The 57671-nt window shown below is 49.4% G+C and carries 48 protein-coding genes (2 of these 48 running past the window's edge); 40 read left to right on the forward strand and 8 right to left on the reverse strand.

Annotation, left to right across the window (positions count from 1 at the left end; all coding sequences use genetic code 11):
* From larB to DWZ44_RS05510, 5 genes are all read left to right on the forward strand, one after another.
* On the forward strand, window positions 1–641 hold the 3' portion of the coding sequence (larB, locus tag DWZ44_RS05490) for a nickel pincer cofactor biosynthesis protein LarB (protein WP_055219567.1). Its footprint begins 112 nt before the window's first position; only the last 641 of its 753 coding nucleotides appear in the window; the start codon falls outside the window, past its left edge; its stop codon occupies window positions 639–641.
* Window positions 634–1959: a nickel pincer cofactor biosynthesis protein LarC gene (gene larC / locus DWZ44_RS05495; protein WP_117509209.1), complete on the forward strand. Its 1326-nt coding sequence runs from the start codon at window positions 634–636 to the stop codon at window positions 1957–1959. Before larB ends, larC begins: the two co-directional genes overlap by 8 nt.
* Window positions 1956–3131, forward strand: coding sequence for a flagellin lysine-N-methylase (fliB, locus tag DWZ44_RS05500; protein ID WP_055265399.1), 1176 nt, complete (start codon window positions 1956–1958; stop codon window positions 3129–3131). Before larC ends, fliB begins: the two co-directional genes overlap by 4 nt.
* Before the next feature lie 85 nt (window positions 3132–3216).
* Window positions 3217–3864 carry a YczE/YyaS/YitT family protein gene (locus DWZ44_RS05505; RefSeq protein ID WP_117509208.1) on the forward strand — a complete coding sequence of 216 codons (648 nt, stop codon included), beginning with the start codon at window positions 3217–3219 and terminating at the stop codon, window positions 3862–3864.
* Between the two features lie 137 nt (window positions 3865–4001).
* A complete protein-coding gene (locus DWZ44_RS05510; protein WP_022461910.1) occupies window positions 4002–4487 on the forward strand; it encodes a cytidylate kinase-like family protein in 486 nt (161 codons plus the stop codon).
* A gap of 74 nt (window positions 4488–4561) precedes the next feature.
* Here DWZ44_RS05510 and DWZ44_RS05515 read toward each other — a convergent pair whose 3' ends face one another.
* A complete protein-coding gene (locus tag DWZ44_RS05515) occupies window positions 4562–5353 on the reverse strand; it encodes a DUF975 family protein (RefSeq protein ID WP_117509207.1) in 792 nt (263 codons plus the stop codon).
* A gap of 295 nt (window positions 5354–5648) precedes the next feature.
* Here DWZ44_RS05515 and DWZ44_RS05520 point away from each other — a divergent pair, with 295 nt between their 5' ends.
* The 4 genes from DWZ44_RS05520 (at window position 5649) to DWZ44_RS05535 (ending at window position 8998) form a co-directional block, all read left to right on the forward strand.
* Window positions 5649–6560 (forward strand): GTP pyrophosphokinase, encoded by a 912-nt coding sequence (locus tag DWZ44_RS05520; protein ID WP_226906353.1) that lies wholly within the window; start codon window positions 5649–5651, stop codon window positions 6558–6560.
* A 32-nt stretch (window positions 6561–6592) separates the two neighbouring features.
* Window positions 6593–6820, forward strand: coding sequence for a hypothetical protein (locus DWZ44_RS05525; protein ID WP_055227506.1), 228 nt, complete (start codon window positions 6593–6595; stop codon window positions 6818–6820).
* A complete protein-coding gene (locus tag DWZ44_RS05530; RefSeq protein WP_022461914.1) occupies window positions 6817–7371 on the forward strand; it encodes a hypothetical protein in 555 nt (184 codons plus the stop codon). Before DWZ44_RS05525 ends, DWZ44_RS05530 begins: the two co-directional genes overlap by 4 nt.
* 202 nt (window positions 7372–7573) lie before the next feature.
* A complete protein-coding gene (locus tag DWZ44_RS05535; RefSeq protein WP_158554960.1) occupies window positions 7574–8998 on the forward strand; it encodes an alanine/glycine:cation symporter family protein in 1425 nt (474 codons plus the stop codon).
* A gap of 19 nt (window positions 8999–9017) precedes the next feature.
* Here DWZ44_RS05535 and DWZ44_RS05540 read toward each other — a convergent pair whose 3' ends face one another.
* Window positions 9018–9911, reverse strand: a complete 894-nt coding sequence (locus DWZ44_RS05540) for a polysaccharide deacetylase family protein (protein ID WP_226906352.1) — start codon at window positions 9909–9911, stop codon at window positions 9018–9020.
* Window positions 9912–10047: 136 nt separating this feature from the next.
* Between DWZ44_RS05540 and recQ the strand changes: the two genes are divergently transcribed.
* From recQ to DWZ44_RS05555, 3 genes are all read left to right on the forward strand, one after another.
* Entirely contained in the window at window positions 10048–11883 is a 1836-nt protein-coding gene (gene recQ, locus DWZ44_RS05545; RefSeq protein WP_117509420.1) for a DNA helicase RecQ, read from the forward strand.
* Between the two features lie 52 nt (window positions 11884–11935).
* Entirely contained in the window at window positions 11936–12817 is an 882-nt protein-coding gene (locus DWZ44_RS05550; RefSeq protein ID WP_117509205.1) for a hypothetical protein, read from the forward strand.
* Window positions 12818–12954: 137 nt separating this feature from the next.
* Complete coding sequence (locus DWZ44_RS05555; protein ID WP_055227503.1) at window positions 12955–13293, forward strand: cyclic-di-AMP receptor; 339 nt, start codon at window positions 12955–12957, stop codon at window positions 13291–13293.
* Window positions 13294–13297: 4 nt separating this feature from the next.
* Here DWZ44_RS05555 and DWZ44_RS05560 read toward each other — a convergent pair whose 3' ends face one another.
* The 3 genes from DWZ44_RS05560 to DWZ44_RS05570 form a co-directional block, all read right to left on the reverse strand.
* Window positions 13298–14065: a TIGR03915 family putative DNA repair protein gene (locus DWZ44_RS05560; protein WP_117509204.1), complete on the reverse strand. Its 768-nt coding sequence runs from the start codon at window positions 14063–14065 to the stop codon at window positions 13298–13300.
* Window positions 14066–14163: 98 nt separating this feature from the next.
* Entirely contained in the window at window positions 14164–15603 is a 1440-nt protein-coding gene (locus tag DWZ44_RS05565) for a putative DNA modification/repair radical SAM protein (RefSeq protein WP_117509203.1), read from the reverse strand.
* 322 nt (window positions 15604–15925) lie between these two features.
* Window positions 15926–16405 carry a COG2426 family protein gene (locus DWZ44_RS05570; protein ID WP_117804390.1) on the reverse strand — a complete coding sequence of 160 codons (480 nt, stop codon included), beginning with the start codon at window positions 16403–16405 and terminating at the stop codon, window positions 15926–15928.
* 278 nt (window positions 16406–16683) lie between these two features.
* Between DWZ44_RS05570 and hisH the strand changes: the two genes are divergently transcribed.
* Genes hisH through DWZ44_RS05590 form a run of 4 tightly spaced genes read left to right on the forward strand, consistent with a single transcriptional unit; the run spans window position 16684 to window position 20398 of the window.
* The gene (gene hisH / locus DWZ44_RS05575; protein ID WP_117804391.1) at window positions 16684–17301 is read left to right on the forward strand and encodes an imidazole glycerol phosphate synthase subunit HisH; all 618 of its coding nucleotides are present in this window, start codon (window positions 16684–16686) and stop codon (window positions 17299–17301) included.
* Between the two features lie 3 nt (window positions 17302–17304).
* Entirely contained in the window at window positions 17305–18066 is a 762-nt protein-coding gene (gene hisF, locus DWZ44_RS05580; RefSeq protein ID WP_117804392.1) for an imidazole glycerol phosphate synthase subunit HisF, read from the forward strand.
* A gap of 18 nt (window positions 18067–18084) precedes the next feature.
* On the forward strand, window positions 18085–18780 hold the full coding sequence (locus DWZ44_RS05585) for a uracil-DNA glycosylase (protein WP_055219339.1): 696 nt from the start codon (window positions 18085–18087) through the stop codon (window positions 18778–18780).
* Window positions 18773–20398, forward strand: coding sequence for a putative polysaccharide biosynthesis protein (locus DWZ44_RS05590; protein WP_117804393.1), 1626 nt, complete (start codon window positions 18773–18775; stop codon window positions 20396–20398). Before DWZ44_RS05585 ends, DWZ44_RS05590 begins: the two co-directional genes overlap by 8 nt.
* Window positions 20399–20627: 229 nt before the next feature.
* On the opposite strand, the gene DWZ44_RS05595 is transcribed toward DWZ44_RS05590, so the two are convergent.
* Window positions 20628–24881 (reverse strand): 2-hydroxyacyl-CoA dehydratase, encoded by a 4254-nt coding sequence (locus DWZ44_RS05595; protein WP_117804394.1) that lies wholly within the window; start codon window positions 24879–24881, stop codon window positions 20628–20630.
* Between the two features lie 258 nt (window positions 24882–25139).
* Here DWZ44_RS05595 and tgt point away from each other — a divergent pair, with 258 nt between their 5' ends.
* The 7 genes from tgt (at window position 25140) to DWZ44_RS05635 (ending at window position 34018) form a co-directional block, all read left to right on the forward strand.
* Window positions 25140–26276: a tRNA guanosine(34) transglycosylase Tgt gene (gene tgt / locus DWZ44_RS05600; RefSeq protein ID WP_117804425.1), complete on the forward strand. Its 1137-nt coding sequence runs from the start codon at window positions 25140–25142 to the stop codon at window positions 26274–26276.
* A 123-nt stretch (window positions 26277–26399) separates the two neighbouring features.
* The gene (gene yajC / locus DWZ44_RS05605) at window positions 26400–26744 is read left to right on the forward strand and encodes a preprotein translocase subunit YajC (RefSeq protein ID WP_117509198.1); all 345 of its coding nucleotides are present in this window, start codon (window positions 26400–26402) and stop codon (window positions 26742–26744) included.
* Window positions 26745–27027: 283 nt separating this feature from the next.
* Window positions 27028–28113, forward strand: a complete 1086-nt coding sequence (gene leuB, locus DWZ44_RS05615) for a 3-isopropylmalate dehydrogenase (protein WP_117804396.1) — start codon at window positions 27028–27030, stop codon at window positions 28111–28113.
* Between the two features lie 30 nt (window positions 28114–28143).
* On the forward strand, window positions 28144–29805 hold the full coding sequence (ilvD, locus tag DWZ44_RS05620) for a dihydroxy-acid dehydratase (RefSeq protein ID WP_117801682.1): 1662 nt from the start codon (window positions 28144–28146) through the stop codon (window positions 29803–29805).
* Between the two features lie 95 nt (window positions 29806–29900).
* Entirely contained in the window at window positions 29901–31589 is a 1689-nt protein-coding gene (gene ilvB, locus DWZ44_RS05625; RefSeq protein ID WP_117804397.1) for a biosynthetic-type acetolactate synthase large subunit, read from the forward strand.
* Between the two features lie 183 nt (window positions 31590–31772).
* A complete protein-coding gene (serC, locus tag DWZ44_RS05630; protein ID WP_117804398.1) occupies window positions 31773–32855 on the forward strand; it encodes a 3-phosphoserine/phosphohydroxythreonine transaminase in 1083 nt (360 codons plus the stop codon).
* A complete protein-coding gene (locus DWZ44_RS05635; protein WP_117804399.1) occupies window positions 32855–34018 on the forward strand; it encodes a phosphoglycerate dehydrogenase in 1164 nt (387 codons plus the stop codon). Before serC ends, DWZ44_RS05635 begins: the two co-directional genes overlap by 1 nt.
* A 187-nt stretch (window positions 34019–34205) precedes the next feature.
* On the opposite strand, the gene cysS is transcribed toward DWZ44_RS05635, so the two are convergent.
* Window positions 34206–35654: a cysteine--tRNA ligase gene (gene cysS, locus DWZ44_RS05640; protein ID WP_117804400.1), complete on the reverse strand. Its 1449-nt coding sequence runs from the start codon at window positions 35652–35654 to the stop codon at window positions 34206–34208.
* 970 nt (window positions 35655–36624) lie between these two features.
* Here cysS and DWZ44_RS05645 point away from each other — a divergent pair.
* From DWZ44_RS05645 to DWZ44_RS05670, 6 genes are all read left to right on the forward strand, one after another.
* Window positions 36625–38838, forward strand: coding sequence for an ABC transporter substrate-binding protein (locus DWZ44_RS05645; RefSeq protein ID WP_117804401.1), 2214 nt, complete (start codon window positions 36625–36627; stop codon window positions 38836–38838).
* 119 nt (window positions 38839–38957) lie between these two features.
* A complete protein-coding gene (locus DWZ44_RS05650; RefSeq protein WP_117509190.1) occupies window positions 38958–40529 on the forward strand; it encodes an ABC transporter permease in 1572 nt (523 codons plus the stop codon).
* Between the two features lie 6 nt (window positions 40530–40535).
* The gene (locus DWZ44_RS05655; RefSeq protein ID WP_022461048.1) at window positions 40536–41504 is read left to right on the forward strand and encodes an ABC transporter permease; all 969 of its coding nucleotides are present in this window, start codon (window positions 40536–40538) and stop codon (window positions 41502–41504) included.
* 13 nt (window positions 41505–41517) lie between these two features.
* Complete coding sequence (gene oppD / locus DWZ44_RS05660) at window positions 41518–43266, forward strand: oligopeptide ABC transporter ATP-binding protein OppD (RefSeq protein ID WP_117509189.1); 1749 nt, start codon at window positions 41518–41520, stop codon at window positions 43264–43266.
* A 12-nt stretch (window positions 43267–43278) separates the two neighbouring features.
* Window positions 43279–44583 (forward strand): ATP-binding cassette domain-containing protein, encoded by a 1305-nt coding sequence (locus tag DWZ44_RS05665; RefSeq protein ID WP_270423095.1) that lies wholly within the window; start codon window positions 43279–43281, stop codon window positions 44581–44583.
* Window positions 44584–44902: 319 nt separating this feature from the next.
* Window positions 44903–46138, forward strand: coding sequence for a hypothetical protein (locus DWZ44_RS05670; RefSeq protein ID WP_117509188.1), 1236 nt, complete (start codon window positions 44903–44905; stop codon window positions 46136–46138).
* Here DWZ44_RS05670 and DWZ44_RS19475 read toward each other — a convergent pair.
* Complete coding sequence (locus tag DWZ44_RS19475; protein WP_416388104.1) at window positions 46063–46317, reverse strand: DUF6783 domain-containing protein; 255 nt, start codon at window positions 46315–46317, stop codon at window positions 46063–46065. The two genes, DWZ44_RS05670 and DWZ44_RS19475, sit on opposite strands and share 76 nt — an antisense overlap.
* Window positions 46318–46418: 101 nt before the next feature.
* Here DWZ44_RS19475 and glgB point away from each other — a divergent pair, with 101 nt between their 5' ends.
* The 11 genes from glgB to DWZ44_RS05725 form a co-directional block, all read left to right on the forward strand.
* Window positions 46419–49154 carry a 1,4-alpha-glucan branching protein GlgB gene (glgB, locus tag DWZ44_RS05675; RefSeq protein ID WP_117804426.1) on the forward strand — a complete coding sequence of 912 codons (2736 nt, stop codon included), beginning with the start codon at window positions 46419–46421 and terminating at the stop codon, window positions 49152–49154.
* 3 nt (window positions 49155–49157) lie between these two features.
* Window positions 49158–50030: a mechanosensitive ion channel family protein gene (locus tag DWZ44_RS05680; RefSeq protein WP_022462926.1), complete on the forward strand. Its 873-nt coding sequence runs from the start codon at window positions 49158–49160 to the stop codon at window positions 50028–50030.
* Window positions 50031–50197: 167 nt separating this feature from the next.
* Complete coding sequence (rimP, locus tag DWZ44_RS05685) at window positions 50198–50665, forward strand: ribosome maturation factor RimP (protein ID WP_022462927.1); 468 nt, start codon at window positions 50198–50200, stop codon at window positions 50663–50665.
* A gap of 31 nt (window positions 50666–50696) precedes the next feature.
* Window positions 50697–51881, forward strand: coding sequence for a transcription termination factor NusA (nusA, locus tag DWZ44_RS05690; protein ID WP_117804402.1), 1185 nt, complete (start codon window positions 50697–50699; stop codon window positions 51879–51881).
* Window positions 51882–51911: 30 nt separating this feature from the next.
* Entirely contained in the window at window positions 51912–52190 is a 279-nt protein-coding gene (rnpM, locus tag DWZ44_RS05695) for an RNase P modulator RnpM (RefSeq protein WP_117804403.1), read from the forward strand.
* Entirely contained in the window at window positions 52174–52485 is a 312-nt protein-coding gene (locus tag DWZ44_RS05700) for a L7Ae/L30e/S12e/Gadd45 family ribosomal protein (RefSeq protein WP_055221524.1), read from the forward strand. Before rnpM ends, DWZ44_RS05700 begins: the two co-directional genes overlap by 17 nt.
* 95 nt (window positions 52486–52580) lie before the next feature.
* Window positions 52581–55190 (forward strand): translation initiation factor IF-2, encoded by a 2610-nt coding sequence (gene infB / locus DWZ44_RS05705; RefSeq protein ID WP_334291847.1) that lies wholly within the window; start codon window positions 52581–52583, stop codon window positions 55188–55190.
* 15 nt (window positions 55191–55205) lie between these two features.
* The gene (gene rbfA / locus DWZ44_RS05710) at window positions 55206–55592 is read left to right on the forward strand and encodes a 30S ribosome-binding factor RbfA (protein WP_022462931.1); all 387 of its coding nucleotides are present in this window, start codon (window positions 55206–55208) and stop codon (window positions 55590–55592) included.
* Entirely contained in the window at window positions 55579–56562 is a 984-nt protein-coding gene (locus DWZ44_RS05715) for a DHH family phosphoesterase (RefSeq protein ID WP_117804404.1), read from the forward strand. The genes rbfA and DWZ44_RS05715 overlap by 14 nt, the downstream gene beginning before the upstream one ends.
* Before the next feature lie 72 nt (window positions 56563–56634).
* Window positions 56635–57561, forward strand: a complete 927-nt coding sequence (gene truB, locus DWZ44_RS05720) for a tRNA pseudouridine(55) synthase TruB (RefSeq protein WP_117804405.1) — start codon at window positions 56635–56637, stop codon at window positions 57559–57561.
* Window positions 57558–57671, forward strand: the start of a protein-coding gene (locus DWZ44_RS05725) for a bifunctional riboflavin kinase/FAD synthetase (RefSeq protein WP_117760893.1). It continues 822 nt past the right edge of the window; the window shows 114 of its 936 coding nt (coding positions 1–114); it begins with the start codon at window positions 57558–57560; its stop codon lies off the right edge, out of view. Before truB ends, DWZ44_RS05725 begins: the two co-directional genes overlap by 4 nt.

A 57671-nucleotide genomic window follows, 5' to 3' on the forward strand; every position in this document is an offset into this window, starting at 1 on the left:
ATACGCACCGTGAAATCCGGAGCGGATTTGCGGAGGTCATTTTCTGTGCGCGGAAGGCGGATGAACATCTGCTGAAGATTTTTACGCGTCTGTACGAGCAGGATGGGGAGGTCTTCGGAACGAGAGCCAGTGAGCATCAGTATGAGCTGATCCGCGAAAAGTTTCCGGAAGTGGTGTATGATCCGCTGTCGCATATTTTAAAAATAGAAAAGAAAGACAAGAAGCGGATCGGAAAAATTGCGGTCTGTACGGCTGGAACTGCGGATATTTCCGTTGCCGAGGAGGCGGCGCAGACCGCAGAATACTTCGGTGCAAACGTTGAGCGTATCTACGATGTCGGTGTGAGCGGTATCCACCGCCTGCTGTCGCGTCTCGATACGATTCAGAGCGCCAACTGCGTTGTAGCCGTTGCCGGAATGGAGGGGGCGCTGGCGAGCGTGCTCGGCGGCTTGGTGGACAAGCCGGTGATTGCTGTTCCGACATCCGTTGGCTACGGGGCCAGCATGAACGGTCTTTCGGCGCTGCTTACGATGATCAATTCCTGCGCGAACGGAATTGCCGTCGTGAATATCGACAACGGCTATGGAGCCGGATATATTGCAACACAGATTAACAGAATGGGAGTACATCAAGATGAGTAAAAGTTTATATCTGGAGTGCGGGAGCGGAATCAGCGGAGATATGACCGTTGCAGCGCTGCTCGACCTGGGAGCAGACCGGGAAGTACTGGAGAAATCACTGGAAAGCCTGAAACTGCCGGGATACGAAATTGCGATTACAAGAGTGAAAAAGTCGGGGCTGGATGCCTGCGATTTCAATGTGATTCTGGATGCAGAGCATGAGAACCATGATCACGATATGGCGTATCTGCACGGGGATGGGGCGGAAGTGCATGACCATCCACATGATCACGAGCATCATCATGACCACGAGCATGCGCACAGCCATGACCACGATCACACAGGGGAGCATCATCACCATCATGAGCACCGCGGGCTGCCGGAGATTCTTGCGATTATCCGCAGCGGCGGTCTGACACCGGGAGCAAGAGCGCTGGCGGAGCGGATTTTCCAGATTCTTGCCGAAGCGGAAGCAAAAGCCCATGGCGTTCCGCTTGATCAGGTGCATTTCCATGAGGTGGGAGCTGTCGATTCCATCGTTGATATTGTGGCTGCCGCTGTCTGCCTGGATAACCTGGCGCCGGATGAAGTCATCGTGACGGGTCTCAGCGAGGGAAGCGGCTTTGTCAGATGCCAGCACGGCATGATCCCGGTTCCGGTACCGGCTGTTTTAAATATCGTACAGGCACATGGCCTGACCCTCGTTCCGACCGGAATCCAGGGTGAACTGGTCACACCGACCGGAGCAGCCATTGTTGCGGCAATCCGTACCAAAGAGACACTGCCGGCATCCTTCAAATGTACCAGAACAGGTCTTGGCGCCGGAAAACGGACGTATGAGCGCCCGTCACTGCTGCGTGCAATGATGCTCGAAACAGAAGAAAACGACGAGAAAGATACGATCTGGAAGCTGGAGTGCAACATTGATGACTGCACCGGCGAGGCGCTCGGCTACTGCATGGGAAAACTGCTGCGATCAGGCGCAAGAGATGTCCATTACATCCCGGTCTATATGAAGAAAAACCGCCCGGCTTACCAGCTGGATGTAATCTGTGATGATAAAACGCGGGAGACGTTGGAAAATATCATATTCGCCGAGACCACCACAATCGGCATCCGCCGCTGCCGGATGGAGCGCACCGTGATGAAACGCGAGTTTGCGACAATCGCAACCGAGTACGGCCATGTGACAGTCAAGATCTGCCGCCACGGCGAGATCGAAAAAATTTACCCAGAGTACGAGAGTGCCGCAGTAATTGCAGAAAAAAGCGGCATGCCGGTCGGCGAGGCTGGTGCGTGGATCGTACAGAAATATAAAGAAGGAAACAAAAAAGCATGAGATATTTAAAACCACATTTTTACGACCAGTTTGTATGCACCGCCGGAGACTGCCCGGATACGTGCTGTGCCGGCTGGCAGATCGTGATCGACGAGGATTCCCTGGAGCGGTATGGAAATGAGAAGAGTGAGTTTGGAAAGCGCCTGCGCAATTCGATCGACTGGGAGGAAGAGTGTTTTTACCAGAACAACCGCCGCTGTGCCTTTCTGAATGATGAAAATCTCTGCGATCTTTACAAGGAACTGGGGCCGGATTCCTTATGTGACACCTGCCGCCTTTACCCGCGCCATACGGAGGAGTACGAGGGTCTGCGTGAATTATCCCTGTCCCTTTCCTGCCCGGAAGCTGCACGGATTATCCTGTCCTGCAAAGAGCCGGTGCGTTTTCTGGAGGAGGAGACCGACGAGGAGGATGATTTTGAAGAGTTTGACTTCATGATGTTCTCCCAGCTGGAAGACACGAGAGATGTTTTGTTCCGGATTCTGCAGAACCGCGAACTGCCGCTGCAGGAGCGCATGACGGCGGCAGAGCAGCTCGCAGAACAGTATCAGATCTGTATGGAGGAGCAGCGGGAGTATGATATCGATGACCTGCTTCGGAAGTATGAAAAGCATCTGGAAGAGGGAACCTTAAGCGAGTGCGTGGCGGAGAGCCTTGCGGAAAAAGGTGTGGATGCTGCATCCTTTCATGCATATGACCGCCAGGTGAAGGAACTTGCCGTTCTCCGCGGTCTCGAGCGTCTTCGTCCGGAATGGGATACTGTGCTTGACGGCACAGAAAAAGCGCTGTATCAGAACGGAGAAACCGCTTATCAGGCCATCTGTGAAGAATTCCATCGCACCTGGGGCGCTGCAGGTGAACGCCGTGCAGAGTGGGAAAACATCGGTGAGCAGCTTTTGATGTTTTTCGTCTACACCTATTTCTGCGGCGCCGTCTATGACGATATGGTCTGTTCCAAAATGGAACTCGCGCTGTTCTCTGTCCGTTGGATTCAGGAAATCCTGGTTGCACGGTGGCTGGAAAATGGAAAAACGCTTTCCATGCACGACATCGAGGAGCTTTCCTGGCGCTATGCGCGTGAGGTCGAGCATTCCGATGATAATCTGAATGCGCTTGAGGACTGGCTTTTTGAAACTTATGCACCAGAAGGCTGTGTGCTGGAGGAGGAGTAATCCTGCATCCGATAGACTTACTGCACATTTTCCCTGATGTGTGTTAAGATAGAAGCGTTGTTACAGAAAGAAAAGAGGGAAAATTATGCAGGAAAAACAAAAGAAATGGATTCTGCGCATTGCGCTTTATCTGATTGGAATTATGGTGCTGGCACTCGGTATCACACTGAATACGAAGACGAACCTCGGCGTATCGCCCATCATCTCCATGCCGTACGCCGTGGCACAGATCTTCGGCTATGAAACAGGAACCGCCGTCTTCGTGGCGTATTTGATCTTCATCGTATTACAGATCGTACTGCTGAAAGGAAAATTCCCGCCGTTCCAGCTTCTGCAGGTTGCCGCAAGTTACCTGACGAGCGCCTTTATCACCATCTTCGACCGGATTTTCCCGGCACCTGACCAGATGGGAATGCGGCTTCTCGTTCTTGTCCTTGCCATCATTCTTACGGGAATCGGCGCCGCTGTGACCGTAGACGTCAACATCGTCCCAAACCCGGCCGACGGCCTGGCAAGAGTTCTCGGCGAGCGCTGCGGAAAGAACATGGGTTTCGGAAAAAATCTTTTTGATTTCTCCGCCATCGTCATTTCCCTTGCGATCGGCCTCATCGATGCCGGCCGCCCGGTAGGAATCGGAATCGGCACTGTTATAGCCATGGTCTGCACAGGAAGAGTCATCGCGGCATTCAATCATTTCGCAAAAAAGAAAATAGAAGAAATCACCATCGCCTGAGTGATCCATGCCCCTGTCGAAAAACCTTGAGTTTTCGGTGGGGGTTTGTTATAATAAAAGACAGCGAAAGAAAAATTTTTTGATTTGTCATAAGGCGTTTGTTTGCGTTATGAGAAGTGCGAAGGAGGAAGTGGCAAATGAACTTAGTTATTACGATGAGCCGCCGGTTTGGTACTGGGGCGAGTATTATTGCGAAAGAACTTTCCGAGAGACTGCATATCCCGGTATATGATAAGGACGATGTAGAGCACGGCATGCGTGAAAATGCCTTTGAATCTGAGGCGGATGCGATCCGCGAGCTGGCGAAACAGCCGTGTATTATCATTGGACGGTGTGCTTCGGAGTTTCTGAAAGATAAAAGCAACGTCATCAATATTTATGTCTGCGCGGACAAAGAGGACCGGATCAAACGTATCATGAAGCTGTTTTCCCTGACAAGAGAGGCGGCTGAGGTGATGCTGGAAGAGACAGACAAGCAGCGTGCCGAGTATTATTATAAAAATACCGGAAAGACATGGGGCGATGTCAATAACTACCATATGATCCTGAATACCTCGGATCTTGGCATCGAGAACTGTGCCGATATTCTGATGCGGTATTTTGAAATGAAAGATTATATCTAAGAGATATTTAAAAAGAAATACATAAAAAATCAGGTGCTTCCCGAAAAAGAGAAGCACCTGATTTTTTGTGCGGTTTAGTAAGCCTGATACGTATTGCCATAACTCCGGCTGGAGAAGTAATTCTGTTTCAGAACCAGGAACAGTTCGGCATCGGTTGCATATTTGTACGGATACAGATAGAAAATACCGACAAGATTGCAGGTGATTCCGGAAAGAATATACCATCCGATAAAGGAGAGATCAAGAATAAATGTATTCATCTTTTCACCGTTCATCATTTCACGGCTGATGCGGAATGCTTCTTCGGTCGAAAGTTCCGGGTAGTCGGCGAGAAGATAAGGAACCATGCGGTATTCATAAGCTTTCACAATTCCAGGAATCAGAAGAAGCAGCGACCAGAGGAATATATAAAGATTTTTTAAAAACAGAGTCCACACAGTTTTTCCATAGTAGCCGTTCTGGAATCCGAACAGTATGTTGCCAAGTCCCGCTTTTTCCATCGAGTTTTCAATGAAAAACCTCGAGCCTCCTACCTCAAATGGTGCAAGAACAAAAATACGGATCAGAATAAAGGCAAGACCAATGACAAGAAGTACAATGCCGCTGAAGACAGTAAAAACAAATTTAACCGGTCCAAGCGGGGTGAATTTTTCTGCAAAGGATTCCACATTGAAGTTATCGGAAGAAATCGTAAATCCAGATATACCGACCGAGTTAGTCTGATTGCTGTCATTGTTGGAATTTCCAGAATTAGAAGTACCGCTTCCGACCAGCAGAGTCAGAATCAAGGCGGCTACCACACAGATCCAGTAATTGCGTAAAAATGCGGCTTTTCCGCGGGTTTTCAGTTCCTCTCGAGTCCACATAAAAAAGACCTCCCTCTTAATGTAAGTGTAAACAGCAGACAATTCTGCCAAGTCACGATTATCTTACCATGGGGCAGGTGAAACATCAAGACAGCTTAAGGAAAGTTTAAGAAATTGGCAGAAAGATTAAAGTAGAAATGTGCATTCTTAAATAAAGATTTTACTTGTGAAGCGGGGATGAATGTGCTATAATCTCTCCGGTGCGTCAGAACGCAGCGGGGCCGGGTTTCTCCGGGGTGCGTTCTGAAAAAAAGAAACCTGTACGTTGAATTGACAAAGAGAGCGAGGAATCTACGTGTATCTGACAAAGGACGAGTTTTTGCAGAAATTCGGAATTCTGCCGCAGGAATTTGAGGAAGCAGATATTTCCTGGGAAGAACTGCTGGAAATTGCGGATGATTATGAACGGCGCCGTCCGACGCTGGAAAAGATCCGAAAAGAATTTGTGGCAGAGTTTTTGCAGGACAAGGAAAAAGAGATCGGACTGCAGTCGTACCACAGCCGTCTGAAGGACACCGAACATCTGGTGGAAAAGCTGGTGCGCAAGCGCCTAGAAAATTATGCAAAGTACCGGAAAATGGATTCGACAAGCTATATGCGTTACGTGACAGATCTGATCGGAATCCGGGGACTTTTGCTGTATCGGGAGGACTGGGTAAACTTCCATAAATACATTACGCACTGGTTTAAAAATGATCCGGAGAAATACATCCGTGATTACGGCCGTGACTACGACCAGAACGCATCGGGCTATATGGCAGAGCCGCCGAAAGTCCATACAAGACTTGGCGATTACGCCGACATTTATGTGAACTGGATTCCGGAGGAGAACATTCTGGACCGGAAACATTACCGTGCGGTGCATTACATTGTCGTTTACCGCGGCGTCTACATTGAAATTCAGATTAAGACGCTGTTCGAGGAGGGCTGGGGAGAGATTGACCACAGCATTCTTTACCCGCGGCGCAAGGGAAACGCCATGCTGACAGAGTTTTCCGAGCTGCTGAACCGTCTGGCGGGCATGGGAGATGAGATGGGATCGTTCTACCGCCGTCTCCAGGTTGTGCCGGATGAGAAGTTCCAGAGCAAGGAAACGATCGTGCGCAAGCGTGAATTAAAACCGCAGGTCAAGGCAGCGGTGGAAAAACGCGATCTGAATGAAATTCATACGATGGATGATGCCGTCTGGAGCATACTGAAAGAATAAAACTGCTTTTCAGACATGGGAAAGGATAAAAAATGGATGGAAGAAACACGGGCCGCATGGGCTTCTCTCATGCAGCAGAGGACTCTGCGGAGAATATGATGGCGGCAGTCAAAGCCGGAAAAATCCGAAAACATCTGATGGGAAATACCTCGCCGATCCGCTACGGAACAATGGAAAAACGCGAGATGACCGAATATACCGACTTTGTCCGGACGAAACTCTGCTATGAAATCCTGAATCTGCCCGGGGAGGAAAAATGAATACAATAGAAAAAATATACACAAACTACGACGGACTTCTGGAAGAATTTTCCGAGGAAGTAATCCAGAGCCGTTACGCTGTTTTTTACGAAGAAATCGAGGAATTTGCCAAGAGTCTCGGCATCCGCGAGAAAATCCAGATCAGCGAGTCGCTGTTGAGCCATGCAGTGCTGGACTATTTCACGGATATTTCCCGCCTGAAACATTTTCATCAGGCAAAGCATATCAATTCATTGAAAGTGATCTCCTATGAGACCTACTGGCTGCTGCGGAGAAAACCGATCCAGATCCTGGTGGAGGATGAGACATCGGATGCGATGGCATTTCTGAACGAAAAGTTCGTCTTTTCCCGGATTGCCAAATATCTGATGGGCGACGGAAAACGGGTGATTTTAAGTCCGGAGACGAAAAAAGGCTTTCTGAATTATCTCGATTCGCTGTTTTATTACCTGAAATACCGCAATTACGATGCAGAAATGCTCGAGATGATGCTGATGGGCTTCAAAGCGGGTGTTCTCGTGGCGGATGATTTAAAGGAGCAGGAGTCCTGAAAAACGGGCGGAAGCGGAATACAACAAAATAAGATGAAGATCGAAAGAACCGGACGGGCCGTAAGGCTGCTGTCGGGTTCTTTTTTTGTGCGGTGCTGCATAAAGTGCAGAGAAAACATTGCGATGCATGGACAGAAAACCGTTTAACAATGGAGGGACGGGAACTGCTTTCCTTTGGAACTTTGTACAGGGAGGAATGGATATGGCCACGCTTGAAAAAATCAATGCATTTCTAAAAGCGGTGAATGCAGCCGCCTGGGGACCGCCGCTTCTTTTTCTGCTGCTTGGGACAGGCATTTTTCTGACCATCCAGCTTCGCGCGCTACCCATTCGACGGTTGTTCTTTGCGCTTCGTACAGCATTCGGCCGTGAGGCGAGATACAGCGGGGAGAAAACAGAAGCAGGAGTTTCGCCGTTCGCATCGCTGATGACGGAACTTGCGGCGGAAATCGGGACGGGCAATATCGTGGGGGTTGCCTCCGCAATGGCGCTTGGAGGACCAGGAGCACTGGGATGGATGATGCTGGCGGCGGTTGTGGGACTTGCTTTGAAATTTTCTGAGAGTTTTCTCTCGGTGCAGTACCGGATGCAAAGAAAAGACGGAACATACTGCGGCGGTCCGATGGTGACGCTGACCAGAGCATTTCCGGGGGAGCGGCTGGCGAAGATGCTGGCTGTGTTTTTTGCCGGAAGCACCGTGCTGGTATCTCTCGGAATGGGCAATATGACGCAGGCAAACTCGATTGCGCTGGCGATGCAGGATACGTTTGGCGTGGCAAGAGAAAAAAGCGCGTTGGTGCTGACGATTCTTCTTCTGCTCGTGGTGACAGGCGGACTGCGTTCCATTGCAAAAGCGGCGGAGGTGCTGGTACCGGGAATGGCACTCTTTTATCTGGGCGGGGCAGGAATGGTAATCGGTCTGCACGCCGGAGAGCTTCCGCGGACACTGCTTGCGATAGTACGGGACGCGTTTTCTTTCCGGGCGGTATCGGGAGGAGCGGTGGGTGCGGGAATTTCCCTGCTGCCGCCGGCCTTGCGGTATGGAATTTCCCGCGGTGTGTTTTCGAATGAAGCAGGGCTTGGAGCAGGCGGAATCAGTGCTGCGGCGGCACAGACCGACGATCCCGTGCGGCAGGGGTACATCAGCATGACAGGTGTGTTCGTTGATACCATGGTGATCTGTCTTGTGACCGGCCTTGCCGTTGGAGTGACCGGGGCGGCAGAGGGGATACTGGAGGCGGAAAAAGCGGATGGAGCGGCGATGGTAATTCAGGCCTTTGAAAGTGTGTTCGGACCGGCGGGAGGCTATGTTGTCGCGGTCGGGATTCTGCTGTTCGCATTTGCAACGATGGCCGGCTGGGCATACCAGGGGGAGCAGGCGTTTCTCTGGCTGGTGAAAAAGGATAGCTTCGGAATGGTTTACCGTGTTTTCTTCTGTTTTGCAGCGTTTGCCGGGTGCGTCTGCATGGCAGAAACGGTCTGGAATTTTGCGGAGCTTGCCAATGCCTGCATGGCGGTGCCGAACCTGCTCTGTGTGCTGCGGCTCTGGAAGGAAGTAAAAGAGGAGGCATTCCGGTTTGAAAGCAGGATAAAAAAAGCAGAACAAAAGAAAGATAGAAATACATGAGAAACCGTATTTCCGGTCCTCAGGCAGATTTCGATGCGAGCTGATCGAGAGAGCCGAAAGAATATCCCATTTCTTCCCATTTCGTCAGCAGCTCATCGAGAATCTCCGCGTTGGTGGATGAGGTATTATGAAGCAGGACGATGGCACCGGGATGAATGCGTCCGGTCAACTTTTTGAAAGCCTCCTCGTGGGTCGGCTGCTGATCCTGGTACCAGTCTACATAGGCGAGACTCCAGAAAAACGTCTGGTATCCGAGGTCCTTTGCCATCTGCAGGTTCTGTGTGCTGTATTTTCCCTGCGGCGGCCGGTAAAATTTCACCATTTCCTGGCCGGTGGTTTCCTGATAAAGTGTGGAGACTCGGTTCAGTTCTTCTGAGAAGGCTTCCTGCGTGGAGATTTTGGACATATCCGGGTGCGACCAGGTGTGGTTTCCGACGATATGGCCTTCCGCTGCCATACGTTTGACAAGATCCGGCTGGTCGGAGAGAAAATTGCCGACGACAAAGAACGTTGCGGGAGCCTGATGCTTCTGGAGCGCATCAAGAATCGTTGGTGTGTTGCCGTTTTCATAGCCGCAGTCAAACGTCAGATAGATGATGTTTTCTTCCGGTGAAGCGGCAAACCAGGCGTTGTAGGCGGCAAGCTCTTCGGATGTAGCATTGCCGACGGGAGTCTTCCCTTTTTCCGGGAAGGAGAGCCCCCAGTTTTCGGCAGCAGAGGAGAGGACGGGCATCGAAACGGAAGAAACAGGTGTCTCCGGCGCAGCAGAGAGAAAAACTGGGGCTGCCTTTCGGAGCGCACGGCAGGTAAAGTGGGACAGAACAGAGCCAAAAAGAAAAGCGGAGCAGAAAAAAGCGGCGGCGATACCGGCTTTTTTCAGGATCCGGCGGGAAAGGGGTGAAAGAGAACGCATAAAATCCCCCTCCAGGACTTTTTGAGACAATATATGTATGGATGAAAGAAAACATGCGGCACACATCTGTTTGACTTTACCTGCAATCTATGTCACAATGGAGGTAGAGTGGATGGAAAGGGCAGAGAAAAACAAGATGACAAAATATGAGGTTTTAAAAAAGTACTTCGGTTACGATTCCTTCCGGGAGGGGCAGGAGATGCTGGTGGATGCGCTTCTGAACGGACAGGACGTGCTCGGCATCATGCCGACCGGAGCAGGAAAATCGCTGTGTTATCAGATTCCGGCGCTTCTGCTGCCAGGAATTACCCTGGTGGTATCACCGTTGATTTCTCTGATGAAGGATCAGGTATCGACCCTGAACCAGGCGGGGATTCACGCTGCGTTTCTGAACAGCTCCTTAAGTGCGGCGCAGTACCGGAAGGCACTCGGCTTTGCCATGGAGGGCCGGTACAAGATTATTTATGTCGCCCCGGAACGCCTTCTGACACCGGAATTTTTGTGCGCGGTGCAGTCGATGGAAATTTCGATGATTAGTGTTGATGAGGCACACTGTATTTCCCAGTGGGGTCAGGATTTCCGCCCAAGCTACCTGAAAATCACAGAGTTTGTCGAGCAGCTTCCCGCACGGCCGGTGATCGGTGCCTTTACGGCAACGGCAACAAAAGAGGTACGGGATGATATCGAAGCACTACTGTCTTTGCGTGATCCGGTACGTCTGGTCACAGGCTTTGACCGGAAAAATCTGAAATTTACGGTACAGCAGCCGAAAGATAAATTCGCAGCCGTGGAATCATTCCTTGCAGAGCACGAGGCGGACTGCGGAATTATTTACTGTCTGACCAGAAAAAATGTGGAGGAGGTCTGTGAGAAACTCGAGCAGAAAGGATATTCTGTCACAAGATACCATGCGGGTCTCTCTGACCTGGAACGGAAGGAAAACCAGGAAGATTTTATTTATGACCGGAAGCAGATCATGGTAGCGACAAACGCTTTTGGTATGGGAATCGATAAATCGAATGTGCGGTACGTCATCCATTATAATATGCCGAAAAACATGGAAAGCTATTATCAGGAGGCCGGACGAGCAGGCAGGGACGGCCTTCCGGCGGAATGTATTCTGCTGTACGCGGGACAGGACGTCATCACAAACCAGTTTTTTATCGAAAACATGGCGCAGGAGAGTGAGGATCCCGAGACGACAGCGCTGATCCGTCAGCGGGAGGAGGAACGGCTGAAGAAAATGACGTTTTACTGTTTCACCCATGAGTGCCTCAGAGATTATATCCTGAGGTATTTCGGGGAATACGGTTCCAATTACTGTGGAAACTGTTCCAACTGCCTCTCGGAATTTGAAACGGTGGATGTGACAGCGGCGGCAAAGGCAATCCTTGGCTGTGTGCGGGAATGCCGTCAGCGCTACGGCACGACGGTGATTCTCGATACCCTGCACGGTGCGAATACCGCGAAAATCCGCCAGTACCGCATGGATGAAAACTCCCATTACGGGGAACTGGCAAAAGAGCCGGTCTACCGGCTGCGGCAGATCTTAAATGAACTGCAGGTCCGGGAATATCTCTATGTAACGGCCGACACATACAGCATTGTGCGCCTGTTGCCAAAAGCGGCGGAGCTGCTGGATGAGGACGGCACGATGCTGATGAAGATGGCAAAAGAAGAAAAACGGATTCCGAAAGCCGCAAAAGAGAAGACAAAGACAAAAACCTCGGCAGCGGCAAAGGATCTTTCCAACGAGGAGGCCGCGGTATTCGAAAAACTGCGGGCACTCCGGATGGAGCTTGCAAAGGAGCATAAAGTGCCTCCGTATATTATCTTCTCGGATAAAACACTGATCCAGATGGCGATGGAGAAACCGTCCAACAAAGAGGAAATGCTGGCGGTCTCTGGTGTCGGCGAGAGCAAATTTGAAAAGTACGGGGAACCGTTTCTTGCATGTCTTGCAGAAAGATAAAACAAGTCGTGTAAAAAAAACGGGAAAACAACAGGAAAGGAAGAATACGCTTATGAAAAAAGAAAACGCAGTTATTTTTGGAGTGACCGGTGTTGTAGTTGCCGCCGTGCTGATTGGAGGCGGAATCTATATGAAAACGGAACGGGACCGAAATCTGAATGCAGATACAGCAAGTACTGCAGCGGACAGCAATAGGGCAGAAGAAGTACAGAAAGCCGTATTTCTTGCAGAAGATTCCGGGTTATGGTACCTGGGAGATCTGGAACACGGAAACATCTATGTGACACATACACCGTCCGACACACTTTACGATGAAAATGGAAATGCTATTGATCCGTCCGAGATCAAAAAAGGAGATTTTCTTCAAGTGGAGGGCGACGGTATTATGCTGAACTCCTATCCGGGACAATATCCGGGTATCAGCCGTATTATGAGAATCAGCGGCGGTACGGAGGCGGATGCAGAAAAATTCGATGAGGAACTTTCCCAGATTCTGCCGGAAAAGGATCCATCGGAAATTCCGTTTCTGAATCTGTGCTACACACAGCCAAATGCCCAGGTGACAGCTATGGCAACACAGGGAGGTTATACCTGGTCTTATGTTGATGAGGACGGCAATGGTCAGAACGTCGTTGCGGACAGTGCGTTCATTCTGGAATGGACGGAACTGAGTGATCTGCATACAGCAAATGACGAAGGAAAAACCGATCTGGAGCTTGTCTTCTCGGAGGAGCCGGATTCTGTCACAGCAGAAAGATGGCCGGCCGAAGACCGGGGGCAGAACTTTGGCAATGGTTACCCGGAGGGAGAAAGCGTTTCTGTGGAGCATGCGGAGAGCTGGAGCATTCCGGGAGCCGAGGCCGGCTACATCTACGAAGTGGACGCGGTATTCGAAAATGGAACCGTGTCATACGGATTTGAAGTGAAAAAGTAAAAAAAGACTTTCTTTTTCCGTGACATTATGCTATTTTTACTGTGAAAACAGAAAAATGCAATGTGCCATACGGCATAAGCAGCTGACTTTTCAAAAATCAGAATCCGTTTGACCGGAGGATGCGAGGAGGAATTTGTATGAAGTTAATTGTTGCTGTATTACGGAAAGAGGACGAGGCAGACACCATTGCCGAGTTGAACAAAAAAGGCTTTTTTGTGACGGAGCTTGCCACGACCGGCGGTTTCCTGAAGGAGAAGAACACAACACTGCTGATCGGAACCGATGATCATAAGCTCGACGCTGTGCTTGCGATCTTAAAACAGGAAGCAGGGCTTCGGAAAACAGTTACCTATGCGGCCACCCCGATGGAAAGCGGAAACTTCTGCCCGGGCGGAAATTACTCTGTTCCGATTGATACCCAGACAGGAGGCTGTACTGTGTTTGTGCTGAACATGGAACAGCTGGAAAAATTCTAAGACTCTAAAAATTTTTAAATTCCGGCATATGATCCCGGTAGTGGAGCGGCAGATGCGTACGCTGACAGTCGGGATTGGAACGCTCTTTGATGGCAATTGCGGTGAAAAATCCTTTCCAGAGTTCTTCGTAAGGGTCCGAAGTGGATTCCGTGAGGGAAAGGCGTTCTATTTCATCCGGAGAAAGACGGGTCAGATAAAAGGGCCGGTCAGCGGGATGCACGACGGCAAGCTGCCGGTTATCATCGAGAATCATCCAGTTTTCTGAGGGAAGCCGGTCAGAAAAATGGGGAGCGACCAGGGTCAGCACATTGGCTTTCGGGGAAATATGCGAGACCAGGATCGGAAAACCGGAGGAAATATTTGCAAAACGGATAAATTCCCGGAACGAATGCGCTTCATTTGTGACCTGACGGGAAACTTCAAAAGCGTGGAATACCGCCGGTTCCTGCAGCATATGCAGGGTATCCTTTCCATAGGAAAAGCCGTAGAGCAGAAAACGATAAATGATGTCGGGAGCGTCGCTTCTCTCGGACATTGCACAGAGATAGACGAGCCGCCAGGCTGCTGCGCCGATCTTCTTTTGAATGGATCGCGTGACGCTGGCGGCTTTTTCTGTGTCCGGCTCAACATGGCAGTAATCGCAGAACAGCTCCAGATTGCCGACTGGTTCCGTCATCAGCCGTACATTGCGGTAGCCGAGACGGGAATTCCAGGCTTCATAGATGCAGGTCAGGATCGACGCAAGATCCGGGCTGCAGGTGTAAACAGTCATAATAAAATCCTTTCTGAAATCAATTGATACAGACAACAGCCTTCTGCAAAAAGCGCAGATACAGCAAAAAGGCTTTTCCGTGAGAAGAACGCCCGGGATTATATATGCCCAGGTACGGCAGCATCAAACAGAGAAAGCTGCTGATACTGTTCCGGATGGGAAACCTCCCAGTTGGAGGCGGCTTCCTCTCCCGTGAGCTGCCGGGTCAGAAACTGCTGTTCCAGCCGCATGTGATACATCATTTTTCCCTCGCAGGTGATAAAATATTTGGCGCGTTTCAGCACCACACCGATCTTTTTCAGATGATCAAATGAAAGATGGGAGCTTCTGCGGCTCTTTACAATCCGCATGGCCGATTTCGGCCCGATGCCGGGAACGCGCAGAAGGTCGGCATACTCAGCCGTGTTGATCTCCACCGGAAACAGCTCCATATGGCGCAGCGCCCAGTCGCATTTCGGGTCGAGCTGTGCATGAAAGTTCGGGTGGGCTTCATCGAGCAGTTCATCCGCCTGAAAACCGTAGAAGCGGAGCAGCCAGTCTGCCTGATAAAGGCGGTGTTCCCGAAGAAGCGGCGGCTTGGTTTCACGTGAGGGCAGGGCGGAATCCTCGTTGACCGGAATGTAGGCGGAGTAAAAGACGCGCTTCAGGTCATACTGCTGGTAGAGAAGCTGTGAGGTGGAGAGAAGCTGGTAATCGTTTTCCTTTGTCGCACCGATGATCATCTGCGTGCTCTGGCCGGCAGGAACGAAGGGAGCAGAGCGTTCCTTTTCCGGCAGTGACCGCGCGGAGGAGGAAGAGATCCAGCCCAGATCGGCAGCGGAGGCGGAAATCTGCTTTCGTGTATCGAAAATGGAGTGGGAGAGATAGCGGTTTCCCGAGGAACGCTCTAAAAAAGCGCTTTTCCCTGCGGTCAGCCGGTAATCTACAATACCGGACTGGATCTGGCGCATGGGTTTTAAAATCGCTTTCTGTGTCTTCTGCGGGGCCAGTTTCTGCAGCCCTTCTCCGGTCGGGAGTTCCAGATTGACGCTCATGCGGTCGGCGAGATAGCCGGTCTTTTCGATCAGCTCGGCGGGTGCGCCCGGGATAGCTTTGACGTGGATGTAGCCGTTAAAGCGGTAACGATTACGTAAAAGATGCAGAGTGCGGTACATGAGCTCCATCGTATGGGCAGGATTTTTGCAGACGGCGGAACTTAAAAAGAGTCCCTCAATATAGTTTCGGCGATAAAATTCCGTGACGAGTGTACAGACCTCCTCCGGTGTAAACGTGGCGCGCTGCCGGTCATTCCCGGCGCGGTTGACGCAGTATTTACAGTCGTAGATACAGTCGTTGCTCTGCAGAATTTTCAACAGAGAGATACAGCGTCCGTCGGAAGAAAAGCTGTGGCAGATACCGCAGGAGACCGAATTGCCGAGATGTCCCTGTTTTCCGGCACGGTTCACACCGCTGGAAGTGCACGCAACGTCGTATTTGGCCGCGTCAGCGAGAAGATTCAGCTTCTCGGAGAGAGAAAGTGTTTGTGATGATAACTGCATGGCAGAAAAATTCCTTTCTATGTCCAAATGAATACGAATAAAAGTAAAACAATAAGATAACAGGTATTTTATAAAAAGAACAACTGTTCGATAAAAGAAGTGTAACACAAATCGAACGAATGTTCAAGAGGAAAAATGAAAATAGTACAAGAAAATACTGGAAGAAAAGAAACAGAATTCGATCCGGAAAAACGTGAACAGGAAACAGCAGGGAAAATTTCTGTTAGAAAAAAGTTATACAAAAACAGCCGCACAGATCGGAAAAACAAATCTGTGCGGCTGTAAGCCAAATTTTATGGAATTGAAACGGAAGCAGAGCCGTTTACGCCAAAAGCGCCCCAATTGCCCCGAATACGCCGGAACTTGCAAGCAGCATGATGACGCTTGCAAGGAGAACACCGCCCATGATGGCGAGAACGCTGGTCTTAAAGTCCATATCGAGGATACTTGCGGCCAGTGTGCCGGTCCATGCGCCGGTTCCCGGGAGCGGAATGCCGACGAAGAGCAGCAGGGCGAGCGGAAGTCCGCGGCCGGCTTTTGCTTTCAGTTTTTCCCCGCCTTTTTCGCCTTTTTCCAGACACCAGGTGAAGAACTTTCCGATATACTTTTTATCACATCCCCAGACAAGAACCTTTCGAGCGAACAGGAAAATAATCGGAACCGGAAGCATATTTCCGATGACGGCGATCAGATAGGCCGGAAGCGTCGGAATATGGAAAGCTACCGCGTACGGAATCGCACCACGCAGCTCGATGAGCGGAACCATGGAAATCAAAAATACAATCAGATATTTGGTAATCATATACACCTCTCGTTTTTTACAAAGTGTTATCGTTTCTTAGTGCAACGCTCTTATTGTAGCGTGATGCCCGTCATTTGTCCAGTATAAAAAGAAAGAAAAGAGCGGGAGTAAAAGAAATCTTAAGAATTTCTGTATTTTTGTATAATTTTATAACCTTCAAAATTTGAATTTTAGAAAACGGTATGTTAGAATGAAGTGTACTGTTTGCAAAAGAACAGCAGAGATGCCCCCAATGACAGGGGGCGTGGACTGAAATAACAAACGAGGAGGACCCACCTATGATTGCACTGATTGATTATGATGCCGGAAATATAAAAAGCGTGGAAAAAGCCTTTCAAAGCCTTGGAAAAGAGGTTGTACTGACCAGGGATCCAGACGTGTTAAAACGCGCAGATCACGTCGTTCTGCCGGGTGTCGGCAGCTTTGGAGATGCGATGGAAAATCTGAACCGCTATCATCTGGTGCCGGTTATTCATGAAATCGTAGAAAAAGGGACTCCGTTTCTTGGAATCTGTCTCGGGCTTCAGGTTCTGTTTGAACGCAGCGAAGAGAGTCCGGGTGTCGCAGGACTTGGATTGTTAAAAGGAGAGATTCTCCGGATTCCGGATAAAGAGGGCTTAAAAATTCCACACATGGGATGGAACTCCCTCCATTTACAGAAGGAAGGAAGATTATTCAAGGGCATCCCACAGGAATCATATGTTTACTTTGTCCATTCCTACTATCTGAAAGCAGAAGAGGAGGAAATTGTAAAAGCAACGACAGAGTACAGTACACACATCCATGCATCCGTGGAAAAAGGAAATCTGTTCGCCTGCCAGTTCCACCCGGAAAAGAGTTCAGATCTTGGACTTGCCATTCTGAAAAACTTTGCGGAAATTGGAGAGGAGGACTAAGCGATGTTTACAAAACGAATTATCCCATGCCTGGATGTAAAAAACGGAAGAGTCGTAAAAGGCGTTAATTTCGTCGATTTAAAAGATGCCGGAGACCCGGTGGAGATTGCAAAAGCGTACGACAAGGCAGGAGCCGATGAAGTTGTGTTCCTTGATATCACAGCCTCCTCCGACCAGAGAGGAACCGTTGTCGATATGGTGCGGAAGGTAGCGGCAAACGTTTTTATTCCGTTCACTGTCGGCGGAGGAATCCGCACTGTGGACGATTTCAAGATGCTGCTCCGAGAGGGGGCCGATAAAATTTCGATTAATTCCTCCGCGATCAACAATCCGCAGCTCATTGGCGATGCGGCGCAGAAATTTGGCAGCCAGTGCGTGGTCGTTGCGATCGATGCGAAGAAGAGAGCTGACGGAAGCGGCTGGAATATCTACAAAAACGGCGGCCGGATCGATGTCGGCATCGACGCCGTCGAGTGGGCGAAAAAAGCCGAGAGCCTCGGAGCCGGAGAAATTCTGCTCACCAGCATGGACTGCGACGGAACAAAGGCGGGATACGATATCGAGCTGACAAGAACGATCGCAGAGAGCGTCGGCATCCCGGTCATCGCATCCGGCGGCGCAGGAACGCTGGAGCATTTTTATGATGCCTTAACCGAAGGAAAAGCCGATGCAGCCCTCGCCGCATCCCTGTTCCACTACAAAGAACTGGAAATTCGTGAAGTCAAAGAATATCTGGCAGGCCGTAATGTGCCGGTCCGCCTGTAAAAGGAAGGAGAAAACGATATGCCGCCTCTTAGCGGAAGCTGGGCAAATGCCCTGAAGGGAGAATTCTCCAAAGACTACTATAAAAAACTGTTTCAGACGGTGGGTGCGGAGTATAAAACTCACACCATTTATCCACCGGCTGATGATATTTTCAATGCGTTCCACTTTACCCCGCTCGAGCAGGTAAAAGTGGTCATCCTGGGCCAGGATCCGTACCATGAGCCGGGACAGGCGCACGGGCTCTGCTTTTCTGTAAAACCGGAGGTAAGTATTCCGCCGTCCCTGGTCAACATTTACAAGGAACTTGAGGACGATCTGGGATGCTATATCCCGAACAACGGATATCTCGAAAAATGGGCACGGCAGGGTGTTTTAATGCTGAACACGGTGCTGACTGTACGTGCGCATCAGGCAAATTCCCACAAGGAAATCGGCTGGGAACAGTTTACCGATGCAGCGATCAAGGTACTCGCAGAGCAGGATCGACCGATGGTCTTTATCCTCTGGGGCCGTCCGGCGCAGCGGAAAAAAGAGATGATCCACAATCCAAAGCATCTGGTGCTGATGTCCGCTCATCCGAGTCCGCTCTCTGCATACCGTGGATTTTTCGGCAGCCATCCGTTTTCCAGAACAAACGAATATCTGGAAGAAAACGGTCTTGCGCCGATTGACTGGCAGATCGAAAATGTAATACGGGAGCAAAAGCATGAGTAAAAAGAAAAATACATTATTGAGAAATACTTCTATTTTAATGGCGGCAACGATTATCTCACGTGTGATCGGTCTTTTATACCGGTCACCGCTCGGCGAAACGATTGGAAATGAGGGACTTGGCTATTACAGTACGGCGAGTAATCTGTATACGATTCTGCTTCTGATCTCCTCCTATAGTATTCCGATGGCAGTGTCAAAAATCGTATCCGAACGTCTGGCATTAAAAGAGTACCGAAATGCACATCGCGTGTTCCACGGTGCCCTTCTTTACGCCGTGATCGTAGGTGGAGTTGCTGCACTGGTGGCATTCTTTGGCGGGAAATTCCTTCTGCCGTATAACCAGCAGAATGCACTCCTCGCCCTGCGTGTATTGGCGCCGACGATCTTTTTCTCGGCTGTTCTCGGCGTTCTGCGTGGCTATTTCCAGGCCCACAGCACGATGATGCCGACCTCAATTTCACAGATCATCGAGCAGGTATTCAACGCCGCATTCAGTATTGGCGCCGCCTGGTTCTTCATCCAGCAGTTCGCGACAAACGATACCGAACATGCCAAATTCGGTGCCGCCGGCGGAACCCTCGGAACAGGAGCCGGTGTCCTGGCAGGCCTTTGCTTTATGCTGATCGTTTACGGGGTAAATCGGAAAACGATTCTGCGAAAGGTGGCCAGAGATACACGTCACCGTGAAGAATCCTACCGTGAAATTTTTCAGGTACTTTTTCTGATGGTAACGCCGGTCATTTTCACGACATTCATTTACAACTGCAACGCTTACCTGGACAACTATCTGTTCTTTACCATCCTCGGATGGCACGGCGAAAACCAGAAAGCGCTGAACGCTGCATACGGCGAGTTTTCCAACTATTACGTTACGCTGATTAATGTTCCGCTTGCCATGGCGAGTGCATCCGCATCTGCGATGATGCCGGAGGTGTCTTCCTGTTATGCAACCGGTGACCTTGACGAGGCAAACGACAAAATTCTGGAAACGATCCGCCTGACCATGTTTATTTCCATTCCGGCTGCCGTCGGCCTTGGAGTCCTGGCATTCCCGATTACAGGCGTTTTGTTCCCGTCAAGTTCGAGCCTTTCCGGCAAACTGCTGATGATGGGTGCCGTATCGGTTGTCTTTTCTGCACTGTCTACCATTACCAACAGTGTCCTGCAGTCGATCGGGCAGCAGAAGAAAGCCTTGCACAATGCAGCAATTTCCCTTGGAATGGATCTCGTCGTCCTGGCGCTGATCCTTGCAGTTTTCCCAAAGACAAACATTTATGCCGTTGTCTTTGCAGGAATCCTGTTCTCCCTTAGCATGTGCGTATTGAATAACCTTTCGATCCGCAAACACCTGAATTTCCGCAATGAGTTCAAAAATACCTATGTAAAACCATTGATCGCAGCAGCTATTATGGGTGTTGTAACCTGGATTGTTTATTATGGTCTGTTCGCCATTACGAAGCGTCCATCGATCAGTATGCTGGCCGCAATTCTGATCGCAATCGTCGTATATCTGATTGCTTTTGTGGTTGTAACCGGTACGACGGAAGCAGAAATGCGCCGTATGCCGATGGGAACGAAGCTGGTAAAGGTTCTCCGCATCCTGCGGATTTACCGCTGAAAACAGAAGAGAAAATCCTGCTTTGCGGGATTCTCCGCCTGCGGCGGGCCGCTTTAGCGATAGAATTCCCCGCCGCCGCAGTGCGATCCTGCCCGGAGGGCTTATAACGGGGAATGTCAACGAAATTTCCTGTTATGTAAAAAAAGCTCCTGTCCGGAAAACAGAAAAAACTGTTTTCCGGACAGGAGCTTTTTTAAATATCGGAATAGAAAAATCAGTATGTAACTTCTTATGCGTCTTTCTCTCCGCCAGATTCCTGTTTCAGATTCTTATTTGCGGTAGAAAGCATCAGCTTAATACGGTTCAGCTGGTTCACCTCCGAAGCGCCTGGATCGTAGTCAACGGCCACGATATTTGCCTTCGGATACTCCTTGCGGATCGCCTTAATAACACCTTTACCGACAATATGATTCGGCAGGCACGCAAACGGCTGGATGCAGACGATATTGTAAACGTCGCTGTGAATCAGCTCCATCATCTCGCCTGTCAGGAACCATCCCTCACCTGTCTGGTTACCGCAGGAAACAATCGGAGAAGCATACTTCGCCAGATCCCGTACATCAGCCGGCGGATCAAAGTGTTCGCTCTTCTTGAACTCTGCAACTGCCGCGCTCCGCAGCCAGTTGATCAGCTTAATGCCCGTATTTCCGAGCATCGAAGAGCTCTTCTTGAATCCAAGGTGCTCTACCTTGAAATTCGTATTGTAGAAGCAATAGCAGAAGAAATCGATCAGATCCGGCACAACCGGCTCGGCGCCTTCGCTTTCGAGAAGCTCCGCCAGATGGTTATTGGCCGCCGGAAGGAACTTAACCAGAATCTCGCCGACAATACCGACACGCGGTTTTTTCTCGTTCGTAATCGGAATATGGTCAAAGTCGCGGATCATCGTGCGGCAGATCTGTTTAAACCGGGTATGGCTCAGGTGTTTGGAAGAAATGAAATCAATACAGATTTTCTCCCATTTTTTGTGAATCCGGTCTGTCGTTCCCTTCTTCTGCTCATAAGGACGCATCCGGTAGATACATTTCATCATGATATCACCGAACTCCGCTGCATAGCAGAGACGAATCGCAAGATCCGGTGTAATCTTAAAGCCCGGATTTTCTTCCAGACCGCTTAAGTTAATCGAGATGACCGGAATCTGCGTCATATCGGCCTTCTCCAGTGCACGGCGAATAAATCCGATATAGTTTGATGCACGGCAGCCGCCGCCGGTCTGGCTCATGATGACGGCTACTTTATTCAGGTCATACTTGCCGGAGAGCAGAGCCTGCATAATCTGTCCGACTACCATCAGAGACGGATAGCAGGCATCGTTATTTACGTATTTCAGGCCGACATCAACCGCCTCTTTGTTGTCATTTGGAAGCACTTCCAGATGGTATCCGGCAGCATTGAATGCAGGCTGCAGAATCGAGAAGTGGATCGGTGACATCTGCGGGCAGAGGATCGTGTAATCTTTGCGCATCTCTTTTGTGAAGACCGGCTTCTGGATCGAGGATGGAACAATTTCACGTACCGCCTGTTTGCGGTCATGTGCACGCAGAGCGGCGAGCAGAGAACGGACACGGATTCTGGCAGCGCCGAGGTTGTTGACCTCATCGATCTTCAGGCAGGTATAAATTTTACCGCTTCTGGTCAGAATTTCGTAAACCTGATCGGTTGTAACGGCATCCAGACCGCAGCCGAACGAGTTCAGCTGGATCAGGTCAAGATCATCGCGTGTCTTTACGTAGTTTGCAGCCGCATACAGACGGGTGTGATACATCCACTGGTCATTGACACGAAGCGGGCGCTCGAGCGGTGCAAGATGGGAAACAGAGTCCTCTGTTAAAACGCACAGACCGTAGGAGTTAATCATATCCGGAATACCATGATGAATTTCCGGATCGATGTGGTACGGTCTTCCGGCAAGCACGATACCTCTGCGGCCGGTTTCTTTCATATACTGCAGCGTCTCTTCCCCTTTTTTCTGCATATCACGTCTTGCAGCGGCGAGCTCCTCCCATCCGGCATGGACAGCGGCGCGGACCTCATCCTCCGGCAGGCCGGAAAATTCTTTTGCCAGGCCGTCGGCGAGAACCTTTTCACTCGTAAATGCGAGGAACGGATTGCGGAATGTGATGGAGTCGTCCTGGAGCTCATCCACGTTGTTTTTGATGTTCTCCGCGTAGGAAGTAACGATCGGGCAGTTATAGTGGTTGATGGCCTCCGGGAACTCGGTACGCTCGTACGGGATACACGGATAGAAGATGAATTTTACGCCGTGGCGTAAGAGCCAGGTCACATGGCCGTGAGCCAGTTTCGCCGGGTAACACTCGGATTCACTCGGGATCGATTCGATGCCGAGCTCATAAATCTTGCGGCTTGAAGTCGGGGAGAGTACCACGCGGTATTTCAGCTGCGTGAAGAAGGTGTACCAGAACGGATAGTTCTCGAACATATTGAGGACTCTCGGAATGCCGACCTCTCCGCGGATTGCTTCATCCTGCGGCAGCGGCTGGTAGCCGAAGATTCGTTTGTATTTGTATTCGAACAGGTTCGGAATATGATCCTTGTTTTTCTCTTTTCCGATACCGCGCTCGCAGCGGTTTCCGCTGATGTACTGACGGCCGCCGGAGAATTTGTTGATGGTCAGACGGCAGCTGTTCGTACAGCCCTTGCAGTTTGCCATCGTAGTCGAGTATTTCAGTTCATTGATCTTTTCGATGGAGAGCATCGTAGTCTCCTGATCTGCCGAATAGCGCTCTCTTGCGATCAGCGCCGCACCGAACGCACCCATAATGCCGGCGATGTCCGGGCGGATGGCTTCGCAGTTGGCGATCCGCTCAAAGCTTCGAAGAACGGCATCGTTGTAGAACGTACCGCCCTGTACAACGATGTGGCGTCCCAGCTCGGTGGCATCGGAAACTTTAATTACCTTATATAATGCGTTTTTGATGACGGAGCAGGCAAGTCCGGCGGAAATATCAGCAACGGATGCGCCTTCTTTCTGTGCCTGTTTTACCTTGGAATTCATAAATACGGTACAGCGGGTACCAAGATCGATCGGGTGTTTTGCGAACAGTGCTTCGTGTGCAAAATCCTGTACACTGTAGTTCAGGGACTGCGCGAAGGTTTCGATAAAGGAACCGCAGCCGGAGGAACATGCTTCATTGAGCTGTACGCTGTCTACAGTGCCGTTTTTGATCTTGATACATTTCATATCCTGACCGCCGATGTCGAGAATACAGTCGACTTCCGGATCGAAGAATGCTGCGGCATAGTAATGAGAAATCGTTTCAACCTCACCCTCGTCCAGCATCAGCGCAGCTTTGATGAGTGCTTCGCCGTAACCGGTGGAACAGGACCAGGCGATCTGTGCGGAATCCGGCAGTTTGGAGTAGATTTCCTGGATCGCGCGGATCGAGGTGCCGAGCGGATTTCCGTGGTTGTTGCTGTAGAAGGAATACAGAAGAGCGCCATCCTCACCAACGAGTGCAGCTTTTGTGGTTGTGGAACCGGCATCGATTCCGAGATAGCAGTTTCCTTCGTAAGTGGAAAGATCAGCCGTTACAACATTGTTGACGCTCTGGCGGGCCAGGAATGCATCGTACTCCTCCTGGTCTTTAAACAGCGGTTCGAGACGGGCAACCTCAAAATCGATGGCTACTTTTTCTTCGAGCCGTTTTTTCAGCGCGAGAAGAGAAACCTCGGTCTTTCCCTCTGCATTCATTGCAGAACCGATGGCTGCAAACAGATGAGAGTTGTTCGGCACGATCGCGTGCTCGTCATCCAGCTTTAAGGTACGGACGAACGCTGTCTTTAATTCCGAGAGGAAGTGCAGCGGGCCGCCAAGGAAGGCAACGTGGCCGCGGATTGGTTTACCGCAGGCAAGACCGGAAATGGTCTGGTTGACGACTGCCTGGAAAATAGAAGCGGCAAGATCCTCTTTTGTTGCACCGTCGTTGATGAGCGGCTGGATATCCGTTTTTGCGAATACACCGCAGCGGGCAGCGATCGGGTAGATGGCCTGGTAATGTTTCGCATACTCATTCAGGCCGGTTGCATCGGTCTGCAGAAGAGAAGCCATCTGGTCGATGAACGAACCGGTACCGCCGGCGCAGATACCGTTCATACGCTGTTCGACATTGCCGCCTTCAAAATAGATGATTTTGGCATCCTCGCCGCCGAGCTCGATGGCAACGTCGGTCTGCGGAGCCAGCGCTTTTAACGATGTGGAAACTGCGATAACCTCCTGCGTGAATGGAATGCCAAGATGGTTGGCAAGCGCGAGTCCGCCGGAACCGGTGATGACCGGCTGCAGGGTCAGTTCGCCCAGTTTTTCGTGGGCTTCCCCGAGCAGATGGGCAAGTGTTTCCTGGATGTTTGCAAAATGGCGCTCGTAATCGGCAAAGAGAAGCTGGTTCTCTTCGTCGAGGATCGCAATTTTAACAGTAGTGGAACCGATGTCGATTCCAAGAGTATATTTTTTATCAGTCATGAATCAAACTCCTTTTATAATAAGAAACAATCTCAACACATTATACGACAAAAAATAAGGAAATACAATTGGAAAAAAGGCGATGTCTTATGAAAAAAGTATAAAGTCCTTGTGAAAAATGGAGAAAGCGGGAAAGAAAAAAGAGAGAAAAAAGAAAATTCAGGCATTGTCAAAAACAGATTTTGCCTGTATACTAAAAATAGTATGCCCTGCATGAAAACAGGAGGCAGGGATCATTGAGAAAGGATGAAAAGCGTTATGTATAAAATTCTGAAAATGGAAGGAAGAGCGAAGCGCGCCCATATGGAAACCGTGCACGGCAATATCGAGACGCCGGTATTCATGAATGTCGGAACTGCAGCAGCAATCAAGGGAGCTGTTTCCACCGAAGATCTCCAGCAGATCGGCACGCAGGTAGAACTTTCCAATACGTATCACCTCCATGTGCGCCCGGGAGATGAAGTCGTAAAGAAGATGGGCGGACTCCACAAATTCATGGTCTGGGACAAACCGATCCTGACCGATTCCGGCGGATTCCAGGTGTTTTCTCTGGCAGGCCTTCGGAAAATCAAGGAGGAGGGTGTCTATTTCCACTCGCACGTAGATGGAAGAAAGATCTTTATGGGACCGGAGGAGAGTATGCAGATCCAGTCCAACCTGGCTTCAACCATCGCGATGGCTTTCGACGAGTGCCCGTCTAGTGTGGCAGAGCGCCGTTATGTGCAAAACTCTGTCGACCGCACGGCGAGATGGCTGCAGCGATGCAAAAATAAGATGCAGGAGCTGAACCAGCGGGAAGACACGATCAACAAACATCAGCTTCTGTTCGGAATCAACCAGGGTGCGATTTATGAGGATATCCGCATTGACCATGCAAAACGGATTTCCGAGATGGATCTCGATGGCTATGCGGTCGGCGGCCTGGCAGTAGGAGAGAGCCACGAGGAGATGTACCATATTCTCGACGAAGTCGTTCCGTACCTGCCGAAAGACAAACCGACGTATCTGATGGGCGTTGGAACGCCGGCAAATATCCTCGAGGGCGTAGAGCGCGGCATCGATTTCTTCGACTGCGTATATCCGAGCCGGAACGGACGCCACGGCCACGTTTACACAAACCATGGAAAAATGAATCTGTTCAACCAGAAATACGAGCTGGATCCGCGCCCGATCGAGGAAGGCTGCCAGTGCCCGGCGTGCCGTCACTACAGCAGAGCCTACATCCGTCATCTGCTGAAAGCAAAAGAGATGCTCGGCATGCGGCTCTGTGTTCTGCACAACCTGTATTTCTACAACAATATGATGACAGAAATCCGGACTGCACTGGACGAGGGCAATTTTGCTTCCTACAAACGGGCAAAACTCGCAGGATTTGAGGAATACGACAAAAAGTAATCGGGAAAGTATGAAATCTTTGGAAAATATCCGAAAAAGACTTGCCCATCGGTTCCAGATTGTGTATTATGATAGGTGTGTCGAAAGAACGGGATGTACTCTCGAATAACAGGAGGAAAGAAAATGTTTTTAGCAACAACAACAGCAGCAAACAGCGGTGTGATGAGCACTGGTATGTTAATTATGTGGCTGGTCATCATGTTCGGTATGATGTATTTCTTAATGATCCGCCCGCAGAAGAAAGAGCAGAAAAAACTGCAGGCAATGCTGAATGACCTCGCAGTCGGCGATGCAGTCATCACAACAAGCGGTTTCTACGGCGTAGTCATCGATATCACAGACGACGATGTCATCGTAGAGTTCGGAAACAACAAAAACTGCCGTATCCCGATGCGCAAAACAGCCATCACAGAGGTTGAAAAACCGGAGACAGCAGTCGTTGAAGAGAAAACAGAAAAGAAAAAATAATTTCACACGGCGAAAAGCCAGGAAAAACGCAGGTATTCAAAAAGAACGAATGCCTGCGTTTTTTTCGCCCCCGAAACTTCTTCGGCGGAACACGGCGAAAACGGGGAAAAATGCCGCGTATTTTTCTTCTAAATGGAAAAAAAGCAAAAAGATTATTGCGTTTCGTCCGATGCAAAGAAATTTCGTGTTGAAATTACCGGAAAAATGGCGTATAATTTAGAAATGCTATAGACGCAGAGAAAATAGAACGGTTTTTCAGCCGGAAGAAAAGAGGGAGAAAGATATGGAATACCGTATTGGATTAATTCACGGTGACGGAATCGGACCGGAAATTGTAAAGGAAGCAAAAAAAGTTCTGGACGCTGTCTGCGAGAAATATGGACATAAGTTTGAATATACCAACCTTCTGCTGGGCGGAGCCTCCATTGATGTGCACGGCGTGCCGCTGACAGATGAAACCATAGAAGAAGCAAAGAAATGCGACGCTGTCCTGATGGGATCCATCGGAGGAGATGCAAAAACATCCTCATGGTACAAATTAAGCCCGGACAAGCGCCCGGAGGCAGGACTCTTAAAAATCCGGAAATCGTTAGGCCTGTTTGCAAACCTGCGTCCGGCTTACCTGTATCAGGAATTGAAGGATGCCTGCCCGTTAAAAGAAGAGATCATCGGCGAGGGCTTCGACATGCTGATTATGCGTGAGCTGACTGGCGGCCTGTACTTTGGAGAGCGCAGCACTGTAGAAGAAAACGGCATCCGGAAAGCAACCGATACGCTGACCTACAGCGAGACCGAAATCCGCCGCATTGCAATCCGTGCATTCGACATCGCCATGAAGAGAAAGAAAAAAGTAACGAGCGTAGATAAAGCAAACGTTCTCGATTCCTCCCGTCTGTGGAGATCCGTGGTAGAGGATGTTGCAAAAGATTACCCGGAAGTTACCTTAGAGCATATGCTGGTCGACAACTGTGCGATGCAGATCGTCCACAATCCGTGCCAGTTTGACGTCGTTCTGACCGAGAACATGTTCGGAGATATTCTTTCCGATGAGGCAAGTATGGTAGCAGGCTCGATCGGAATGCTTTCTTCCGCCAGCCTGAACGAGACAAAATTTGGTCTGTACGAGCCAAGCCACGGCTCTGCACCGGACATCGCAGGAAAGAACATCGCAAACCCGATTGCAACGGTTCTGTCCGCAGCCATGATGCTCCGCTATTCCCTGGATCTCGATCAGGAGGCAGAGGCAGTCGAAAATGCTGTACAGAAAATTTTAAAAGACGGATACCGCACCGTAGACATTATGTCTGAGGGATGTACCCAGGTATCTACATCCGAAATGGGAGATCTGCTGGTAAAAGCACTGGCATAAAACTGTAAGATAAGAAAAGAGGAAAAAATCATGAGAAGTGATGCTGTAAAAAAAGGAATCGCACAGGCGCCACAGCGTTCTCTGATGCGTGCGCTGGGTCTGACCGAAGAAGAAATGAAAAAACCGCTCGTAGGAATTGTAAGCTCCTACAATGAGATCGTACCGGGTCATATGAACCTGGATAAAATTACAGAAGCTGTAAAAATGGGCGTTGCCATGGCAGGCGGAACACCGATCGTGTTCCCGGCCATTGCAGTCTGTGACGGTATTGCCATGGGCCACATCGGAATGAAATATTCCCTCGTTACCCGTGACCTGATCGCCGATTCCACCGAGTGTATGGCAATGGCTCACCAGTTTGATGCACTGGTATGTATCCCGAACTGTGATAAGAACGTACCTGGCCTTTTGATGGCAGCAGCAAGAGTCAATGTTCCGACCGTATTTGTCAGCGGCGGTCCGATGCTTGCCGGCCATGTAAAAGGTGAGAAGAGAAGTCTTTCCAGCATGTTCGAGGCGGTTGGATCCTACGCAGCCGGAACTATGACAGAGGAAGATGTTTATGATTTTGAGTGCAATGCATGCCCGACCTGCGGTTCCTGCTCCGGTATGTACACGGCAAACAGCATGAACTGTCTGACCGAGGTTCTCGGCATGGGCTTGAAAGGAAACGGAACGATTCCGGCCGTATATTCCGAGCGTCTGCGCCTGGCCAAGAGAGCCGGTATGCAGGTTATGGAGCTGTTAAAACAGAATATCCGTCCAAGAGACATTATGACAAAAGAAGCATTCTTAAATGCGTTGACCGTCGATATGGCACTTGGATGTTCCACCAACAGTATGCTGCATCTGCCGGCCATCGCGCATGAGGCAGGCGTAGAGCTGAATCCGGAGATGGCAAATGCCATCAGTGAGAAGACCCCGAACCTCTGCCATCTGGCTCCGGCAGGATACCACTACATTGAGGAGCTGAACGAGGCCGGCGGTGTTTATGCCGTTATGAACGAGCTGAATAAACTGGGACTTCTGCACACCGAGTGCATGACCGCAACCGGAAAGACCGTTGGCGAGAATATCAAAGGCTGTGTCAACAAAAACCCGGAGATCATCCGTCCGGTAGAAAATCCATACAGCAAGACCGGCGGTATTGCTGTCCTGAAAGGAAACCTGGCACCGGATACCGCAGTCGTCAAACGTTCTGCCGTTGTACCGGAGATGCAGGTTCACGAAGGACCGGCCAGAGTCTTCGACTGTGAGGAGGATGCCATCGAGGCAATCCGCGGCGGCAAGATTGTGGCAGGCGACGTTGTTGTCATCCGTTATGAGGGACCAAAGGGAGGCCCTGGTATGCGTGAGATGCTGAATCCGACCTCTGCGATTGCAGGTATGGGACTTGGCTCTTCCGTAGCTCTGATTACAGACGGCCGTTTCTCCGGCGCATCCCGCGGTGCATCCATCGGTCATGTCAGCCCTGAGGCAGCAGAAGGCGGTCCGATCGCGCTCGTTGAGGAAGGCGACCTGATCCGCATCAATATTCCAGAGCACAAGCTGGAGCTTGCCGTATCGGATGAAGAGCTGGCACGCAGAAAAGCTGCATGGACTCCGAGAGAGCCGAAAGTAACCACAGGCTATCTGAAACGCTACGCAAAGATGGTTTCCAGCGCAAATAAGGGAGCCATTCTGGAGTTCTAATAGAAAAAAATCATATCAGCCGTCCGAACGTGCATTTTCATCGGATGGCTGATTTCATACACAAAGCCAAAAGATAAGGAAGGAATCATACAGACATGGAATTAACTGGATCACAGATTGTTATTGAGTGCCTGAAGGAGCAGGGCGTGGACACCGTGTTCGGCTATCCGGGGGGAACGATTTTGAATATCTATGATGAGCTTTACCGTCATCCGGAAATCCACCACATCCTGACCTCCCACGAGCAGGGTGCTGCCCATGCGGCAGACGGGTATGCGCGTGCGACCGGAAAAACAGGCGTATGTATGGCAACAAGCGGCCCTGGTGCGACAAATCTTGTCACTGGAATTGCAACTGCCTACATGGATTCCACCCCGATGGTAGCCATCACCTGCAACGTAGGAAAGGCACTGCTTGGAAAAGACAGCTTTCAGGAGATTGACATTGCAGGCGTTGCGATGCCGATCACAAAATACAGCGTGATTGTAAAAGATATCACGGTTCTCGCAGACACGCTGCGCCGTGCGTTTTCGATTGCAAAGAGCGGAAGACCGGGCCCGGTTCTGGTGGATATCACGAAAGATGTCACGGCGGCAACGTATGAATATGAGCCAAAGACACCGGAAGCAATCGCACCGTCTATCGAAAAAATCACAGAAGAAGGACTGGATCACGTTGTATCTCTGATTCGGGAGTCGAAAAAACCGTATATTTTCGTGGGCGGCGGCAGCATCATCTCAGGTGCGGCCGAGGAAGTGCGTGAACTGGCACACCATATACAGGCGCCGGTCTGCGATACCCTGATGGGAAAAGGCGCTTTCCCGGGAACCGATAAGCTGTACACCGGCATGCTCGGTATGCACGGAACAAAAACATCGAACTATGGCGTGACGAAGTGCGACCTGCTGATCGTGCTCGGTGCAAGATTTTCCGATCGTGTCACCGGAAACGCCGCAAAATTTGCAAACAATGCAAAAATCGTTCAGATCGATGTAGATGCGGCAGAAATCAACAAGAATGTTGTTGTCGAGTCGAGCATCATCGGAGACGTCAAAGAAGTCTTAAAACGCCTGAATGCGAAGCTGGAGCCGATGCATCATGACGAGTGGATTGCCGAAATCGAGGCAATGAAAGAAAAATTCCCGTTAAAGCATGAAGAAGGCCTTACCGGACCGTTCGTGATCGAGGAGATCTATAAGGCAACCGACGGCCAGGCTGTCATCACGACCGATGTCGGACAGCATCAGATGTGGGCGGCGCAGTATTATCGGTATACGAGCCCGAGAACCCTTTTAACCTCCGGCGGTCTTGGAACCATGGGATTCGGTCTTGGAGCTGCCATGGGTGCCAAAATGGGACGCCCGGACAAAACCGTTATCAACATCGCAGGCGACGGCTGCTTCCGCATGAATATGAACGAACTGGCAACCCTTTCGAGACATAACATTCCGGTGATCGAAGTCGTTGTCAACAACCATGTACTCGGTATGGTACGCCAGTGGCAGACACTGTTCTATGGAAAACGGTATTCCAACACTGTTCTGCAGGATCAGGCGGACTTTGTCAAGGTTGCTGAGGCGCTCGGCGTAAAGGGCATCCGTGTGACGAAGAAAGAGGAAATGGGACCTGCCATCCGTGAGGCGATTGCGAGCGGAAAACCGGCACTGATCGACGTATGGATCGACTGCGATGAAAAAGTATTCCCGATGGTTCCGGCCGGAGCACCGATCGAGGATGTCTTCGATGCAGAGGATCTGGCAAAAAAGGAACAAGAAAAGAATTGACATATTTCTAACAAAGAGGTATCATAGTTTCAACGTGGTAAAGTAATACCGTATTACCATATGAATTGCAGACTTGTAAGAAAAACTGCAATACAGGTACAAACGATTACAAGGAAAACCACCGGCATAGGAACGGTGGTTTTCCAGTAATATAAAGTAGCAAGAGAAACAGGAGGATGAAAAATGAGCAGAGTTTATAATTTTTCCGCAGGACCGGCAGTTCTGCCAGAGGAAGTGTTGAAAGAAGCCCAGGAGGAAATGCTGGATTACCGCGGATGCGGCATGTCCGTCATGGAGATGAGCCACCGTTCCAAAGTATTCCAGAATATTATCGATGAGGCAGAAGCAGACCTTCGCGATCTGATGGGAATCCCGTCAAATTACAAAGTCCTGTTTCTCCAGGGCGGTGCATCGCTGCAGTTTTCCATGATCCCGATGAACCTGATGAAAAACGGTGTCGCAGATTACATCGTAACAGGCCAGTGGGCAAAGAAAGCATACGCAGAAGCACAGAAATACGGAAAGGCAAACAAAATTGCCTCCTCTGAGGATAAAACATTTTCCTACATCCCGGACTGCAGCGATCTTCCGATCAGCCCGGATGCCGATTATGTTTATATCTGTGAAAACAACACCATTTACGGAACCAAATACAAAAAACTGCCGAATACCAAGGGCAAAACCCTGGTGGCAGATGTCTCCTCCTGTTTCCTCTCCGAACCTGTTAATGTCTCCGATTACGGCATCATCTACGGCGGTGTCCAGAAAAACATCGGACCTGCCGGAATGGTCATCTCCATTGTCCGTGACGATCTGATTACCGACGATGTCCTGCCGGGAACACCGACCATGATGAAATTTAAAACGCATGCAGATGCCGGCTCTCTGTATAACACGCCGAACTGCTACTGCATCTACATGTGCGGCAAAGTGTTCAAATGGCTGAAGAAAATGGGCGGACTGGAAGTCATGAAACAGCGCAACGAAGAAAAAGCAAAACTGCTGTATGATTTCCTGGATCAGAGCAAGCTCTTCAAAGGAACCGTTGTACCGGAAGACCGTTCTCTGATGAACGTTCCGTTTATCACCGGAAATGCAGATCTGGATGCAAAATTCGTCAAAGAGTCCAAAGAAGCCGGACTTGAGAACCTGAAAGGTCACCGTACCGTCGGCGGTATGCGTGCAAGTATCTACAATGCAATGCCGAAGGAAGGCGTAGAAGCACTCGTAGCCTTCATGAAAAAGTTCGAGGAGGAAAATCTCTAATGTTTCAGTATCATTGCTTAAATCCGATTGCAGGCGTAGGCCTTGCAAATTTTAATGAAAACTATCAGCAGAGTGAAAGCCTGGAGGGAGCCGATGCGGTTCTCGTCAGAAGTGCAGCCATGCACGGTATGGAGCTGCCGAAAAGTCTTCTTGCCGTAGCAAGAGCAGGAGCCGGTGTCAACAACATTCCGCTTGCCGACTGCGCAGAGCAGGGTATCGTTGTATTCAACACACCGGGAGCCAATGCAAATGGCGTCAAAGAGCTGGTGCTTGCCGGCATGCTGCTTGCATCCCGCGATATCGCAGGCGGTATTGAGTGGGTGAAGAGCGACAAAGAAGACGGCGACATTGCAAAGACAGCAGAAAAACAGAAAAAGAAATTTGCCGGCTGTGAGATCAGCGGAAAGAAACTCGGTATCATCGGCCTTGGTGCCATCGGACAGCTTGTAGCAAATGCAGCGACGCACCTTGGCATGGAAGTATACGGATATGATCCATACATCTCCGTCGATGCAGCATGGAACCTGTCCCGCGACATCCATCACATCCAGAATGTGGAAGATATCTATCGCACCTGTGATTATATCACCATCCATGTGCCGCTTTTGGACAGCACGAAAGGTATGATCAACAAAGCAGCAATCGATGAGATGAAAGACGGCGTGGTTCTTCTGAACTATGCAAGAGACCTTCTCGTTGACGAGGATGCTGTTCTCGCGGCTTTAAAGGCCGGAAAAATGAAGAAATATGTGACCGACTTTGCAAATCCGAAGGTAGTCGATGCAGAGGGAACGATCGTTACCCCGCACCTTGGAGCATCCACCAAAGAATCCGAGGACAATTGTGCTGTGATGGCAGTCAAGGAAATCCGTGATTTCCTTGAGAACGGAAACATCAAAAACTCCGTCAACTTCCCGAACTGCAGCATGGGCGTATGCACAGGCGCAGGCCGTGTGACGATCTGCCACAAGAATATCCCAGGTATGCTGGGAGCCTTCACAACCGTTATGGGTAATGCGGATGTCAACATCAGCGATATGACAAACAAAGGTAAAGGCGATTACGCTTACACGATGATGGATCTGGAAAGCGAAGCAACCGAGGAGATAGTAAAAGCCCTCGAAGCAGTTGATGGTGTATTAAAGGTTCGTATCATTAAATAAAGAGAATCAAAGAAAATCAAAAAGTGACAGAAAAAGGCGGTGCCCGAAAACAGAGGTACCGCCTTTTCTTGTCAAGAACGGCAGAAGTTACTGCTGTTTGACTTCCTTTGGGTAAAGAACGGCACAAAAAAGAGAACTGCCCTGGGACAGTTCTCTTTGCCTGTAATGTATGGTTACGAAAAGATTTTCAGATTCGTTTCCAGACGGCTCCGCCGCGTACATCGGCAACTTCAATGCCCTGTGCTTTCAGATCGTCACGGATCTTATCTGCTTCTGCAAAGTTTTTGGCTTTCTTGGCCTCATATCGTTTCAGAACAAGAGCATCAATTTCCGGATCTCCTTCGCCGGTAATCTGATAGCCGGACGCGGTGGAAGCAGAAGTTGTCTTTGCAGCCTCTTTTCTCTTCGCATCTGCATGAGCGAGAAGGGAAAGACCGAGTACCTGATCGAAACTGTCGAGAAGCGCCAGCTTTGCAGCATCATGCATGTCTGCTTTTAACACATCGTACAGCGTTGTGATGGCAAGCGAGGTGTTGAGGTCGGCATCGAGCGCTTTCTGGAATTTCTCTTTTAAAGCAGTCATAGAAGCTTCCTCGGCCGGTCCGTCTTTCGGGTCTAAAGCGGCGATGCGGGCGATCAGCTTGTCGTAGGCAATTTTGGCGTTGTCCAGGTTTTCCCAGGTGAAGACAAGCGCCTTACGGTAATGGGACTGGAGGCAGAAGAAACGGTAGACGAGAGGATCATAACCTTTTTCCTCAAGAAGAGAAACGGTTAAAAACTCACCTTTCGATTTCGACATCTTTCCAGTCGATGTATTCAGGTGATGTACATGGAACCACTGCGGGCACCAGGCGTGGCCGAGGTAGCTTTCGGACTGCGCAATCTCGTTGGTGTGGTGCGGGAATGCATTGTCTACGCCGCCGCAGTGCAGGTCAAGGTATTCGCCATTGTATTTCATGGAGATACCGGAGCACTCGATGTGCCATCCCGGATAACCGACGCCCCACGGGGAATCCCATTTCAAGGCCTGGTTCTCAAATTTGGATTTCGTAAACCAGAGAACGAAATCATTTTTGTTGCGTTTGTTTGTATCTTCCTCTACGCCCTCACGTACACCGACCGCGAGGTCATCCTCGTCGTGATCGTTGAATACGTAGTAGTGGTCGAGACGGCTGGTGTCAAAGTAAACATTTCCGCCGGCAAAGTAAGCGTAGCCGGTGTCCATCAGTTTTTCAATGATTCTGATATATTCGTCAATGCATCCCGTTGCCGGCTGTACGACATCCGGGCGCTTGATGTTCAGCTTTTTGCAATCCGCAAAGAATGCATCGGTGTAATACTGTGCGATTTCCATGACTGTTTTGTGCTCGCGCTTTGCACCTTTGACCATCTTGTCCTCGCCGGTGTCCGCATCGGAGCTTAAATGGCCGACATCGGTGATGTTCATGACACGGTTGACGTCGTAGCCTTCATAGCGGAGTGCCTTTTCCAGGACATCCTCCATAATATAACTGCGCAGGTTTCCAATGTGCGCAAAATGATAAACGGTAGGTCCGCAGGTGTACATTTCTACACGGCCCGGTGTGTGTGTCTGGAATTCAGCTTTTTTATGGGTTGCAGAATTATAAAGATACATAAAAGAAGTCTCCTTTTTCTTTTCGTGCGGATACGGATGCAGAAGTGATGATACACAAGAAAGCAAAAAAGCGTCTGCTGTATCCGACAAGGATATCAGAGACGCCGCGTGCGGTGCCTGTTTTCCGTGTACTGCACTGGTTCCTTATTAAAATTAATATTAGCAGGATTTTTTTTTGCTGTCAATAGTCCGGAGACTGTCGAAGACAAAAAGTAAGAAAGTGTTACTGTTCACACGCTACTATCCCGCGAGGCGTTTTGGCATGAATATGTCAAAATCCCGAGACATACAGCGCGAATTTATGCGGTTAGCATAAATTCTGTGCATCGCGAAGCGTGTTACTGAGAACGGAGTGAACAGTAACAAGAAAGTGATTTCGGTGTGAGCGGTCTTCATGGAAGGCTTTGCTTTGTAAAAGAAGGAAACGAAAGTAAAAAACGAAAGTAAAAAACAGTATGACGCTTTTAGATAAGAAGAAATGTGATTTTCAGAAGTCTGTTTTTTCGTCCGGCAGGATTCTTTCCCGGAGCAAAATCTGAAACAAATACAAAAAGACAGTGCTGCAGAACGCAAATGGAAAGAAACAATTATTTGTGTAATCTTTTTTTATTATAAAACCGAAGAATACAGGAAAATAGAAAAACAGCATCAGAACAATACCCAAAAAGAGGAAAATAGAGGATTTTGATGACTTTAAATGCAGTTTATACACTTTTCTCCTGCATCGGATATTGACAAACAGAGCGAGTTCTGGTTATAATGAACCCAGTTGTTTTTGGACAAACGGACAAATGTACGGGCATGAGGGATGAAGAAAACAAATCTTGTTGGACGCATCTCCTTTTTGTACTATTCGTTTTGATGTGGTAAAGTGCCAAAATGAAAAACGGTGGAATGGCGAAGCCGTTCCGGCAAATGTCCGGATGATGCAAAAACAACGCGAATCCATGAAAGGAGTTAGGAAGAAATTATGAAAAGAAAAATTGTAAGCGCATTACTTGTTATGAGTATGACTGCAAGCCTGGTTGCCTGTGGAAATTCCGGCAGCGGAAGTTCTGATCCGGCGGATGAGAGTGTAAGCGTAAGCAGCAGCGCATCTTCCGAAAGCGATGCAAGCGCATCTGCAAGCAGTGAGAGCGAAGCCGAGGCAGAGGAGTCCGAAATGCCGGAAGGATACGACGAGACCAGCACAGAGCTCTATAACGAGGCACTGGGCGATTTCAACGATGCACTTGCTACTGCAAAGGAAGCAGAAACGGTGGATGAGAGATATGCCCTGATGGCAGTTGCCGAGGGAAAACTGATGGAGTCCGCCATGATGTACCCGCTCACCTCAAGAGGTGGTACGTACGCGATGTACAGAATGGCTCCGCGCACCAAGGACTATACCCTTTGGGGAAGCGATAAAGACCGTTATCATCAGTATGTTGTAACAACTGACTTTATCAAAGCAGAAGATTACAACGAGATGAGAGCAAAATGGGATGAGCTCAAAGGAACAGGAACCTATGAGAGCTGGGTAAAAGAATATCTGGCAGGAAAAGGTTACACCTTAAAAGACAGCTTCTCCATGCCGTATGCGAGTGATCCGGTAACATGGGACGGACTTGCAACTTCCCGTGCGGCAGATACCGATGCGATCATCAATACCTATGACGGACTGATGGAGTACGATGTAGAGGGAACTCTGCAGCCGGCACTGGCAGAATCCTATGAAGTATCCGATGACGGACTGACCTATACCTTCCACCTTCGTAAAGATGTAAAATGGACCGATTCCCAGGGACGTGAAGTGGATACTGTAAAAGCAGATGACTTCGTGGCTGGAATGCAGCACATGTGTGATGCACAGGGCGGTCTGGAATACCTGGTACAGGGCGTGATCAAAAACGTATCCCAGTACATCAGCCGTGAAGTTACCGATTTCGACGAGGTTGGTGTAAAAGCTGTTGATGACTATACCGTAGAGTACACACTGGAAGAGCCATGCAGCTACTTCATGACCATGCTTGGCTACACCATCTTCATGCCGATGAGCAGAAGCTACTATCAGTCCCAGGGCGGTAAATTTGGTGCTGAGTACGATTCCTCCGCAGCAGATTATCAGTACGGAAAAGATTCCAACTCGATCGCATACTGCGGACCGTACCTGGTAACCAACGCTACAGCGAAAAATACCATCGTATTTAAACTGAGCGATTCTTACTGGAACAAAGACAACGTAAACATTAAAACCCTGACCTGGCTGTTCAATGACCAGTCTGATGTTACCAAAATGTACACAGATGCAAAAGCAGGTACCGTTGACTATGTAAACCTGAACACCTCCACTATGGAGACAGCAAAATCCGAAGGTCTGTACGACCAGTACGCAGTAGTTTCAGATACCGATGCTACTTCCTTCATGGCATTCTACAATATCAACCGTACTGCGACTGCAAATGCCAACGACGGAACAACAGCAAAGAGTACAAAGTCTGACGAAGAAATCCAGAGAACGAACAAAGCACTGCAGAACGTTCACTTCAGAAGAGCGATCAGCTTTGCAGCAGATCGTGGCGCTTACAATGCACAGCAGGTTGGCGAGGATCTGAAGTATACTTCCCTTAGAAATACCTTTACCCCGGGATATTTCGTAAGCCTGTCAAAAGACACTACCATTCAGATCAACGGAACCGACACAACCTTCCCGGCAGGCACCTACTATGGTGAAATCGTACAGAAACAGATCGACGCCGACGGCGTGAAGATCAAAGTATGGGATGCCGAAAACAAGACCAGCGATGGCTTTGATGGATGGTACAATCCGGAAAACGCAGTAGAAGAACTGAATACCGCAATCGAGGAGCTCGCAGAAGAGGGCATCACCATCGATGAGAGCAACCCGATCCAGATGGAATATCCATATCCGTCTGCAGTAGAAGTTTACACCAACAAAGCAAACTCCTACAAGAAATCAGTAGAGGCTGCCCTTGGCGGAAAAGTTGTGATCAATCTGGTTGATGCCGTAGACCTGGATGGATGGTACTATGCAGGATACTATGCAAACTATGGTTATGAAGCAAACTACGACGTATACGATGTCTCCGGATGGGGTCCGGACTTTGGTGATCCGTGCTCTTACCTGGATACCATGCTTCCGGACTACGAAGGATACATGACCAAATGTTTCGGTATCTTCTAATTTTGGAAAAGGTAAAATTGGAAAGATCAGAACAGTTGAAAGCCAATGAATAAACCGGCAGGGGGATGGGAACAAAAAAAGCCATTCCCCTGTCATATTGTGTTAAGGAATGAGAGAATATGACAAAATATCTTTTTAAGCGTTTGTTGCATGGCCTTGTTTCCGTAGTAATCGTTGTTGGATGCGTTATGACTATGATTTATTCTCTGATGGACCGAAATCTGATTTTCGCACAGGACGCCACCTATTCCCATCAGAGCAATAACCAGAAAAAGGTGTACAAATATCAGAAGTGGGAGACATACGGATATCTTGATTATGTAACCTATGCAGATTATTTGAACGCTCTCAAAGCAAAAGGCGAAATTGACGAGGATACGAGATCCAAAGCAGTAGCATTCGGAAGAACGAAAGACCAGGATTCAGAACTGGTATCTGAATATGTAAAAAAATTTACAGCTTATTATAAAGCAAAAGGTTACACCGTAAGAAGATACGATGCGATCATGATGGGTAAGAAAAAATATGCCAACGGCGGACAGCAGCAGCTGTTTGCATACAGGGATATTCCGCTTGCAACGCGTCTCGGAAAATATTTTTCCGGTTTGATTGACATCGACAGCATTCACGATGCTGCAAAGGTAGAAGGTAAGAGGGGGATTACATTTACCTTACACGATCCGGTATATGGGGGAAAGAAATTTTCACCGGCCATCATGGGAAATGGCACAACACACAAGTACTTGATGTACTTTGACTCAAAATTCCCATACTTCCATCAGAATATAATCACCATAAATTTAGGAAAGTCCTATTCCGTAAATGAGGGTGTGGATGTAGCACTGACCATGACCCGCGCGCAGGGATCCTACGTAAAATCGGAGATTACCTACCCAAGCGGTCTGGTGGAATACAGTGCAGACGATCTGCACAGCGCAACGTATATGAGCGAATCTCAGGATGCAAGCGCTGTTCATTCCGATCGGTTCACAGATGACTATACCAACGTGGATACAGTTAAGAGTGGTAAATCAAAAATCGGCTATTCCTTTGTAATCGGTATCATTGCCGTAATTCTTTCCTATCTCATCGCAGTGCCGCTTGGCATTCTGATGGCGAGAAAGAAAGACAAACTGGTTGACCAGCTTGGAACCATCTATATTGTATTCATTATAGCAGTACCTTCACTGGCCTATATTTTCCTGTTTAAGGCAATCGGAGGAAAAATGGGTCTGCCGACCACCTTTGACATGGATTCGAAGAGCAAGCTGATGTATATTCTGCCGATCGTTTCCCTGGCACTGCCGCAGGTGGCAAACCTGATGAAATGGCTGCGTCGATACATGATCGACCAGATGAACTCCGATTACGTAAAATTCGCAAGATCCGGTGGACTGACAGAGGGAGAAATCTTTACGAAACACATTTTGAAGAACGCAGCGATTCCGATCGTGCAGGGTGTTCCGGCGAGCGTACTGTTCGCACTGACCGGCGCCATCATCACCGAGCGTGTGTACGTAGTACCTGGTGCCGGTAATCTGCTGACCGAAGCAATCAGCAAATATGATAATGGTGTTATCGTAGGCGTTACACTGTTCTACGCAGTGCTCTCCGTGATTTCCATCATCCTGGGCGACGTTTTGATGTCCATGGTGGATCCGCGAATCTCATTCTCAACGAAAGACAGGTAGGGACTTATGAATTATGATTTAGATAAATTCGGTCTGTCTGAGGAAGAACTGTTTTCTCCTGTAGATAACAGCTCTCTGGAGTCTGAGAAAATTACGGCTCCGAGATATTCCTACTGGCATTCCGTGTTCCGCGTATTTTTTAAGAAAAAAATCAATATTGCCGTACTTTGCCTCCTGGGTGTGATTCTGCTGATGACGTATGTGTATCCGCTCTTTGTGGAGTACGACCGTTTCGCCAATCTGATGAACGGCGCGACAAAACATCTGTCTCCAAGCAAAGCATTGCAGCAGCTTGGATTCAATATTCACTGGATTTTAGGATCCGGTGCTTCCGGACAGTCGACATTTGACGCTGTCTGGTTTGGTTCCAGAATTTCAGTTTCCCTGGCGTTTATCTGTGCGCTCATCAACCTTTCGATTGGTGTGATTGTCGGATCTGTCTGGGGATTTTCGAAGAAGGTTGATGTCTTCATGATGGAGGTTTACAACATCATCGGAAATATTCCGTATGTACTTCTGATCTCCGTCCTGGTGCTTATTTTTTCTCCGAGCTTCTGGACCATGGTATTTGCACTGACCGTTACCGGATGGCTTGCCATCGCGTACTTTATCCGTACGCAGGTCGTTATCATCCGTGACAGAGAGTATAATCTGGCATCAAAATGTCTTGGAACTTCGATTTTCCGCATTGCGATGAAGAATATTCTCCCGTTTATGACATCTGTCATTGTTACTCTGGCGGCAACTGAGATTCCGTCCTACATCTCTTACGAGGTGTTCCTGGCTTACATCGGTATGGGACTTTCTGACATGTCTCTGGGAAGACTGATCTATGAGGCTGAGGGCGCCATGCTGACACCGGGATGGGGATTCGAATTCTGGAGTCCGGTTGTTGTCGCTTCAATCATCACCGTAGTATTATATGTAGTTGGACAGAACCTTGGAGATGCGTCCGACCCGAGAACACATATGTAGGAAGGAAAGCCGCATGGAAGATAAAAAAGTATTATTATCGATTAAGGACTTACAGGTAAAATTCCGTGTCCGCGGCCGTATCCTGACGGCAATCCGGGGCGTAACGCTGGATATTTACGAGAATGAGTCCATTGCTATCGTAGGAGAATCCGGTGCCGGTAAATCCGTATTCACGAAAGCGTTTGCGGGTATGCTGGACAGCAACGGTTTCATCGATCAGGGAGATATCATTTTCAATGATGACGAACTGAGTGATACGGTTGTTCCGCTGAATTCTTATGCGAAAAAGACCATCGCTTCTACCCTGGAAAAACTGAACGAGTATTCCAAACTGGAATATGGTTCAGAAGTATTTCTGAAAATGAAGGCGCTGGAGCAGGAAAAAGAAGAAAAAATGACGCTGAGCGAGGAAGAGCGCGAGAAAGCAGAGGCTGAAATCAAGGAACTTGTAATAAAGAGAACCGAACTTTTCAACTATAAGCAGACACTCGATACTTCCAAAGAAAAAGCGAAAGTCAAAGAGACATCCGCGGAGATTTCCAGACTGGATGGAGAGATTAAGGCTCTGCAGAAAGCAAAAGAGGAAAAAATCAAGGCTCACAAACAGGCTGCCATGAACGATACGGCATACAATCAGGCGTATGAGGCAAAAATGGCAGAGTACAAAAAAGAGTACGCCGGCCTGACAGCAAAAGAAATTACGGACGAGACGAGAAAGAGAAACGAGATTCTTGCCAAAGAGATCTATCTTTCTGTCGGACGTTATAAACTGCGTAAAAAGGTTCGCATGATCAAGAAGCTGCACGAGGCATTCAAAGCTGCGATGGAACGCGGTGTGGATCTGAATGACGAGCAGAAACGGAACAGCGTTTTCGACCAGGCAACTTTCCGTGTACGCTATCTGGATGAGACACCGGAGCGGCTTCATGGAACCTGTATCATTAACCTGGCAAAAATCCAGGATCCGAATGACTGGGGCCAGATCCGCGGTAAGAAAATTGCAACCGTATTCCAGGATCCGATGACTTCCCTGAACCCGATCATCACAATCGGAAAACAGATTACGTCTGTTATCATGAAGCATCAGAATGTCAGCGAGGTGGAAGCAAGAGCACAGGCGCTTGAGCTGATGGAAAAGGTTGGTATTCCGAACGCAGAGCAGCGTTTCGATGATTATCCGTTCCAGTATTCCGGCGGTATGAGACAGCGTATCGTTATTGCGATTGCACTTTCCTGCCGTCCGAAGATCCTCATCTGCGATGAGCCGACAACTGCGCTGGACGTTACGATTCAGGCACAGATCCTGAAGCTGATCAAGGATCTTCAGAAAGAGTACAACTACACCATCGTGTTTATTACCCACGACCTTGGTGTCGTAGCGAATATCGCAGACCGTGTTGCCGTTCTGTACGCAGGACAGATCATCGAGTTTGCGAACGTAGAAGAGCTGTTCTACGATCCGCGCCATCCGTACACCTGGGCGCTGCTTTCTTCCCTGCCGCAGCTTGCGGAGCGGAATACAAAGCTGTTTTCCATTACCGGTACGCCGCCGTCTCTGTACAATAAGATTATCGGAGACCCGTTTGCACCGCGTAACCAGTACTGTCTGAAGATTGATACTCTGGAGGAGCCGCCGATGTTCAAGGTAACGGATACCCACTATGCCAAGACATGGCTGCTGGATCCGAGAGCGCCGAAGACAGAAAAACCGGAAGCTATTCAGAATATTCACGAAAAACTGTTAAAAGCATATAACTTATAGGAGAGTTTGAAAGTGTCTACAAAGCAGGAAAGCAAGACCACTGTTTCGCATCTGCCGGAGCATGGTCCGATTGACGAAAATGGAAGAGAAATCTTACTGCAGGTAAAAAATGTAGATATCACTTTCGGCAAGGGCGATGACGCAGTCAAAGCGGTAAAAAATGCTTCTTTTGACATCTACAAGGGAGAGACCTTCTCCCTCGTAGGCGAGTCCGGTTCCGGAAAGACAACGATCGGCCGTGCGGTCATTCGTGTCAACCCGTGTTCCGCAGGAGAGATCCTGTATAAGGGCGTTAAAATTTCCGGTAAGATTCCGCATTCCCTGGACCGGGAGGTTATCCGAAACATTCAGATGGTATTCCAGGATCCGGCCGCATCGTTAAATGAGCGTGCGACGGTCGATTATATCGTATCCGAGGGTCTTTACAACTTCCATCTGTACGAGAACGAGGCAGACCGTGTGAAAAAGGTAGAGAACATGATCAACGAGGTTGGTCTTCTGCCAGAGCACCTGACCCGTTACCCACATGAGTTCTCCGGCGGACAGCGCCAGCGTATCGGTCTGGCCCGTGCCATGGTTATGGAGCCGGAGCTGGTTGTAGCCGATGAGCCGATCTCCGCACTGGACGTATCGATCCGTGCCCAGGTCCTCAATCTGCTGAAGAAATTCCAGAGAGAAAAACAGGTTACTTATCTGTTTATCGCCCATGACCTTTCCATCGTACGGTTCATTTCCGACCGTATCGGTGTTATCTACAAAGGAAATATCGTAGAGGTTGCGGACGCAGAGGAGCTGTTCAACTTCCCGCTGCATCCATACACCCATTCCCTGATCTCTGCGATCCCGATTCCGGATCCGCAGCTCGAGAAGAATAAGGTGCTGTACACCTATGACCCGTCCATTCACGATTATTCCGTGGACAAACCGGAATTCGTGGACATCGGACACAATCATTTTGTATATGGAAATAAAAAAGAGATCGAAGAGTATAAGGCACTCCGTGAGAAGGGAGAGCCGCTGCAGCCGATCACCATCCGAAAGCCTGGCGAGGAAGTAAAAGAGGAGAACCACGAGGTTCATCTTTCCAAGGCAGAAGATGAATTCCTGAAAACTCCGGTTCACGATACCGGAAGCGTCTGGTACAAAGTGCTGTCGTTCTTCTTCCCGATCATCGGTATCATCGCAGCGATGGTATACAAAAAGAAACAATACTATCACAACTACAAAGCATGCAAGCAGGGCGCGCTGTACGGATTTGCTGTACTTGCCGTGATTCTCCTGATCTTTATCATTGCATTGATTTTAGTTGCCCTATAGTGGACAGGAAAGAAAAAGTGGCCCGGAACCAGAAAAAAGGTTCCGGTGCCGCTTTTTTTGATTTACGCGAGCAACGAGCCAAAGTCCGTGCTTGCACGAGACCTTGGCGACTGCCGCGATAACTTGAGAAACTCGCGGAGCGTGTTTCTCATAGTTTACAGGAAACTTCGTTGAAATTTTCTGTAAATTAAAAAAGTTGTGGCTTCCGGAACGAAGTGCGAGATGAATTCCGTTCCGATTTTACTTGACGGGCGATGTGTTTTTTGGGACAATAAATCACAGCGGAAAAGGAAAATTAGAATGAAAGAGGAGCAAAAAAATGGGAAGAACAGTAAAAGATCCGAACAGACGGCTGCCAAAGCCGGTACAGAAGGTCTGGCTTTCCGAAAAAAATGTCGGACGGCGCATCCTGCTTGTAGTACTGCTTCTGGCGATTGGATCCGGTTTTCTGGTGTATGGTTTTATGAACTTTCTGCATGGAGATTCCGGCTGGCGTGAGATCAGTGTAAAGGCAGGCGCGGATTTGAACTGCGGTGAGGATTTTACCTTGAAATATAACGTTGGCGCAAGCGGGGTTTCTGCAGGCGGGGAGGCAAAGGCGCTTTCGCTGCTTTACACAGATGCGGCAGTGAAAGGCTACCGGCTTTTCAATATAGATGAGAGCTTTGAGGATGTGACAAACCTGTATGATATCAACCAGCATCCAAATGAAGTGCTGACGGTAGATCCGGTTTTATACGATGCACTGAAAAAAGTATCCGATGCCAATTGCCGGGAAATTTATCTGGGACCGCTGTATGCGTCCCTGGAAAATCTCTGCGCCAGCAATGATGATGCGGCTGCAGCGCAGTTTGATCCGAACCGGAACGATGCGGCAGCAGAAGAAACGGCAGCAGTTGCTGCCTTTACACAGAACCCGGATGATATTTCACTGGAGCTGTCAGGGGAAAACCAGGTCTGTCTGCATGTGTCAGACGCGTATCAGGCGTATGCCGCAGAGATGGGCTATACCGCATATCTCGACTTTTTCTGGATGAAAAATGCTTTTTTGATTGATTATCTGGCGGATACGATTCGTGGCGAGGGCTATCAGCTCGGCATTATTTCCAGTAAGGACGGTTTCGTGCGCTGTCTCGATGAGACGGGAGAAAAAGAGTACCGGTATCCGCTGTATCATCTTTCCGGGAACGAAATCCAGTCATACGGAACAATGACGTATGAAGGACCGAAAAGCATCGTGTTTTTCCACGCTTACCAGGCGGGCAGCCCGGATGCGTACCGCTATTACCAGTATCAGGACGGAACGATGCGCACGCCGTATCTTAGCGCGGCAGACGGAAAAGACCACACAGCAGCCTCCGAACTGATCGTCTATTCCGGTGAATATGGCTGTGCCAATACGCTGCTTGCAGCATTTTCTGATTATCAGGCCGAATCGCTTTCCAGGGAGTCCCTGGAAACACTGACTTCACAGAACATTTACAGTATCTGGTTTGAGAACGATGAGATGCAGACGACAGATGAAGATCTTGCCGTAATCGTAGGAAATGAATAAAAAACAAACCAGATTTGCATTGTACAATCGCAGTTAGGATGGTAGAATAAAAACAGAATTTGAAAAATCATTTCCACAATCTGCAAGCCCCACTTCGCGATCTGTTTTGACCTTATCCGGTTGCTGCAGACCGTTTGGGCTGAAAATGGGACTCGCAGCTCACGAAAAGCTTTTTTCAAACACGCTCTGGCATGAATGAGTGCTTTTTTATGCGATTTTGTATGGGGGAAGCAGCAGCGAGAGCACGTAAAATAAAAAAGGAGGGGTTATAATTTTGAAAATGGAAGAAAAATTATACGATTATATGGATTGGGCGGAAATAGAAGCCGTGGTCTATTCTGAGGAAAATCATCCAAGAGACATCTTGGGACCGCGCGTAACGGAGGATGGTATTTTGATTCAGGCGTTTTTCCCGGGTGCAACCCGTGCAGCCGTACATACGATCCGCGACGGAAAACAGACCGAGATGGTTTGCGAGGATGAGGCGGGATTTTTCGCTGTGCTGCTTCCGGGAAAGAAAATTCCGTCCTATACGCTGATCTACTGGGACGGCGACGGAAACCAGATGGAGCATTACGATCCATATGCCTATCCGATGCAGTTCACCGAGCAGGAACAGAAACAGTTTGAAAACGGCATCTGTTATTCCATCTATGAGAAGATGGGTGCACACCCGGTAAAGATCGATGGTATCAGTGGTGTTTACTTCGCTGTCTGGGCACCGAATGCGATCCGTGTCAGCGTTGTCGGGGATTTCAATAACTGGGACGGAAGAGCATATCAGATGAATCTTCTGGAGTCCGGGATCTATGAACTCTTTATCCCCGGTGTTCGCGCGGGCGACATCTATAAATATGAAATTAAGGCAAAGGGCGGTCTGACGTATCTGAAATCGGATCCATACGCGAATGCAGCACAGCTGCGTCCGAACAATGCGAGTGTTGTGGTTGATCTTGGAAAATATGCCTGGCAGGATGAGAACTGGATGAAGAAGCGTGGTGTCACACAGGGCGACAAAGCGCCGATTTCTGTTTATGAAGTGCATCTTGGCTCCTGGAAAAAACCGGACGATGGCCGTGAATTTTATAACTACCGTGAGATCGCTCCGATGCTGGCTTCTTATGTGAAAGAGCTCGGCTACACCCATGTTGAGCTGATGCCGGTGATGGAGCATCCACTCGATGAATCCTGGGGTTATCAGGTAACGGGCTATTACGCACCGACAGCACGATACGGAACGCCGGATGACTTCCGCTATTTTATGGATACGATGCACCAGAACGACATTGGTGTTATTCTCGACTGGGTACCGGCACACTTCCCGCGCGATACCTTCGGACTTTCTGCGTTTGACGGAACGTGTCTGTACGAGCATTTTGACCCGAGACAGGGATCCCATCCACACTGGGGCACGCTGATTTACAATTACGGCAGACCGGAAGTAAAGAACTTCCTGATCGCCAATGCGCTTTTCTGGGCAAAAGAGTACCATGCCGACGGAATCCGTATGGATGCGGTTGCATCGATGCTGTATCTTGATTATGGCAAGCAGGACGGGGAGTGGGTCGCAAATATCTACGGCGGAAATGAGAACCTTGAGGCAATCGAATTTTTAAAACATCTGAACTCCATCTTCAAAAAAGAGTTCCCGGATGCGCTTCTTATCGCAGAGGAATCGACTGCATGGCCGAAGGTGACGGGAGAACTCGACGATGAAGGACTTGGCTTCGACTACAAGTGGAACATGGGCTGGATGAATGATTTTACGGAATATATGAAAAACGATCCGGTATACCGCGGGGCACATCACGATCAGCTGACTTTTTCTATGGTATATGCATACTCGGAGAAATTCATGCTGAGTCTGTCGCACGATGAAGTGGTTCACCTGAAAGGGTCTATGTATACCAAAATGCCGGGTACACCGGAGCAGAAAATGGCAAATCTTCGTCTGGCGTACGCTTATCAGATGGTGCATCCCGGAAAGAAGCTTCTGTTTATGGGACAGGAATTTGGACAGGAAAAAGAGTGGAATGAGAAACAGTCCCTGTCCTGGGAGCTTCTTGAGGACAAGAAACATCTGCAGTTAAAGAACTATATGGCGGCACTTCATGCATTCTACAAAGCAAATCCGGCATTGTATCAGCTTGACGAAAAGCCGGAGGGCTTTGAGTGGATCAATGGCATGGAGTGGGAAAAGAATCTTCTGATCTTCCTTCGCAGAACAAGGAAGAAAGAAGATACGCTGCTTGTCATATGCAACTTCTCGAATGTCGAGTACGATGATTTCCGCATTGGTGTGCCGTATCCAGGAAAGTACAAAGAGATGTTCAACAGCGATGCGGAAAGCTATGGCGGAACAGGCGTCGGAAATCCACGCGTGAAAATGTCGAAAAAAACAGAGTGCGACGAGCGGAAAAACTCGATTACCGTAAAACTCGCACCGCTTTCTGTTCAGGTATTTTCTTATACGAAGCCGGAGACGGGCGCTGCAAGCAATAAGAGCGCAAAGGCAAAAACTGCAGCGAAAGCGGCAGCAGAGAAGAAAACCGGAAAGAAGGGAAAACCGGCTGGAAAAACGGAAGAAGCAGTAAAAGCAGTAAAAGCAGTAAAAGCAAAGAAAACAACAAAGACTGCTCAAAAAGCAGAGAAAAAAGCAGAGAAAAAGGTATCGGAAAAAACGGTGAAAACCGCAGAGAAAAAGCAGGGAACTACGACTGCGACAGAGAAGGTGGAGAAAGCCGTAAAGCAGGCGATCGACAGCAAACCGGTGAAAACGGTAGAGCAGACGGTGGACAAGCTGGTGAAAGCCGGAAAATCCGCAGCGGCAGAGGCAGCAAAAGCCGTGGAAAAATACCGCGCAGCCGCCGATCCGGAAAAGAAGCCGGCTACAAAGCCGGAAACCAAGTCGGAAGCAAAATCAGAGGCAAAACCAGAGACAAAAACGAAAAAAAGCACAGGCATGAGTGAACTCGGCGAGGAGCTGCAGAGAAAATTCGAGACAGAGGAGAGATAACACATGGTGAATCTGACAGCGGCGGAACGCGTCTATGAATACTGGATCGACAAGGCCTCTTCGGCTGCCGATCTGGTGCTGAAGATTGTGTTTGCAGTAATTCTGTTTCTGGTTGCACGCAAACTGATCCTGTGGCTCTGTGGTCTGATCCGGAAAAACATGCGGCGTTTTCACACGGAGGAGGCGGTGGTCAGTTTCACCGTTTCCATGGTGAAATACAGTCTGAACACGCTGCTGGTGCTGACCATTATCGTTCAGCTCGGCATCGTATCCGAAGCGTCGATCGCAGCAGCCATCGCCTCCGCCGGCGTTGCCGTATCCCTGGCATTGCAGGGCGGCCTCTCAAACTTTGCAGGCGGGGTGATGATTCTGCTGCTGAAGCCATTTAAGGTCGGTGACTACATCATTTTCCCGGGCGAAGGCCAGGAGGGAACGGTCAAAAAGATTGAGATGTATTACACGACAATCAACAGCATCGACAACCGTACCATCATGATCCCGAACGCCAATCTTACGAATCACACCATCATCAACGTGACGGCAATGGACCGCAGAAAGCTGGAAATCAAAGTCGGCATTTCTTATGAGTCCGATATCAGAAAAGCGAAGGATATCCTGCGCCGCCTCGTTGAGGAGGAGCCGCATTTTCAGTCGGAGGAGCAGCAGTTTTTCGTAGATGAGCTGGGCGAGAGCGCGATCACGGTCGGTCTGCGCGCCTGGGTCGCAACGGAAAATTACTGGCCGGTCAAATGGAAAATGAATGAGCGCATCAAAGAAGAGTTTGACGCGGCGGGAATTTCCATCCCGTATAACCAGCTCGATGTCCACATCTGCCCGGAACCGGCGAACAAAAAAGCCGGAAAAGGCGATAAATAAAGGATATTTTGAAAATTAACCCTTGCAATTGCACGGAAAAGGTGCTATAGTAAAGTTGTTAATAAGTGACTGTTAAGGAGTGGACGATTTCGTCCACTCTTTCTTGTGTACAGGGAAATGAAAGAATTTTTCGAAAGTTTCCCTAAATCAAAAAAGGTGGTGAGGATTTGAGCAGAAGAGAAGAATACGAACAGAAGGCAGAAGAACTGATCACTCCGATTGTAGAAGCCAATGGTTTTGAACTGGTGGATGTGGAGTATGTCAAAGAGGGCGGTACCTGGTACCTGCGTGCTTACATCGACAAAGAAGGCGGAATTACCGTAGATGACTGCGAAATCGTCAGCCGTGCATTTTCTGACCGGCTGGACGCAGAGGACTTTATCGATGACGCCTATATCATGGAGGTCAGCTCCCCGGGCCTTGGACGTCCGCTGAAAAAAGAGAAAGACTATAAGAGAAGCATGGGAAAAGAGCTGGAAATCCGGACATACCGTGCGATCGAGAGAAACCGGGAATTTTACGGAATACTCACCGCATATGATGATAACAGTGTGACCATTTTGGAGGAGGACGGAACAGAGCGCGTCTTCCAGAAAAGCGATATTGCATTGATCCGTTTAGCATTTGATTTCTAAACAGACGCAGATACAGGAGGAAAAGAGAAAAATGAATACAGAATTAATGGAGGCCCTTGAAGTTCTTGAGAAAGAGAAGAATATCAGCAAAGATACCCTGCTTGAGGCAATTGAGCAGTCGCTGATCCAGGCCTGTAAAAACCATTTTGGCAAAGCAGATAATGTAAAGGTAAGCATTAACGCCCAGACTGGTGATTTCAAAGTCGTAGCAGAGAAAACCGTTGTTGATCTGGTACAGGATCCGATCATGGAGATCGCCCTTTCCGATGCAAAACGTGCAGACTCCCGCTATGAACTCGGCGATATCGTTCCGGTAGAAATCAAATCCAAAGAGTTCGGCCGTATTGCAACCCAGAATGCCAAAAACGTCATTCTTCAGAAGATCCGTGAGGAAGAGCGTAAAGTTCTGTTTGATCAGTACTTCGAGAAAGAGCACGATGTGGTTACCGGTGTGGTACAGCGCTATGTGGGACGCAACGTCAGCATCAACCTCGGTAAAGTAGACGCTCTGCTGACCGAGAACGAGCAGGTCAAAGGCGAGAAATTTGAGCCGACCCAGCGTGTGAAAGTATACGTTCTGGAAGTAAAGAATACAACCAAGGGACCGAAAGTCATGGTATCCCGTACCCATCCGGAACTCGTAAAACGTCTCTTTGAGTCTGAGGTTTCCGAGGTTGCAGAAGGCATCGTAGAGATCAAGAGCATTGCCCGTGAGGCAGGAAGCCGTACGAAAATGGCAGTATGGTCCAACGATCCGAACGTCGATGCAGTCGGCGCATGCGTCGGTATGAACGGAAGCCGTGTCAACGCGGTTGTCAATGAGCTGAACGGAGAGAAGATCGACATCATTACATGGGATGAGAACCCGGCACTCCTGATCGAGAACGCACTGAGCCCGGCAAAAGTTATCTCCGTTATGGCAGATCCGGATGAGAAGACCGCAAAAGTAATCGTTCCGGATTACCAGCTTTCCCTTGCCATCGGTAAAGAGGGACAGAACGCAAGACTTGCCGCACGTCTGACCGGATTCAAGATCGACATTAAGAGCGAGACCCAGGCACGCGAGGCAGGAGACTTCGACTACGTAGAAGAAGAGGAATACGAGGAAGAGGACAATTACGATGAGTCCGCAGCAGAGGAGGAAACCATCTCTGCAGAAGAAAACTTCGACGAGAATGATGTAGAAACAGCAGAGAAAGCCGGAGACGAAGAGTAATTAAAATAAAAACAAAGGCGGGATGAGCATTTGAGTACAGTTCGTAAAGTGCCGCTGCGTAAATGCATTGGCTGCAATGAAATGAAAAACAAAAAAGAAATGATCCGCGTGGTGAAAACCACCGAAGGAACGATTGTTCCGGACACAACCGGAAGAATGAACGGACGCGGTGCTTATGTCTGCTCTCTGGAATGTCTGGGGAATGCAATGAAAAACAAAGGACTTTCCCGTTCTCTGAAGGCAGAAATTCCATCAGAGGTTTATGAGCAGTTAAAGGAGGCATTTGCGAAGATTGAACAGTCAAAGTAAAGGATTATCCATGCTGGGCCTTGCCATGAAGGCGGGTAAGGTATCGAGCGGCGAATTTGCGACCGAGCAGGCCGTAAAGAGCGGCAGCGCATACCTTGTCATTCTGGCGGAAACGGCGTCGGCCAATACACAGAAGAAATTTCGCAATATGTGTGCATACTATAAAGTGCCATGCATTCTTTTTGGGGACAAAGAGCAGCTTGGAAGAGCCATCGGAAGAGAATACCGTTCTTCCCTTGCCGTATGTGAAGCGCATTTTGCAGAAAAAATAGCAGCATTGTTGGCAGAAGCGTAAGGCGTAAGGCCGGAAAGGTCGGTGGATGGATGCAGGAAACACGAAAACCGCAGAAAGAGGAGAAAAGATCATTGGAAAAGAAAGATACAGAAAATATGGAAATGAAGAAACCGGAAGAGCAGGCAAAACCGAAGAAAAAGAAAATTATTTCCGTTGTGCGTCCGCAGAACGCAACAAGTAAAGAAGCAAAAGAGTTCACAAAGAACCAGGGACAGAAAAAAGACCGTCCGTCCCGCGGAAACGGCCGTCCGGAAGGAAACCGCAATGGAAACGGAAGAAGCGAGGACCGTCCGAACCGTGGAAACGGAAACGGCGGAAATGGAGATCGTCCGAACCGCAATGGAGACCGTCCGCAGGGAGAGCGCCGTTTCAACAATAACGGAGACCGTCCGAACCGCAATGGAGACCGTCCGCAGGGAGAGCGCCGCTTCAACAATAACGGAGACCGCCCGAACCGCAGCGGAGACCGTCCGCAGGGAGAACGCCGCTTCGGCGGAAACAATGGAGACCGCCCGAACCGCAGCGGAGACCGTCCGGGAGGAGACCGCAATAACGGCGGAAGAAGTGGAAACGGTGAGAGAAGCGGAAGACCATTCGGTGAGCGTTCCGCACGTCCAAACGGAGGCAGACCGGGAAATAATGGCGGAAGACCGTTCGCAGGAAAGGATGATGATTCCCAGAATCAGAACCGCCGTCCGGGAGGAGACCGCCGCAGAACCGAGCATAAGAGCTCTGCAGGCGATACAATGAGCCTTGGCATCAAGAAGCCAGGCCGTGATACAGGAAGAAAAGAAAAAGACAAAAACAAAGATTCTTTAAGAGAAAATAAATTCAGTGAAGACAGAGGAAGAGGCGGAAACCGTCCGAACCAGGGACATCATCAGCAGTCCAGACTCCCGAAAGCGCTCCAGAAACCGGTCAACAAACCGAAACAGGAAGCACCGAAGGATGAGGTAAAGGAGATTACCCTGCCGGAGAAAATGACCATCCGCGAGCTGGCTGAGAAGATGAAAATGCAGCCGGCAGTCATCGTAAAGAAACTGTTCATGGAAGGAACGATGGTTACCGTAAACCATGAGATCGATTTCGAAAAAGCACAGGAAATCGCGCTTGATTATAACATCATCGCTGAGCCGGAAGAGAAAGTCGATGTGATCGAAGAGCTCTTAAAAGAGGACGAAGAGGATGAAAAAGACATGGTTCCGCGTCCGCCGGTAGTCTGCGTTATGGGACACGTTGACCACGGTAAAACATCTCTTCTGGACTGCATCCGGAACACCCATGTCACCGACCGCGAGGCTGGCGGTATTACCCAGCACATCGGTGCATACACCGTTTCGATCAACAAACAGAAGATTACGTTCCTCGATACCCCGGGACATGAGGCATTCACCGCTATGCGTATGCGTGGAGCCAATGCAACGGATATCGCCATTCTCGTTGTCGCAGCAGACGACGGTGTGATGCCGCAGACCGTTGAGGCAATCAACCATGCAAAAGCAGCCGGCGTTGAGATCATCGTTGCGATCAATAAGATCGATAAACCAGGCGCAAACGTAGAGCGTGTAAAACAGGAGCTCTCCGAGTACGAACTGATTCCGGAGGACTGGGGCGGAAGCACCGTATTCGTTCCGGTATCTGCAAAGAACAACGAAGGTATCGACGATCTGCTGGAGATGATCCTTCTGACTTCCGAAGTGCTCGAGCTGAAAGCAAACCCGAACCGGAAAGCAAGAGGTCTTGTCATCGAGGCTGAGCTGGATAAAGGAAAAGGACCGGTTGCTACCATTCTGGTACAGAAAGGTACCCTGCATGTCGGCGATTACATCGCAGCAGGCGCATGCTCCGGTAAAGTCCGTGCGATGATGGATGATAAGGGACGCCGCGTCAAAGAGGCAGGCCCGTCTACTCCGGTTGAGATTCTCGGACTTTCCGATGTTCCGAACGCAGGAGAGATCCTCGTTCAGACCGATAACGATAAAGAAGCAAAGAACTTCGCAGCAACCTTCGTGGCAGAGAACAAGAAGAACCTGCTTGAGGAGACAAAAGCGAAGATGTCCCTGGATGATCTGTTCAACCAGATTCAGGAGGGTAACTTAAAAGAACTGGCACTTGTTGTCAAAGCCGATGTACAGGGATCTGTCGAGGCAGTAAAACAGAGTCTTGTCAAACTCTCCAACGAGGAAGTTGCCGTACGCGTCATCCACGGCGGTGTCGGTGCGATCAACGAGTCCGACGTTATGCTGGCAACCGCATCTTCCGCCATCATTATCGGATTTAACGTACGCCCGGATGCGAACGCAAAATCCATGGCAGAGCAGAACGGCGTAGACATCCGTCTGTACCGTGTCATCTACCAGGCAATTGAGGATGTTGAGGCAGCCATGAAGGGTATGCTTGAGCCGGTTTACGAAGAGAAAGTTATCGGCCATGCCGAGGTACGTCAGCTCTTCAAGGCATCCGGTGTCGGAACGATCGCCGGAAGCTATGTACTGGACGGAACGTTCCAGAGAGGCTGCAAAGTTCGAATCAGCCGCGAAGGAAACCAGATCTTCGAAGGAAATCTGGCATCCCTCAAACGTTTCAAAGACGATGTCAAAGAAGTGCGCTCCGGCTATGAGTGCGGTCTTGTATTTGAAGGATTCAACGATCTTCAGGAGTTCGATCAGGTCGAGGCTTATATCATGGTAGAAGTGCCGAGATAGAAATGAGGAATTAAGTTGAGAAAAAACAGTATTAAAAACACCAGGATCAACGGGGAAGTACAGAAAGAGCTTTCCAACATCATCCGGAACGAGATCAAGGATCCGCGCATCGGAATGATGACCTCTGTCACAGCGGCAGAGGTAGCGCCGGATCTGAAGACGTGTAAAGTATATATCAGTGTGTTTGGCGATGATGAGGCGAAGAAAGAAACCATCCGCGGCTTAAAGAGCGCGGAGGGCTTCATCCGCCGTATGCTGGCCAAGACCATTAACCTCCGCAATACACCGGAGCTGACCTTTGTCCTGGATGAGTCGATTGAATATGGCGTTACGATGTCGAAACTGATTGATGAAGTAACACACAAAGAAGACAAAAAGGATGAGGAAAATGAAGAAAATTGATGAAATTCTAAACGGAGTCTCCTGCATGGCCATCGCCGGACACGTTCGTCCGGACGGTGACTGCATCGGTTCCTGCCTGGGATTATACCAGTATCTTCGCGACAATCGGCCGGAGATTCAGGCAGATGTCTATCTTGAGGATCCACGGCCGGAATTTTCCTATCTTCCGGGTTTTTCTGAGGTAAAGACAAGCTGTGAAGAGAAAGCGTACGACCTTGTGGTCCTTCTGGATGTATCCAGCGAGGAGCGCATCGGCGTTGCCGCACCGCTTCTTGCAAAAGCGGGAAAGACGATCTGCATCGATCACCATGTGACGAATACAGAATATTGCGAAATCAATCACGTAGAGCCGGATGCAAGCTCTGCCTGCGAGGTGCTGTTTGGGCTTCTGGAGGAAGAAAAGATCTCCGAGCCGTGCGCCGAGGCGCTGTACACCGGTATTGTGACCGATTCCGGCGTATTCCAGTACAGCAGCACCTCTCCGCACACGATGCGGGTTGCGGCCGCTCTGATGGAAAAGGGAGTTCCGTTTACCAGAATCATCGAGGATGCATTCTTCAAGAAAACATACGTACAGAACCAGATTATGGGACGCACGCTGACAGAGAGCATCATGCTTCTCGACAAGCAGTGTATTGTCGGTATCGTGCGGAAGAAGATCATGGACTTCTATGGCCTGACATCGGGAGATATGGACGGCATTGTCAGCCAGTTAAAAAATACAGAAGGCGTTCACGTAGCGATCTTCCTGTATGAGCTGGAGCCGCAGGTCTTCAAAGTAAGCCTCCGCTCCGACGAGCTGGTTGATGTGAGCAAAATCGCAGCCGTATTCGGCGGCGGCGGCCATATCCGTGCGGCTGGCTGCACGATGTCAGGTTCTCCGTATGATGTAATCAACAATCTGACTCTGTATATCGAAAAACAGCTTCTTGCAGAAGAGGAAGAAGAGACGACAGAGGAAGAAGCATAAACAGGAAACAGCCGGGCGCAGAAAATATATCCACGCCCGGTTTTCTTGTGAAAAAGAGGGAGACAAAACAACATGATAAACGGAGTTCTGAACGTATGGAAAGAGGCGGGATTTACGTCGCATGACGTGGTTGCGAAGCTGCGCGGCATCCTGCACCAGAAAAAAATCGGCCACACCGGAACCCTAGACCCGGATGCGACGGGCGTGCTTCCGGTCTGCCTTGGAAAGGGAACGCGTCTCTGCGATATGCTGACCGATGAAACGAAGACGTATGAAGCGCTGCTTCACCTTGGAATCGCAACGGATACGCAGGACATGAGCGGAACCGTGACAGCAGAAGCGCCAGTGACCGTGACGGAAGAAGAGGTGCGGGACTGCATCGCCTCGTTTGTCGGGGAGCAGCAGCAGGTGCCGCCGATGTATTCCGCGCTGAAGGTTAATGGAAAGAAACTCTACGAGCTGGCGCGGGAAGGCATCGAGATCGAGCGGAAGGCCCGCACGGTGCACTTTTACGAGATCAGCATTCTGGAAATGAAGCTTCCGCTGGTGCGCATGGAGGTAACGTGTTCGAAGGGAACGTATATCCGCACCCTGTGCCACGATATCGGCGAAAAACTGGGCTGCCACGGATGTATGGAGCAGCTGATCCGCACGAGAGTCGGCCAGTTTGACCGAAACGGAGCGCACACGCTTGACGAGATCGCAGCGATTGTCGGTGAGGGCCGCCTTTCGGAGATCCTCGTGCCGGTCGATGAAATGTTTGCCGCGCTGCGCAGCTTTGCGACAGCGGACGATCATGCGAAAAAGCTTGCGGAAAACGGAAATCCGCTGAAACCGGCGCAGATCCGCGAAATCGGGGAAACTGCTTCCGGCGGGGACTTCGCAGAAGACGAGGAGTTCCGCCTTTATCTCGATGGCGGAACGTTTGTCGGTATTTATCAATACAGACCATCACAAAACTTAACCAGACCGGTCAAGTTATTTCTGGAGAGAACATGAGATATCTAACAAAAACACTGGATTTTGACAGCAGAGGGGACAGCGTTGTAACCCTGGGAAAATTTGACGGCCTCCACCGGGGGCATATGCTTCTGATCCGTCGTGTCCTT

Source organism: Blautia sp. AF32-4BH, assembly GCF_003460565.1.
In the GTDB taxonomy this organism is placed as follows: Bacteria; Bacillota; Clostridia; order Lachnospirales; family Lachnospiraceae; genus Fusicatenibacter; species Fusicatenibacter saccharivorans.

Excerpts from the sequence above, each read along its gene's own strand:
- DWZ44_RS05585 (WP_055219339.1), top strand. The coding sequence starts at position 18,085 with ATGCCGCCTCTTAGCGGAAGCTGGGCAAATGCCCTGAAGGGAGAATTC.
- nusA (WP_117804402.1), top strand. The coding sequence starts at position 50,697 with ATGAATACAGAATTAATGGAGGCCCTTGAAGTTCTTGAGAAAGAGAAG.
- tgt (WP_117804425.1), top strand. The coding sequence starts at position 25,140 with ATGTATAAAATTCTGAAAATGGAAGGAAGAGCGAAGCGCGCCCATATG.
- leuB (WP_117804396.1), top strand. The coding sequence starts at position 27,028 with ATGGAATACCGTATTGGATTAATTCACGGTGACGGAATCGGACCGGAA.
- yajC (WP_117509198.1), top strand. The coding sequence starts at position 26,400 with ATGTTTTTAGCAACAACAACAGCAGCAAACAGCGGTGTGATGAGCACT.
- ilvB (WP_117804397.1), top strand. The coding sequence starts at position 29,901 with ATGGAATTAACTGGATCACAGATTGTTATTGAGTGCCTGAAGGAGCAG.
- hisF (WP_117804392.1), top strand. The coding sequence starts at position 17,305 with ATGTTTACAAAACGAATTATCCCATGCCTGGATGTAAAAAACGGAAGA.
- DWZ44_RS05715 (WP_117804404.1), top strand. The coding sequence starts at position 55,579 with ATGAAGAAAATTGATGAAATTCTAAACGGAGTCTCCTGCATGGCCATC.
- DWZ44_RS05670 (WP_117509188.1), top strand. The coding sequence starts at position 44,903 with ATGGGAAGAACAGTAAAAGATCCGAACAGACGGCTGCCAAAGCCGGTA.
- larC (WP_117509209.1), top strand. The coding sequence starts at position 634 with ATGAGTAAAAGTTTATATCTGGAGTGCGGGAGCGGAATCAGCGGAGAT.
- DWZ44_RS05550 (WP_117509205.1), top strand. The coding sequence starts at position 11,936 with ATGAAAAAAGAAAACGCAGTTATTTTTGGAGTGACCGGTGTTGTAGTT.
- DWZ44_RS05525 (WP_055227506.1), top strand. The coding sequence starts at position 6,593 with ATGGATGGAAGAAACACGGGCCGCATGGGCTTCTCTCATGCAGCAGAG.
- DWZ44_RS05540 (WP_226906352.1), bottom strand. The coding sequence starts at position 9,911 with ATGCGTTCTCTTTCACCCCTTTCCCGCCGGATCCTGAAAAAAGCCGGT.
- DWZ44_RS05560 (WP_117509204.1), bottom strand. The coding sequence starts at position 14,065 with ATGACTGTTTACACCTGCAGCCCGGATCTTGCGTCGATCCTGACCTGC.
- DWZ44_RS05570 (WP_117804390.1), bottom strand. The coding sequence starts at position 16,405 with ATGATTACCAAATATCTGATTGTATTTTTGATTTCCATGGTTCCGCTC.
- DWZ44_RS05650 (WP_117509190.1), top strand. The coding sequence starts at position 38,958 with ATGACAAAATATCTTTTTAAGCGTTTGTTGCATGGCCTTGTTTCCGTA.
- DWZ44_RS05645 (WP_117804401.1), top strand. The coding sequence starts at position 36,625 with ATGAAAAGAAAAATTGTAAGCGCATTACTTGTTATGAGTATGACTGCA.
- DWZ44_RS05680 (WP_022462926.1), top strand. The coding sequence starts at position 49,158 with ATGGTGAATCTGACAGCGGCGGAACGCGTCTATGAATACTGGATCGAC.
- cysS (WP_117804400.1), bottom strand. The coding sequence starts at position 35,654 with ATGTATCTTTATAATTCTGCAACCCATAAAAAAGCTGAATTCCAGACA.
- fliB (WP_055265399.1), top strand. The coding sequence starts at position 1,956 with ATGAGATATTTAAAACCACATTTTTACGACCAGTTTGTATGCACCGCC.
- serC (WP_117804398.1), top strand. The coding sequence starts at position 31,773 with ATGAGCAGAGTTTATAATTTTTCCGCAGGACCGGCAGTTCTGCCAGAG.
- hisH (WP_117804391.1), top strand. The coding sequence starts at position 16,684 with ATGATTGCACTGATTGATTATGATGCCGGAAATATAAAAAGCGTGGAA.
- DWZ44_RS05530 (WP_022461914.1), top strand. The coding sequence starts at position 6,817 with ATGAATACAATAGAAAAAATATACACAAACTACGACGGACTTCTGGAA.
- DWZ44_RS05510 (WP_022461910.1), top strand. The coding sequence starts at position 4,002 with ATGAACTTAGTTATTACGATGAGCCGCCGGTTTGGTACTGGGGCGAGT.
- DWZ44_RS05535 (WP_158554960.1), top strand. The coding sequence starts at position 7,574 with ATGGCCACGCTTGAAAAAATCAATGCATTTCTAAAAGCGGTGAATGCA.
- glgB (WP_117804426.1), top strand. The coding sequence starts at position 46,419 with ATGGAAGAAAAATTATACGATTATATGGATTGGGCGGAAATAGAAGCC.
- infB (WP_334291847.1), top strand. The coding sequence starts at position 52,581 with ATGGAAATGAAGAAACCGGAAGAGCAGGCAAAACCGAAGAAAAAGAAA.
- DWZ44_RS05555 (WP_055227503.1), top strand. The coding sequence starts at position 12,955 with ATGAAGTTAATTGTTGCTGTATTACGGAAAGAGGACGAGGCAGACACC.
- ilvD (WP_117801682.1), top strand. The coding sequence starts at position 28,144 with ATGAGAAGTGATGCTGTAAAAAAAGGAATCGCACAGGCGCCACAGCGT.
- DWZ44_RS05515 (WP_117509207.1), bottom strand. The coding sequence starts at position 5,353 with ATGTGGACTCGAGAGGAACTGAAAACCCGCGGAAAAGCCGCATTTTTA.
- truB (WP_117804405.1), top strand. The coding sequence starts at position 56,635 with ATGATAAACGGAGTTCTGAACGTATGGAAAGAGGCGGGATTTACGTCG.
- DWZ44_RS05655 (WP_022461048.1), top strand. The coding sequence starts at position 40,536 with ATGAATTATGATTTAGATAAATTCGGTCTGTCTGAGGAAGAACTGTTT.
- DWZ44_RS05505 (WP_117509208.1), top strand. The coding sequence starts at position 3,217 with ATGCAGGAAAAACAAAAGAAATGGATTCTGCGCATTGCGCTTTATCTG.
- oppD (WP_117509189.1), top strand. The coding sequence starts at position 41,518 with ATGGAAGATAAAAAAGTATTATTATCGATTAAGGACTTACAGGTAAAA.
- DWZ44_RS05595 (WP_117804394.1), bottom strand. The coding sequence starts at position 24,881 with ATGACTGATAAAAAATATACTCTTGGAATCGACATCGGTTCCACTACT.
- DWZ44_RS05565 (WP_117509203.1), bottom strand. The coding sequence starts at position 15,603 with ATGCAGTTATCATCACAAACACTTTCTCTCTCCGAGAAGCTGAATCTT.
- DWZ44_RS05635 (WP_117804399.1), top strand. The coding sequence starts at position 32,855 with ATGTTTCAGTATCATTGCTTAAATCCGATTGCAGGCGTAGGCCTTGCA.
- DWZ44_RS05590 (WP_117804393.1), top strand. The coding sequence starts at position 18,773 with ATGAGTAAAAAGAAAAATACATTATTGAGAAATACTTCTATTTTAATG.
- recQ (WP_117509420.1), top strand. The coding sequence starts at position 10,048 with ATGACAAAATATGAGGTTTTAAAAAAGTACTTCGGTTACGATTCCTTC.